We start from the raw sequence: 57,671 nt of genomic DNA, 5'->3' as shown, positions 1-57,671 counted from the left end.
TCACCGTCGTGCCGGGCGGAGTGTGCGTACGGGCGTTGGCGAGCAGATTGACGAACACCTGCTGGAGCCGCTCCCGGTCGCCGCGCACCGCGACGGGCTCCGCGGGCAGTTCGAGGAGCCAGGCGTGGCCCTGCCCGGCGGCGTGCGCGTCGCCGACGACGTCCACGACGAGCGAGGAGAGATCAGTGCTCTCGTACGAGAGCGGGCGTCCGGCGTCGAGGCGGGCGAGCAGCAGCAGGTCCTCCACCAGGCCCGTCATGCGGGCCGCCTCCGACTCGATGCGGCCGAGGGAGTGCCGGGTGTCGGGCCCGACCTCCTCGCGACCGCGCCGGGTCAGCTCGGCGTAGCCGCGGATCGAGGCGAGCGGGGTCCGCAGCTCGTGGCTCGCGTCGGCGACGAACTGCCGCACCCGCGTCTCGCTCTCCTGCCGCGCGCTGAGCGCCTCGTGCACATGGTCGAGCATCCGGTTGAGCGCGGCGCCCACCTGCCCGACCTCGGTCCGCGCGTCCGCCTCGGCGCCCGGCACACGCTCGTACAGCGCCACCTCGCCGCTGTGCAGCGGGAGTTCGGAGACCCGGGTGGCGGTCGACGCGACCCGCCGCAGGGGGCGCAGGGCCACCCCGACGATCGCCGTACCGGCGATCACGGCGGCCACCAGGCCGGCGGCGGTCACACAGATCACCACGATCAGCAGGGTGCTCACGGTGGAGTCCACGGCGTCGGTGGGGAAGCCGATGACGAAGCCGCCCTCGCGGTCCCACACCGCCCGGTAGTCGCCGAGTCCGGGCACCGAGACCGAGTGCACCCGGCCGTCCCTGGCCACGGCGGACAGGGCCCGGGTCTGTGCGGCGGAGAGCGCGGCGCTGCGGGCCTCGCCCTGGCGCTCGGGACGCACGGCCTGCGCGCCGGTGAGCCGCCCGCCCGCGCCGGGCCCCGCCGCCACGGCGTGCAGCGGCTGGCCCGGCCGGGAGACGACGAAGTCGATCCGGCCGGAGGTCGGAGCGGTGGCGGAGCCGCTCGGGGAGCCGGGGCCGGGCGCGTCATGGCCGCCGCCCATCCGGCCGGGTACCAGCGCGCCCTTGAGCTGGGCGTCCAGCTGGTTCTGCAGGTTGGCGCCCATCGCGAGCACCGTCACGGTGCCGATCACGGCGCCCACCACCGCGAGCAGCACGACCGCCGACACCACGAGCCGGGTGCGCAGCGACCAGGGCCGCCGGAACCTCCCCACCGCGGCCCCTACTCCCCGGGCTTGATCAGGTACCCCGCGCCGCGGCGCGTGTGGATCATCGGGGAGCGCCCGGCGTCGATCTTGCGCCGCAGATAGGAGATGTAGAGCTCGACCACATTGGCCTGACCGCCGAAGTCATAGGACCACACACGGTCGAGGATCTGCGCCTTGCTCAGCACCCGGCGCGGGTTGCGCATGAGGAAGCGGAGCAGCTCGAACTCGGTCGCGGTGAGGTGGATGTTGACCCCGCCGCGCGTGACGTCGTGACTGTCCTCGTCGAGGGTGAGGTCGCCGACCGCGAGCACCGACTCGCTGCGCAGGGCCGCCGTGCCGGAACGGCGTATCAGGCCGCGCAGCCGGGCCACGACCTCCTCCAGGCTGAACGGCTTGGTGACGTAGTCGTCGCCGCCCGCCGTGAGCCCGGCGATCCGGTCCTCGACGGAGTCCTTCGCCGTGAGGAACAGCACCGGCACGTCCGGGAGTTCGCGGCGCAGCCGGCCGAGGACGGCGAGGCCGTCCATGTCGGGCAGCATGATGTCGAGGATGACGGCGTCGGGCCGGAACTCGCGGGCGTCCCGCACCGCCCCGGCCCCGTCGCCGGCGCTGCGCACTTCCCAGCCTTCGTAGCGCAGGGCCATGGAGAGCAGCTCACTCAGCGGCGCCTCGTCGTCCACGACGAGCACACGGACGGGGCTCCCGTCCGGCCTGAGCATTTCGGTCCGCCCCTGGGGCGAGGAGGTAACGGTCATGGGGCTCACCCTGTGAGGGGGCCGTGAGAACAGCCTTGCCCGTTCCTGTGATTTCCCTGAGAAAGTGGCAGGGCCAGAGAGGGGCGAAGGGCCTGAGCGGGCCCGGAGGGCCGGCACCGGCCCCGCCCCGGCACCCCGCCAAGGACAGCCCCGCCGGGGGCGCGGGGGAACGGCGCGAGAGGCGACCACGGCCCGCGGCCGAAGGCGGGGGTGGCCCCGGGGCTCCGCGCCCGACCCCGTCCGCGCCGCGAGGGCGCGCGTCCTCGACCCCCGGAGGACAGACATCGCCCCGCCTCGGCACCCCGCCAAGGACAGCCCCGCCGGGGGCGCGGGGGAACGGCGCGAGGGGCGACCACGGCCCGCGGCCGGGCGCGACACCGGAGCCGGGCTTCAGCCGTCCAGGGGGCTCACCCGGTCCAGCCCGAACAGCCGCGCGGCGTTGTCGTGGCAGACCGCGCGCAGCCAGTCGTCGCCGAGCCCGAGCCGCTCCAGGGCGTCCAGCTGGTGGTCGTACGCGTACGGGATGTTCGGGAAGTCGGTGCCGAGCAGGATCCGCTCGCCCAGGTCGAGCAGCCGGCCGCGCTCCCCGAGCGGAAACGGCGCGGTCCGTTCGCTGAAGTCGGTGAAGGCCATCGTCGTGTCGAACAGGACGGAGCCGTACGTCTCGGCGAGGTCGAGGAAGTCGGCGTACTCCGGCATCCCCATGTGCGCGACGACCAGACGCAGCCGGGGGTGGCGGGCGAGCACCCGGCCGACCGGCCCCGGCCCGGTGTACTTGCCGGGCGCGGGCCCCGACCCGCAGTGCGTGACGACGGGCACGCCGGCCTCGGCGAGCATCCCCCACACGGGGTCGAGCAGCGGGTCGCCGGGATCGTAACCGCCCACCTGCACATGGGACTTGAAGACCCGGGCGCCCGCGTCGAGCGCCTCCCGTACATACCGGTCGACGCCCGGCTCGGGGAAGAACGTGGCGGTGTGCAGGCAGTCCGGGGTCCGGGCGGCGAACCCGGCGGCCCAGCCGTTGAGCCACTCGGCCATGCCGGCCTTGTGCGGGTAGAGCATCGAGGTGAACGCGCGCACCCCGAACTCCTCCCGCAGCAGCCGCACCCGTTCCGCCTCCTCCTCCCGGTAGGTGATGGGCCACTCGACCCCGCCCACCAGCTCGCCGGCGGAGTCGAAGTACTCCCACACCTTGGCGAGGACGCGCTCGGGCATGAAGTGCGTGTGCACATCGACGAGGCCGGGCAGCCCGAGCCGCCCGAAGAAGGCGCGGACGCGGGCGCCGTCGGGAGCGGGGGCGGCGTCGCCGGGGCCGGTGGGGGCGGGGGCGGGGGCGGGGGCGGCGGCGCCGGAACCGGTGGGGGTGCGGCCGCCGGAGCCGGTGAGGGTGCGGCCGGCGGGGGCGGTGGGGGTGCGGTCGGCGGGAGCAGGGCCGGCGGGGGCGGGGTCCGCGGCCGGCTCCGGCGGCACCGGGCCGTCAGCCACGCTCGAAGCCGTAAGCGCGCTCGACCTTGGCGACGTGGACGCTGTAGCTCTCGTACCACTGCTCACGCCCGCGCCGCTGGGCCTGCCGGTGGTCGGCGCGCGAGCGCCACTCGGCGATGGCGTCGACGTCCCGGAAGTACCCGATCGTGATCCCGAGGCCGCCGGGGTTGCGGGCGGACTCGTGCCCGAGGTACCCCGGAATCTCCCGCACCAGCTCGTCCATGGCACCGGCGGTCTCCCCGTAACCACGGTCGCCCTCGGTCCGCAGGGAGGTGAACACCACGGCGTAGTAGGGCGGTTCGAGCCCGGAGATCGGCCCTTGTACGTGATCGCTCATGCCCCCACCCTCGTGCGCGGGCGGCGGTGCTGTCCAGATCATTTGGCGGCGGGACTCCGAGGAACCCCGAGGCGTCGGCCCCCGGGATTCAGAACAGCTGGTCCTGGACCCCGCCGGGCCGGGGCACCTGGCGCACGGGAACGGTGACGGCGACGGAGACGGCGGGGTCCGAGCCGCCGCGCTCCCCATCACTGCCGGCCGCCGTCAGCCCCCACCCCCTCATGAGCCGGGTGTCGAGCACGACGATCCCGGTGGCGGCCACGTCCAGATGCAGATCGGGCCCCGCGGCCGCGACGAGCCGGCCGCCGACGACACCGCCGTCGACCAACTCCACGACGACACCGGAAGCGGGCGCGAGCCCGGCGAGCCCGAACGCCTCCGCGTGGTCGACGACTTCGCAGTCGATCCGCTCCAGCGACTCGGGCCAGCCGGGCAGGGCGACGGCCCGCGCGTGCAGCGCGGCCACCTCGGCCGCGCGCTCGGCCACCCCGGGAAGCCCGGCCCGTACCGCCCGCTTCTCGGCGTACGCGATCCGGTCGGGCACCCCGAGCGCGGCCCTGAGCAGCTCCTCGCAGCGCCGGGCCGCCATCAACGGCCCGCGCCCGAGCCAGCCGAAGGCCACCGCCCCCTGTTCGAGCAGCCGGGCCGGGCCCCGCTCCTCGGCGGTGATCCCCACCTTGACCATCCCGGCGCCGAACCAGGCGAGGTAGACCCGATAAGTACGCGGATCGTCGAGGAAGGTGTCGGCGGCCACGGAATGCGCCCGGTCGAGCCGCGCACACTCCCCGCACCGCGCCTGCGTACTGCGCCCCGGCACCGTCGCGGCCACCGGACAGACATTGCCCCGGGCCCCCACACACCGCCGCGCCCCCACGACCCGGAACGCGATCCCCTGGCCGTACCCGAGCGCACTCTCCCGCCCCTCCCCCCACCCCAGCCGAACCCCGCCCGCCCCCCAGCGAACCCCGGAACACCACCACACCCGACCCACACCCCCGAAGCTACCGGGCCCCACTGACAACCACCCGAGTCACCGCGCGCGCGGCTCCCTGCTCGTGAACCGGTAGATCAGGTAGGCCACACCCAGGATGAAGTCCGCGGCCACCCAGAACGCGACGATCAGACCGACTCCTGGCCGGCGATGCACTGTCGTAGCACGTCAGCGGTGTGGAGTACGCCGGCTGCTCACGCATCTGGCAAATCTCGACCACTGCCCCCCAATCTCGCGCTATCCCGCAAGAGTCGTGCCGACCGTTTGGCCATACGTCCCACCGTCCTGGGCATCTCATCCGTCGTGATGCGCATCGAAGACTGGATCCGTGTGGAGGCGCACGTGCCGCGCCCCCTCGCTCCCGAGCAAGGGCAAGAGCTCCTCGCAGCGCTGGCGATGGCCGACGTATTCGGACTCGTCGACAGCAGCTCGGACGCCCGCAACGTCCGGGCCGGAGTCAACGACAGAGCGCCCGCGACGATAGACACCACCCGGGAGCACGACCATGAGCCCTGAGGAGGTGATCAGCATGTTCAACCGTATCCGCGGCGTGTCTCAGCCACACCAGAGCACAGCACCGGAGAACGAAGAGCCGACGCCGCGACTCCAGCCCGCCCAACGGCGAATCACGTCGGCCGAGCGGCCCAACGGCTCGACGCGCGCAACTGGGACATCCTGGCCGGAGAGGAGACGGCACTCATCCGCCCGTACGTGACGGCTGCCGAGGAACGGGCGACGCGCGCAATGGAAGACACGGCCATGCTTGCATCGGCCGCTGGGCGGCAGCGGAGGGCGCGCCAGACGCCCCACCGTACGCGAGTACCTATTAGCCGTTCCTCCGCCCCGTACCGCTGCAGCACATGCCGCGTCGCCCGCCACCACGAGTGTGAGCACGCGAGTCCTGCCGTGGCACCCACGGAAGCCCTGGTGATCTTCAAGACCCGTATCTGCTCATGCCATCGCACGCCTTCACCGACAGGCGGTAACCAATGAGCACTTGGGTGCCCGGCGGCGCCACCGCCGCGTCGATCGAACTCACCTGCTGCCACAGTCCAGCACGGCGACGTAATCCAGATCGGTCACCCGTGCCGCGTCGCCGACCTGTTCAACCTGCCCGGCGGGGCCAAGCGAAGCCGCTTCGAGTCGGGCGACTACTGACGTTGCCCGCCCGCAGCCGACTCATCGCCCTCCGGATGCAGAGGGTGGGTGGCCAGCGCCGTGGCTCCTCGCCGTCACGTCATCGCCCACGCCCTCAGGGCCCAGATCTCGACCGGCCACGTCAATGCCGGCGAACGCCACCCCTCGGAAGCGCAGCTCGTCGCCCGCTACACGGTCAGCACATCGACGCTACGGAACGCGCTCGCACTGCTCCAAGCCGAAGGGCCGATGGAAAAAGTCCACGGCAAGGGCACTTCGTGCATCACCCTCTTCGCAGAATCACGTACATCGGCGGCGGCCGCACACCGAAGAACGCGGCTCTGCCTCAGCATCCGCACCACCAAGCTGAGGGCGTGCGGACATCTGGCCACGTTGCTGCGGGTACCAACAGTCAGTCCGCTGACCGAATACCTCAGTCTGAGTCACGGCGGAGAGTTGCCATGCAGCCTGGCTCGCGTCCGAACCCCTCGCAACCTGGCGTCGGCGGACGTACCCAGCGCGTCGTCTGGGGTCATGCCAGTGGAAGCGCCGCTGGACAAGCCCCACCTGCCCTGGTTGAGGTGCGAGAACGAGAAGCACCCGCCTCCCGACACCAGCGGAAGTGACTCGCTTCAGATCAGCCCGGCTCTCGTCCTGAAGGTCACCCGCATATCGCCCGACATCACCGGCCGCATCATCGAGGCGGCACTCCTGATCTCCGGCGCCCGCGCCGACGCCGTCTTCCAATCAGCGGGCCCCCTATCCCCTGGCCGACACTGCCGAGGCCACCCGACTCGACGCCGGTACGGGAGCTCCTGGACCACAGCGTGGGCGTCCTCGCCGACGAGGACGTCGAGGAGGAAGAGCTCCGCCTCCTAGCGCAAGGCCTTCCATCGGTTTTGAGGGACACGCTCCGCGTGGCCGTGAGCCGCGGCCACCGGCCGCCGAGGCTGGACGCCGCGCAGAGAGGACCGGAGAGGCAACGACTGCCTACAACTGCCGCCAGCGCCCTTCAGCTAGCCGTGCCTGCGGGTACCTGCACATCACCTAATGAAATACACAAAACTTCAACGCGGCAGGACAATCGATGTATAAGATTCTCCTCGCCGCATCGGTTGGGGCGATCACCGAAATGGAGGGGCAGCATGGACCGGGTGACTCGTAGCCTGATGGAGAACTGGGCCAAGGGTGCAGGAGTTGGAAACCTTAAGGAGTACGTCGCCTTCGAACGCTTCGCGAACTTTATCATCCTGTCAAGGCATCACGACCATCAATTCAGCGTCGAGGACTATTCCTGCGGAGATGACGGGACGCTCGGGATTGACGGCTTTGCGCTTTCCGTAAACAACGAGCTTGTGTCGAATCTCGGTGACCTTGAAGACGCACTGTCCGGGACAGGAGCAATTGAAGCATCAATCATTGCCACACAGGTTAAAACCTCTCCAAGCTTCGACCTTGGAGACGTCAGCGTATTCTCCGATGCGGCAATTTCCCTACTGGTGGAGGATGAACCACCCCATCCGAACCTGAAACGTCAACAGGAGATGCTGCATCGACTTCTGCAGGAGTCTAGCCGTTTTCGCGAGAATCCCGTCTGCCGCCTCTACTATGTCACCACCGGATCCTGGAATTCACGCGGACCAATCACCAAGAAGATCGCAGATACCCGCAAGAGACTGACCGGGTCCAACTTGTTCTCTCGGGTAGACTTCCATGTCTGGGGAGCGGGGGAGGTCCAAAGGAACTGGAGGGCTATCGATTCGGCACTAGAGGTACAAATTCAGTTCGACAACCGGACCACGTTGCCTGAGGTGGAAGGTGTCCGTGAAGCGTACCTCGGCGTACTCCCTGGGAGCGAGTTCATTAAGCTAGTAACGGACGACGAGGGGGAGATCCGTAAGACTCTCTTCTTTGACAATGTCCGCGACTTCCAAGGAGAAACAGATGTAAATGGGGACATTAGGCAAACTCTAGCCTCTGGCGATCGAAGCAGGTTCTGCGTTCTCAACAACGGCGTGACGGTCGTAGCACACGATCTCCGATCTACCGGAAATCGGCTCACGTTGATTGACTTCCAGGTCGTCAACGGATGCCAGACCAGCCACATTCTCCATTCCGAACGCGGCAATCTTGACGGCGTCTATGTTCCCTTCCGGCTGATTGTAACGCTCGATGATGACGTCGCTAAGAGCATCACAAAGGCAACGAACAAGCAGGGGCAGGTCACCAAGGAGAACCTGTTCGCCCTGTCTGAGCTCCAAAAGAGAATTGAAGCCTATTTCAATTCATTCGAGACTGAGCCCGGTAAACGAGTTTACTACGAGCGCCGCTCTCGCCAGTGGTCAGGGTCAGCCCAGGTTCAGGGAACCTGGAGGGTAATTTCCCTCCGCAACCTAATGCAGTCCTTCGCGTCCCTATACCTAAGAATCCCTCACACCGCTGCCCGGTACTACGGAGACCTCCGGAATCGCGTCGGAAGCGACGTCTTCTCCGACTCCCACCATGAGGCGTACTACTATTCGGCCGCATATGCGTTTTGCAAGTTGGACCATTTCTTCAGAAGTGGCGCAATCGAGCGCGAGCTGAAGCCTGCCCGCTACCACCTCCTTGCGGGAGTTCGCACAATCTTCGCCGGCTCAACCGTTCCAGACAAAGTGGAAGGGGTCGCGAAGAAGGCCGAGGCAAGCTGCAAAGAGTTCAATTCATTCCTGTGGGATGACGCTCTTTACCTCGCGGCTCTCCAGCGGTGCGCGAAGTCCCTAGTCGAACTCGCTGGCGGACAAGAGATTAACCGCGACTTCGGCCGAACTCGCGACTTCACCGAGACGTATCTTTCCGATCTCATCAAGTAGAGGGTTTAGGCACGTTCAACTCAGATCGAGCACCGCGGGTTTGAATCTCCTACCCGCCACCTTACGGAACGGCTCCTGGCCAGGATGAACGGTCGGGGGCCGTCGGCGCGTCCGCCACGATGCTATTTTCGACGTCCGTGAGCAGGACCTGGATGAGCAGTTGTCATCCGAACCTTCCCAAAGCTTCTCCCAACCCCGCGCTCGACTTTGGCGCTATGCAGGACGGCATATTTCCTGGGTAGCTCGCGGTCAGGCAGGCCGCTTTGGACTGCAGCTGCCGCCGGCCATGGGTCAACTGACTCCCCGCCATTCGCCCCAACTCCCATGGGTACCCCACCGTCGGGCACCCCCCTACGCACCTCTTCCCTCCCGGAGCCTGAGCACCCCCGCCGGAGACATCGCCTTGAGCGGCATTCGCGTAGCGTCTCGGCCGCTTCGCGGATTCAGCGCCTCGTTGAACCTGCCGTGGGACGTCGTGAAGGACATGCTCGGGGTGTTCACCGGGAACCTGGGCCCCGGTGGCGTCGATGCCCGACTCGAAGACTATGGCCAGGCTCGGCCGACGGGGAGGTGGAGGTATCGAAGCTCGCCTGAGTCCTGGGGCCCCTGTTGTGGTGCACCTGCTGCGGGATGCCGTGACAAAGAAGGGCGAGTCGTGGAGGTGGCCCAGCCCCCGGCCCTGAAGATCGCGACCCGGCCGACCGGTGAGATCGCCACCTCCCGGAACACCGGTGCCCCGCCGATGACAGTCGACGTCATCTTCGTCATGGACGGCAACGCCGAGATCCTCAACCTGACCGTGCCCTAGACCGGCATCCCCGATGAGCTGACCATGGGCACTCCGGGCGCCCTGACCGGCGTCGTCGCCCGGCCGTGGGAGAACGAGCGCAACGGGAGGCGAGCGGTGAGGAAGTGCGTACCGCGACCGCGACAAGCTGTCCGACGGCATGAGGGGGACTGCCACTGGCTGACGCCATCTCGCGGCCCGCAGCAGTCGGCGCGGTTGCTGTACTTCGCTGCTGTACGCCCAGGAAACGCAAGAGGCCCGGACTCTCGTCCGGGCCTCTCACCTGTGTGCACTCGGCAGGATTCGAACCTGCAACCTTCTGATCCGTAGTCAGATGCTCTATCCGTTAAGCTACGAGTGCTTGTGCTTCCGGGGTTTTTTCTGCCCCGTCGGCGTTGCGAGAACAACATTACATGACCTGCGCCGTGACGCGAAATCCATTCCCCCCACCGCCCCTGACCTGCGGAAATGCCTCTGCGTGAGCTTTTGCGGGTGGGTTGCGGGGGCGGCCGGAGATGGCCTGGGGCCCGTCGGGGGCTTGTTCGGGACGGGCGGGGGGCGGCGCGTGTGTCCGGGAACGGCCGAAGCCCCGGCCTGTGGGGCCGGGGCTTCGGGTCGTGCTGGCGGAGGCGGAGGGATTTGAACCCTCGATGGGCTTTAAGACCCAAACCGCATTAGCAGTGCGGCGCCATAGACCGGACTAGGCGACGCCTCCAGCACACCGTCGCTCGCGCGAGTGGTGCGTGCAGATGATGACACAGCCTTGCGGGCCGTCACCAATCGCACCCCACGGTACTAGGCGGATGGGCGCCAGAGCAAAGGCGTTCGTCGCGCGGCGCAACGCACGGCGTTGACGCGCGTTAGTCCACGGGAGACCCCCCGGGGCAAGGGAGGGCCGGCCCCCGGAACCCGGGCGGCGGACGGTCCCGCGCCCCCGGGCCCCGGAAGCCGCCCGCCCGTCGCAAGTCCGTCCACACGCCTGGAGATACGAGACCCATGCTGCGCCGCCTCGTCGTCACCGCCGCCGCCTCGCTCGCCGCGCTGGCCGCCGCTCCCGCCGCTTCCGCCGGCCCCCTGCCCGTTCCGCTGCCGCTGCTCGGCGGCGGGCAGACCGAGGACCGGCTCACCGTCACCATCACGGACAACCCGGGCACGGAGGGGACGTACACCCTCGAATGCCACCCGGCGGGCGGCACACATCCGCGGGCCCAGCAGGCCTGCGACAAGCTGGACTCCGTCACGACCTGGGGAAAGGACACCTTCGCGCCGGTGCCCCAGGGCCAGATGTGCACGTTCGTCTACGGGGGCCCCGCCACCGCCCACATCACCGGAACCTGGGCCGGGCGGCCCGTCGACGCGACGTACAACCGTTCCAATGGGTGCGAGATCTCGCGGTGGGACAAGATGCTGCCCGTGCTGCCGAGCGCCAGGTAGGACACCCCGTACGGCTCCCGGCGCCCGCCCCGCGTACGCCGTAGTCACACAACCTTGGTGAGAGCTCCCCCTCATCCGCCGTCGCTCGCACATCGTCAGCCTTTAGACTCCCTTCCAGTGACAGGCCGCAAGGTGCAGTGGTTCAGGGAGGAAGCGTCGTCGTGAGCAGCAGGCCATCCCGAGGCGCTGCTCGCCTCGCAGCCATACTTGACGCCCTTCCGGACGGGCTCCTCCTCGTCAACTGCAACGGCACGGTCGTCAACGCCAACACCGTCGCGCTGGAAATGCTGGAGGCGCCCGGTACGGGGCTGGTGGGGCGGGGAGTTCTCGATCTGCTGCCCTCGTTCGACTCGCGGCTCATCCCCGGCTCCATGCGCCGGCCCGAGAGCGAGGACGACCAGGGCCGCACCAAGCCCACCCGGATGGTCGCGCGCCGCACCGACGGCACCGAGTTCCCGGTCGAGGTGACCAGCGCCAACCTGGAGGACGGGCGGGACGCGTACGCCTCGTACGGAAGCGGCGGCGGCCCCGGCTCCTACTCCGGCGACGAACTCCTCATGCTGGTCGTACGCGACCTTTCGGGCACCGTCGACACCGAGGCGGAGCTGGCCCGTTCGCAGCGCCAGACCGAGATGATCCTGCGCGCGGCGGCCGAGGGCGTCGTCGGCACCGACACCGACGGGCGGGTCGTGCTCGTCAACCCGGCGGCCGCGCAGATCCTCGGCTACCGCGCCAGCGACCTCGGCGGCCAGGAACTCCACCCGCTGGTGCTGCACTCCCGCGAGGACGGCGAACCGTTCCCGTACGAGGGCAGCCCGCTCGCCGACACCCTCAAGTCCGGGCGCAAGCACCGGGTGCGCGGGCAGGTCATCTGGACGAAGTCCGGCGCCAAGGTGCCGGTCGACCTGACGACCGCGCCGGTGCGCGACGGCGATCTGCTCGTCGGCGCCGTCATGACCTTCACCGACCGCCGCCCCTACGAGGAGCAGGCCGCCAAGCACGCCGAGGTCCTGGAGCGCGAGACCAAGCGGTACGACGCGCTCGCCGCCCGGCACCAGCAGCTCCTGTCCGTGCTCGGCGGTTCGCTGCGCGGGCCCATCGACGAGCTGCGCCAGGAGCTCGCGGCCCTCGCCGCCGACGACGCGGGCCAGTTGTGGCCCGAGGCCAACCAGGTCCTGCACCACCTCGCCGCCGGCTACTCCCGCATCACCACGCTCGTCGACAACGTCCTCGGCTACCAGCGGCTCGATGCGGGCGGCGAGGAGCTCAAGAAGACCAAGGTGCCGGTCGATTCGGTCGTCGGCGCCGGTGTCGACGGCGCCGTCGAACTCATCGGGCCCGGACGCGCCCAGTTCGCCGTGCACACCCCGCCGATCGAGGCCGAGGTCGACGCCCCGCGGCTCTCCACCGCCCTCGCCCACCTCATCGCGGACGTGGCCGGAGTCGACGCCACCGGCAAGGCACCGGTCGCCCTCGGCGGCTACATGGACTCCACCGTCGTCGTCGCGGCCGCCGTGCGCGGCGAGGTCGTCCGCATCGAGGTGCGCGGCCCCTACGCGGGCGGCGACCCGGTCCACGCGCCCATCGTGCGCGGCATCGTGAAGGCGCACGGCGGCGTCCTGCAGACCGTCGACGTGCCGGGCATGAGCGGCTCCGCGTACGTGCTCGAGGTGCCGCTCGGCGCCGGCGCGGGCACGGTCGAGGCTCCCGTGGCCCCGCGGCCCGACGAGGCACTGCTGCCCGCGCAGCAGGACGGCGGTGGGCGCAGGCGCGGCCGGCGCGCCTCCATGGACGCGTTCCTGGAGAGCCCGGTCACCGAGGAGAAGTCGCCGACCGGGCGCCGCCGGGCGCGCGCCGAGTCCGGTCCGGGCTCCGGTTCGGGCTCGGGCGCCGGGGAGGGCGACGGCGGCCCGGACGGTGACCGAGCCCGGATCCCGGCCCAGCAGCACATCGGCGACGGCGAAAACGGCGGCGCTCCGGGGAGCGTGCCCGGCGCCGACGCGCCCGCGGTGGGCGCCGCCTCCGGTTCGGGACGGCGCCGCGGCCGGCCCAGCCCCGCCGAGCAGGCGGCCGCACTCGCTCTGCCCCAGGGCGGCGGGGGCGGACAGGCCTCCGAGGGGTCCGTCGTCACCGGCGCGGAGAGCGCCCGCGAGTCCTCCGGCATGGGCCGGGCCGCGCTCGGCGAGACCGTGCCGCCGCAGGGCGTGCCGACGGAGGCCACCGGCCGCCGCGCCCGCCGCGCGCTGCCCGCGCCGGGAGGAGCGGAGGGGCCGACGGCATTGGGGCAGGGGACTGGGGGACAGGGAGCTACGGGACAGGGAGCTGGGGGCTCCTCTTCCGCCCCCTCCTCCGCGTCCGCTCCGTCCTCCCATCCCGCTTCTGGTTCCGGTTCCGGTTCCGGCGAAGGGGCGGGCGAGCCGACCGGGCGACGGGCCAGGCGCGCCCTGGGTTCCGCTCCGGCCGGTGCGACCGGCTCCGCCCAGGGTCAGGAGGCCGGCTCGGTGCGGACCGCGTTCGCGCTGCCGCCCGCCGACGCCGACCGCGCCCCGCACCCGGCACCGCCGGCCTTCACCACGGCCGACGCCCCGGCGCCGGGACACCACGACTCCGTCCGCCCTGTAGGTGCTCGCGCCATGGGTGCGGGACACATGGGCTCGGGCCCCGGCACGAACACGGACGCTGCCGGCCGGGCGAGCGCCGGGACACCGGGCGCCGCGGCCGTCTCCCCCGGCGGAGCCCCTGCGGGGGCTGACCCGAGGGCCGCGGGTGTCGGCCCCGCGCCGCGCACGCCGTCGGGCACCCCCATGGGAGCCGGTCCTGCGGCAGCCGGTCCCGCGGCCGTTGGCTCTGTGCCGGTTGGCACTGCGGAAGCCGGGGCTGTGGGCGCTGGGCCCATGGGTGCCGGGGCTGTGGGCGCTGGGCCCATGGGTGCCGGACCTACGGGCGCCGGACCTACGGGTGTTGACCCTGCAAGTGCCGGACCTATGGGCGCCCCGCCCACGGGTGGTGCCCCAACAGGCGTTACGCCCACGGGAGTTGAGCCCACTGGCACCGCTCGACCCATGGGCGCTCAACCCATGGGTGCTCAGCCCATGGGTGCTCAGCCCACGGGTGCTCGACCCATGGGCGCTCAGCCCACGGGCCCTGTTTCGATGGGCAAGGCTCCGGCCCGCCCCGCTCCGGCCGGCCCCACCCCGGACGGCGCCCCCCTGAACCCGGCTTCCAGGCCGGCCGCCTCGGGGACCGGCCCGGGGACGAACCCCGCCGCAGCGAACCCCGTGGGTGCCGCACCCATGGGCCCGGCACCCACGGGCCCCGCCCACACCGGCCCCGCCCCCACCGGCCTCACCCCCGCAGGCCCCACCCCCGTCGGCCCCGCGGGGACAAGTCCCACCCCCGGAGGCTCCCCGGTCATGGCCGGGAGTTCGCCCGCGGAGCGGACGCCCGCCGCCGGCCCGGCCGCGGGTGGGCGCACGCGCACCCGTACCGCCGCCCCCGGGCACCCCGCCCCCGGCGACCCGCTGGACGAGCACACCCCGCCCCAGCCGCACCCGGCGGAGCAGCCCGAGTGGGCGGCACGCGCGGTGACGGGTGCGGCCGGTCCCGTACCGCCGCAGGGGCAGGCGCCGCGGCCCACCCGGCAGCCGCTGCCCGCCGAGACCCCGCCCGGAGGGATCCCGATCGTTGCCGGGGACACCCAGGGCCGCGCGTTCAGCGTGCGCGCGCTCGGGCAGGGCACCCCCTTCGCGCAGGCCCAGGCCGCCCAGGCCCAGGCCCAGGCACCCGCCCCCGCGCACCCCACGCAGGCCGGGCAGCCCAGCGGCCGGCGCCGCAAGCTCGGTACACCTCCTGAGGGTGTGGAGCGGCCGGCCGACGCCCCGGCCCGCCCGCAGCCCGTGCTGCCCTCACCCCCCTCGGAGGGCCAGGGCCGCGCGTACGCCATCGGGGCACCGGACGAGGGCGCCGAGGGGCCCGAGCCACTCGACGGTCCCGGCGGCGCGGTCGAGGTGGCCAACCGGCCGCAGCCGCAGCCCGTCGACGACGAGCTGCCCCCCGAGCCGCTCGACAACCCGCGCCGGCTGCTCGTGTGGCCCGCGCCCGACGTCTCCACGCAGCAGGCGCTCAGCGACCGCGGCTACCGGCCCGTCGTCGTGCACTCCCGCGAGGAGGTCGACGCGCAGATCGCCGCGTTCCCGGCCGCGCTGTTCGTCGACCCGCTGACCGGCCCCATCACGCGTACCGCGCTCCAGTCGCTGCGTCAGGCGGCGGTCGCGGCGGAGGTCCCCGTCCTGGTCACGGCGGGGCTCGGGCAGGCCACGCGGGAGGCGGCGTACGGCGCCGACCCGGCCGTCCTGCTCAAGGCCCTCGCGCCGCGCGACAGCGAGCAGCACCCCTCGCGCGTGCTGCTCATCGAGGAGCACGAGGAGATCGCGCTCGCGCTCACCGCGACCCTGGAGCGGCGCGGCATGCAGGTCGCGCGCGCCGCCACCGACTCCGAGGCGGTCACGCTCGCCGCCCAGATGCGCCCGAACCTCGTCGTGATGGACCTGATGCAGGTGCGCCGCCGACGGGCCGGAATCGTCGACTGGCTGCGCGCCAACGGCCAGTTGAACCACACGCCGCTGGTCGTCTACACCTCGGCCGGCATCGACCGGGCCGAGCTGCCCAAGCTCACGTCCGGCGAGACGGTCCTGTTCCTGGCGGAACGGTCCACCAGCGGCGAGGTACAGGGCCGCATCGTGGACCTTCTGGCGAAAATCGGCACCAACTAGCCCGTTCCGGCGGGCACGGAGAGGTGACGGGGCCTACGGAGAGGTGACGGGGCCTGGTGTCGCGCGGCCGTGTGCGTAGGCTGGCGGCGGCGCGCGACACCGTACGAACCACGAGGAGAGGCCCGTGGCCCCCACGCGCTCCGCCATGCGTCAGGAACACACCACCGTCCCCGCCGACAACGGCGAGGTCACCCTGCTCATCGCCCGCCAGGTCGAGGAGGGGTACGCGGAGGCGTTCGAGCAGTGGGCGAGCGACATCCTCGCCGCGGCACGGCGCTTCCCCGGCCATCTCGGCCACGGTCTCTTCCGGCCGGCCACCCCCGGGGCGCCCTGGTTCCTCGTCCACCGCTTCCGCGACGCGGCCGCGCTCGAACGCTGGCAGAGCTCGGCGGAACGGGCCCTGTTCTTCTCCAACTGCACGGGCCACCACCACACCGAGATAGCCCGGCGCGAACTGACCGGCATGGAAACCTGGTTCGCCAAGCCGGGCGCGACCCGGCCCGCGCCGCCCCGCTGGAAGATGGCGATCAGCTCGGGCCTCGCCATCTTCCCGATCTCCCTGCTGGGCAACGCGGTGCTCGGGCCCTATCTGACCGGCCTGCCGCTGGTGGCGCGGACCGCCGTGTTCACCGTGCTGTTCAGCGTGCTCATGACGTACGTCGCCATGCCGACCACGAGCCGCCTGTTGCGCCGCTGGCTGCACGGCTAGCGGCCACCGGCCGTACGGCCGCCGACCGGGCCGGCCCGCGGTCGTGCCGCCCGGACCCAGCTGACCGCTGCCGCCGTCCCGGTCTGGCCGACCGGCCGCCCCGGAGCTAGCCCAGCTCCGTCACGTCCAGCTCCCCGTCCGCGTACTGCCGGCGGATGACCTTCTTGTCGAACTTGCCCACGCTCGTCTTCGGCACCGACTCCACCAGCGCCCAGCGCTCCGGAAGCTGCCACTTGGCGATCCTGCCGGCGAGGAACTCCTTCAGCGCGGCGTAGTCGGCGGTGGCGCCCGGCTTCAGCACGACGGTGGCGAGCGGGCGTTCGCCCCACTTGGCGTCCGGGACCGCGACGACCGCCGCCTCGGCGACCTCCGGGTGCGCCATCAGCGCGTTCTCCAGCTCCTGGCTGGAGATCCACTCGCCGCCGGACTTGATGACGTCCTTCGCGCGGTCGGTGAGGCGGAGGTAGCCGTCGGGGCTGATGACGCCGACGTCACCGGTGCGCAGCCAGCCGTCCGGGCTGAACTTGTCGGCCGGCCGGAAGTCCTCGCCGCCCACACCGCCGAAGTACGCGCCCGCGATCCAGGGGCCGCGCACCTCCAGCTCGCCCGCCGACTCGCCGTCCCAGGGCAGGAACTCGCCGCCGGGCCCGGTGAGCCGCGCCTCGACGCCTGCGGGGAAGCGGCCCTGGGTGATGCGGTACGGCCACTCCTCCTCGGGGGTGAGACCGGCCGGCGGGTTGGACATGGTGCCGAGCGGCGAGGTCTCCGTCATGCCCCAGGCGTGACAGAGCCGCACACCGATCTTGTCGTACGCCTCCATCAGCGCGGGCGGGCAGGCCGAGCCGCCGATCGTGACGTTCCGCATCGAGCTGAGGTCGCGCGGGCGGGCGGTGACCTCGGCGATCAGGCCCTGCCAGATGGTGGGGACGGCCGCCGCGTACGTCGGCTTCTCGCGCTCGATCATGTCGGCGAGCGGGGCCGGCTGGAGGAAACGGTCGGGCATGAGCATGCTCACCCCGGACATGAACGTGGCGTGCGGCAGGCCCCAGGCGTTCACATGGAACTGCGGCACCACGACCAGCGTCGTGTCCTGGTCGGTGAGGCCCATCGACTCCGACATGTTGACCTGCATGGAGTGCAGGTAGATCGAACGGTGGGAGTAGACGACGCCCTTGGGGTCGCCGGTGGTCCCGGAGGTGTAGCACATGGCGGCGGCGGTGCGCTCGTCCAGCTCGGGCCAGTCGTACGTCGTGGGACGCCCGGCGAGCAGCTCCTCGTACTCGTGCACCTCCGGGCCGGCGCCGTCGATGTCGGCGAGGAGCGAGCGGTCGCCGGGCCCGGAGACCACGAGGTGTTCGAGGGTCGGCAGATGGGGGAGGAGCGGGACGAGCAGCGGCAGCACCGAACCGTTGACGATCACCACGCGGTCGGCGGCGTGGTTGACGATCCAGATCAACTGCTCGGCGGGGAGCCGCAGATTGAGGGTGTGCAGCACGGCGCCCATGGAGGGGATCGCGAAGTAGGCCTCGACGTGCTCCGCGTTGTTCCACATCAAGGTGGCGGTCGCCTGGCCGTCCTCGACGCCGAGTTCGCGCAGGGCGTGGGCCAGCTGGGCGGCCCGTGCGCCGATCTCGGCGAAGCTGCGGCGGTGCGGCTCGGCCTCGCCGGTCCAGGTGGTGACCTGGGACGTGCCGTGAATCGTCGACCCGTGGGTCAGGATCCGCGAGATCAGCAGCGGTACGTCCTGCATGGTGCTCAGCACGGCGTCCTCCCGGTGAGCGCTACGGTGCGCTCTGTGGCGATAGGGTCTGCCGAATTCTGCTCACGTACCGCGCGGTATGTCACTACCCGGGAGTAGTTTCGGGCCGGGTTCCGCGAAGTTACCTGCGGATACTCCGGCGGTGAACGCCGCGTGGGAACCGGCCGTCACCGGGCGTCACCGTATGGGTTCGAGCTCCGGGTCCTCACGGAGCTTGCCGAGCGCGCGCGACACCGCGCTCTTCACCGTGCCCACGGACACGCCCAGCACCTCGGCGGTCTGCGCCTCGCTCAGGTCCTCGTAGTACCGCAGGACGACCATGGCCCGCTGCCGGTCGGGCAGCTTCATCACCGCCCGCCACATGGCGTCGTGCAGCACCTGCTGGTCGGCCGGGTCCGGGCCGGGCACGGTCTCCGGCTCGGGCAGCTCCTCGCAGGCGAACTCGTCGACCTTGCGCTTGCGCCACTGCGACGTACGGGTGTTGAGCAGCGCGCGGCGCACATAGCCGTCGAGCGCCCGGTGGTCCTCGATGCGGTCCCAGGCGACGTACGTCTTGGTCAGCGCCGTCTGCAGCAGGTCCTCGGCATCGCTCGCGTTCGCGGTCAGCGAGCGCGCGGTGCGCAGCAGCACGGGGCCCCTTGCGCGGACGTACGACGAGAAGGACGCGTACGCGGGGTAGGGCGTCGCCGCCCGGGAGGCGGTGGTGCAGACGGGCGTTGTCATGGCTCCACGCTATGAGCGCGAAGGCCCCCCGGGATCGGCCCCAGGTCCCGAAGCGGTGTCCGCCTCAGGTTGTAGGGGTGGGGGTGGCTGCACCTCCTGAAGGTGGAGGACGCGACCCCGGCCCTCAGGGTTCAGCCCCCCGGCCGGGGGCGGCCGGGGGGCTGAGCGGGGGCCCGCTTCAGCCGATGCGGGCGACCGGGGCGTCGACCTGGTTGCGGTCCACGGCCAGCCGGTACCCGCCGTGCGACTCGGTCACGTCACCCGCGTACTGGTGGATGCGCGACCGGCGCCAGCCGTCCTCGCGCAGCGACTCCTCCTCGTATACGGCGGCCTCGGTGTGCCAGCGGGCGAACCAGATCACCGCCGGCAGGTCGCCCACCCCGGACTGCCGCGCCTGCTCCATCTGTCGCACCCCGGAATCCGCGCTGCTGTAGAACCCGGGGAGGTAGCCGTGTCCGCGCACTTCCCGGTTCCAGGCCCGCACGAAGTCGAGCGTGGTGCGGGCGCACGCCGCGTTGCCCACGTCGTACGCCTCCATGTCGAGGAAGAGCGGGCTGCCGGACAGGATGCCGAGGGCCTGTGCCTCCCGCACCGCCTGGCCCGCCTCGGAGCTGCCCTGCTCCGCCGGCCGGCTCCCGATCCGCACTCCCTGCTTGTTCTTGGCGTAGACGCACGGCGCCTGCGACCCCACGAAGACGGGCAGCACCTGCCACCCCATCTCGTGCACCTCGCTCACCCAGTTCCGGTTCAGGTTGGGCTGGGCCGTGCAGTGCCGGCCGCGGCCTCCGTAGTAGATGCCGACCGCGTGGTACGACGAGCTCCGCCAGCCCCGCATCGCCGCCAGCGACGGCGTGTTGCAGGTGTCGAAGGCGGCGCCGGTGAAGTGCGGCGCGACCGCGACGCGTTCGTCGTCCGGCCCGTCGTCGGCCGGGGCCGCGACCGCCGTGGGGGAGAGCAGCGTGACGAGGGCGAGGAGGGCGGCGAGGCCGGCGCTGAGAAACGTGGCGAGGGAGGTGGTGCGGGAAGTGGTGAGGGAGGTCGTGGCGGGACTCGTCGCGGAACTCGTCGCGGAACGGGCGGCGGGCTGCTTGCTCTTGAGGCGGCGCATGGCCCGAGTGAACGGCCCCCCGCACCACCCGGCCACCGCTCAGCCCGCAGCGTCGGCCGTCCGTGCGGAGGATCAGCCGTCCGGCCCGCGGTGACCGGGGCGACCGGGGTCGGTGACCGGGGCGAGCGGGGTCGGTGACCGGGGCGAGCGTCAGGCGTCCCTCCACCAGGGGCGAGCCCAGACGCCGTGTCAGCCCTCCCTCCCAGGGGCCGGCCTCCGGCCCCGACGTCGTGTCAGCCCTCCCTCCCCAGGACCAGCCCCGACGTGGGGACGCCCGTGCCGGCCGTCACCAGGACGTGGGCCGCGCCCGGTATCTGGTTCACCGATGTGCCCCGGATCTGCCGCACTCCCTCCGCTATGCCGTTCATGCCGTGCAGATACGCCTCGCCCAGCTGCCCTCCGTGCGTGTTGAGCGGCACCGCGTCCGCCGCCACGAAGTCGGCGCCCTCCCCCGGCCCACAGAACCCGAACTCCTCCAGCTGCATCAGCACGAACGGCGTGAAGTGGTCGTACAGGATCGCCACGTCGATCTCGGCGGGGCCGAGCCCGGAGCTCCGCCACAGCTGCCGGGCGACCACCCCCATCTCGGGCAGCCCGGTCATCCCGTCCCGGTAGAAACTGGTCATCGCCTCCTGTCGACGGCCGGCTCCCTGCGCCGCCGCGCCGATCACGGCGGGCCGCTGCCGCAGGTCCCTGGCCCGCTCCGCGGTGGTGACGACGATCGCCTGTCCGCCGTCGGTCTCCTGGCAGCAGTCGAGGAGCCGCAGCGGCTCGACGATCCACCGCGACGCCGCATGATCGGCCAGGGTGATCGGCTTGCCGTGGAAGTAGGCCGCCGGGTTGGTCGCTGCATAGCGTCGGTCGGTGACGGCGACATGCCCGAACACCTCGGGCGTCAGCCCGTACGTGTGCAGATAACGCTGCGCCGCCATGGCCACCCAGGACGCGGGGGTGAGCAGCCCGAACGGCAGGGCCCAGCCGAGCGCCGCCCCCTCCGCCGACGGCTCACGCTGCTGCACCCCGGAGCCGAAGCGACGCCCCGAGCGCTCATTGAACGCCCGGTAGCAGACCACCACTTCGGCGACCCCGGTGGCGACCGCGAGCGCCGCCTGCTGCACGGTGGCGCAGGCCGCGCCGCCCCCGTAGTGGACACGCGAGAAGAAGGACAGCTCGCCCATGCCGGTCGCCTGCGCCACGGATATCTCGGGGCTGGTGTCCATGGTGAACGTCACCAGGCCGTCGACGTCCGAGGGCGCGAGCCCCGCGTCGTCGAGTGCCGCGTGGACCGCCTCGACCGCCAGCTTCAGCTCGCTGCGCCCGGAGTCCTTGGAGAACTCGGTCGCCCCGATCCCGACGACGGCCGCCCGCCCGCCGAGCGAATCGGCCCCGCGCACGCTCATGACGCCACCCCGCTGCCGGAAGCCGCCCCCGCGCCCGGCCCCGGACGCGGCACCGGTTCGGGCCCCGGCTCAGGCCCCGGCTCCCGCCGGGACGACGGCGCGGGCGCCGGCACGGACATGGGCTCCGGCACGGACACCGGCGTGGACTCCGCCGCCGGCGCCGGCACGGACACCCGTACCGTGCCGGTGACGTGGTGGCCGAGCCCGTTGGCCCCCGTCACCCGCACCACGGCGTCCTCCCCCTCCACCTCCGTGACCGTGCCGGTCAACGTCATCGTGTCCCCCGGGTAGTTGGGCGCCCCGAGCCGTATCCTCACCGCCCGCAGCCGCGCCGTCGGCCCGAAGCAGTCCGTGATGTAGCGGCCGACCAGGCCGTTGGTGGTCAGGATGTTCATGAAGATGTCCGGCGACCCCTTCTCCCGCGCGAGCACCGCGTCGTGGTGCACGTCCTGGTAGTCGCGCGAGGCCACCGCGCCCGCCACGATCAGGGTCCGGGTGATCGCTATCTCCAGCGGCGGCAGCTCGTCTCCTGCCCTCATGCCTCCACCAGCCCCTCCGTAGCCGCCGTCCCTGCTGCCGTCCCTTCCGCCGTCCCTTCCGCTGCCTCGCGCCGCTCCGACACAATCAACTCCCCCAATTCCGCCAGCAGTTCCGCCCCGCATCCGAGGTAGGCATCGAGCTGCCGGCCCCACAGGAAGTGCCGGTGCACGGGGTGTTCGAGGTCGGCCCCCAGGCCGCCGTGCAGATGTTGGCCCGCGTGCACGACGCGGGTGCCGGCCTCGGACGCCCACCATGCCGCCGTCAGCGCGTGCGTCCCGTACCGCAGCCCTTCGTCCCGCCGCCAGGCCGCCTCGTACGACGTGACCCGTATCGCCTCGGTGTCCATGTACGCGTCGGCGGCGCGCAGCAGCACCGCCTGGTTGGTGGAGAGGGGCCGCCCGAACTGCTCCCGGGTCGTGGTGTGCCGGACCGCCCTGGCCAGTGCGCCGGCGCAGACCCCCGCCTGGAGCCCTGCGAACGCGGTGCGGGCCGTGGCCAGTACGTCCTCGTAGGGCGCCGCCCCCGCCGCCGGCCCGCCCACGCGCTCGGCCGGTGTGGAGGCGAGCGTGAGACGCCCTGCCGACCAGGGCGCGGTCGTCTCCACGGGTGCGGTCTCCGCGTCGGCGACCCGCACCAGCCACAGGCGCCGCTCCTCGTCCGGAACCAGCACATGGGTGGCGTCCCGCAGCCAGGGCACCAACGGGACGGTCCCGGTCAACTCCCCCTTTCCGACCGCCCGTACGCGCCCCGCTCCGGCGGGGAACGCTCCGGTCGCCACCGCCGTACCGTCGCGCAGCGCCGGGAGCAGCCGCTCGCGCTGTCCGGCCGTACCGTGCGCGGCGAGCGCGAGGATGCCGTAGACACAGGCCGCCGCGAACGGGACCTGGGCCGTAACCCTGCCCTGCTCCTCAAGGGCGAGGACCAGGCCGAGGAGGCCGACCTCCTCGACGGCCGCGGGCAGCCCGGCCGCGCACAGCGCCTTCCACAGCTCGGCGTCGGAGCCCGTGCCGGCTGCGGCGAGCCGCTCATGGGTCGAGAGGTCCCCGAAGATCTGAGCCGCGAGGTCGCGCACGGCGGCCTGCTCATCGGTGGGCGTGAAGTCCATCAGGCCACCGCCGCCCGGAAGAGCGGAAGCTCCAACTCAGCGTCCACGCGCGTGAATTCGAGGCGCACGGGCATGCCGATCCGCACCTCGTCCGCCGGCACCCCCACCACATTGCTGATCATCCGCACGCCCTCCGCGAGCTCGATCAGGCCGACCGCGTAGGGCGGGTCGAAGGCGGGGAAGGGCGGGTGGTACATGACGACGAACGAGAACACGGTGCCCTCGCCGCTCGCCTCCTCCGCCTCCCACCGCGCCGATCCGCAGGCATGGCACCCCGGCAGCCAGGGGAAGCGCGGCTCGGCGCAGTCGGTGCAGCGCTGGATGAGCAGCCGGTGCTCGGCGACTCCCGCCCAGAATCCGGCGTTGTCCCGGTTGACGACGGGCCGGGGTCGCGCGGGCCGCCGCTGAGCGGCCGCCGACGAACCACGCTGCGCGGGCGCGTACTTGAGGATGCGGAAGCGGTGGGTGCCCGCGAGCCGGCCGTTGGCCAGGACGTCCATCCGCGTGGTGATGAAGTGGCCGGTGCCCAGCTTGGTGGTCTTGCGCTCCGACACCTCCTCGATCACCGCGTCATAGCTGACGCGGTCGCCGGGGCGCAGGTCGCGTACGTACTCCTGCTCGCAGTCCGTCGCCACCACCGAGGCGTATCCCGCGCCGTCGAGCAGCTCGAACAGCTCGTCGTAGGCCGTGGCGCGGCCCGTGCCGTCGCCGTGCCCGGAGAGGCCGCCCATCGTCCAGGCCTGGAGCATCGTGGGCGGCGCTATGGCGTCGGGCCCGGTGTAGGCGGCATGGGTGTCACCCATCGCCTCGCACCAGTGCCTGATCATCGGCTCGTTGACCAGGTCCTTGCCGACCCCCGCGGTCGCCGCGGCCTGCCCCTCGAACTTCTTCAGCCGCCCCAGGAACTCCGTCTCGCTCACCCCGCCCCCGTCCTTCACCGCTTCCCCCGCTTCATCCCGAGCCGCATCGTCGCGACGATCTCCCGCTGCACCTCGCTCACCCCGCCCCCGAACGTGTTGATCTGCGCCGCCCTGTTCATCCGCTCCAGCTCCCCGTCCCCGAAGGTGCCGGGCGAACCACCCCGTATCAGGCCCGCGTCCCCCACGATTTCCCGACACATTCGATACGTTTCGACCGCGGACTCCGTTCCCGTGAACTTCACCCCGCTGGCGTCTCCCGGGGCGAGGATCCCGGCCCCGACATCCCCCACCAAACGCCAGCTGAGCAGGCGGTTCACCGCCAGCCTCGCGTGCGTGGCGGCCACCTTCGCCTTCACCCAATCGTGGTCAACACGGCGCTCGGAAGTCACCGGATCGGGCGTACAGGCGGCGGTGAGCGCGGCCTCGTAGAAATCCTCGGCCTGCATGCCGATCGCGGCGAGTGCGACCCGTTCGTGGTTGAGCTGGTTGGTGATCAGCCCCCAGCCCGCGTTCTCCTCGCCGACCAGGTTCCCCAGCGGCACCCGGATGCCGTCGTAGTACGTCGCCGTGGTGGTCAAGCCGCCGACCGTCTCGATCGGCGTCCAGGAGAATCCGGGCGCGTCGGTCGGCACCAGGACGATCGAGATGCCCCGGTGCTTGGGCGCGCCGGGATCGGTGCGACAGGCGAGCCAGATCCAGTCGGCGTTCTGGGCGTTGGAGGTGAACACCTTCTGCCCGTCGATCACCCAGGTGTCGCCGTCCCGCACGGCCCTGGTGCGCAGGGCGGCCAGGTCGGTGCCGGCCTCGGGCTCGCTGTAGCCGATCGCGAAGACCAGCTCGCCGCGGAGGATCCTGGGCAGGAAGTAGGCCTTCTGCTCGTCGGTCCCGTACTTCATCAGGGTCGGGCCGACCGTGTTGAGGGTGACCATCGAGACGGGCGCTCCCGCGCGGTAGGCCTCGTCGAAGAAGACGAACTGCTCGTCCGCGCCGCGCCCCTGACCCCCGTACTCGACGGGCCAGCCGAGGCCGAGCCACCCGTCGGCGCCGATGCGGCGCAGCAGCGCGCGCTGGGCATCGGGATCCGCGGCGGCCGGCGGCCCGTCCGGCATCAACCGGGCGAAGTAGGAGCGGAGTTCGGAGCGCAGTCGCTGCTGGCGCTCGGTCGGGGCGAGGTGCACGACGGCGGCCTTCCGTGCGTACGGGGCGTACGAATGCGTACGGGTGGGGTGTGCGCTGACGCGTTTCTGACTGTCCGTCAGATAGAGCGGAACTGTCAATGCCCGCGCACCACGCGCACCAGCCGGGCGCCCACGGGACGGCCGCACCCGGACCCCGGCCCCCTCCGCACGCGAACGGCCCGGGATTCCCACCGCCTCGCACGCGAACGGCCCGGGATTCCCACCCCCTCGCACGCGAACGGCCCGGGATTCCCACCCAGCGCAAGCGAACAGCCCGGGTGACCGTGCCTCAGCACTGTCACCCGGGCCGTCCATCACCCCCCGGACCGGACCCCGCGGTGGGGGCCGCGGGTCACCAGAGGCGGGTGAAGTTCACGGCGACATTCTCGTTGCCCTGGTTGATCGACGTGAAGGCGGAACCGTTCACCTGGGCGGTGTTGTTCTGGTTCGAGGCGCCGGACCCGACGGCCTGCTGCTGCGTGGTGGACGAATTACCCCGGTTGTCGTGCCCGACCCCGCTGCCGCTGACGGTTGCCACCGCCGCGTTCGATCCGTGACCCGCGAGGGCGCCGTTGTCGGCGGTCGCCACACCCGAGAAGAGGGCGGCGGCGAGGGGCAGCGCGGCAACGACGGCGAGGACGCGGGCGGTACGGATGCTTGCCATGTCAATTCCTCCAGGAACCGGAAATACGGGTTGGTTCGGCGTTCCGGACCGCTCCTGCGTCACATGAGTGACGTAAGTGCGGTCCGTTCCAAGGCAGTTGGCCGACCGCCTCGGACGCTTGGTGACGACGTCGCGACATCAGAGTTGCCCACCGAATCCCCGGCGAACCAGTCAATGAGGCACCTTTCGCCCGCAAGCGTGAGGACATGTCGATAAACCCCCAATGCGATACCAAACCGCTGGCCAGGGCTGAACTTTCGCGTCGGCGCCGCGCCCTCCCATAGGAAGAACCGTTTCCGCAGGGATTCGGCCAACCTTGGCCGCCACCATCCGCTCACCTGGAAGACACCGGTGCGCCACCGGGTCGTCGCCCCGCGCGGATGGGGTCGAGGGGCGGGACCGGACGCCGTGCGAGCGGGGCGGCCCCGGACAGGGATTCCCTTTCTCGAACATTCGTACGAACATGGAGCCATGGCCACCATCGACCGGCAGGCCGCCACCCTGGCCCTCGCCCACGCCCTGTCCGCCGCCGAGCGCGGCCTGCCCGTCATCCCCCTGTCGCGCACCAAGCTCCCCGCGCTCCCCTCGCCGCACCGCAATGGCGCGCACCCGGTGCTCTGCCGGGGCGAGTGCGGCATGCCGGGGCACGGGGTGCACGACGCGACCACGGATCCGGCCGCGGTACGCGCGCTGTTCGCGGCGGCGCCGTGGGCCACCGGCTACGGCATCGCCTGCGGGCGGGCGCCGCACCACCTCATCGGGATCGACCTCGACACCAAGCCCCCGGGCGCCGACGCCACGGCCGCGCTCCAACACCTGGCGCTGCGGCACCTGTTCACCATCCCGGAGACGGTGGTCGTGATCACCCCGAGCGGGGGCCGCCACATCTGGCTGACCGGGCCGCCCGACACCGTCGTGCCCAACTCGGCGAGCCGCATCGCCCCCGGCATCGACATCCGGGGCGCCGGCGGCTACCTGGTCGGGCCCGGCTCCCTCAGCAGCCGGGGCGTCTACCGCCTCGCCCCCGGCACCGCCCACCTCGGCCCGGCCCCCTGCCCCGGCACCCTGCTCGGCCTGCTGACCCCTCCGCCCCGGCCCCACCACCCCGAGCAGCCCGGCGACCACCAGGGTCAGGGCCTGGTGCGTTTCGTCCTCGCCGCCCACGAGGGCCAGCGCAACACCCGCCTGTTCTGGGCGGCGTGCCGGGCCTACGAGAACGGCATCGGCGAACAGCTCACCGCCGCCCTCGCCTCGGCCGCCGTCCACACCGGCCTCACCCCCCACGAGGCCCACGCGACGATCGCCTCGGCGGCACGGATGAGCGCGTCGCGATAGGGCCCCGCCGGACAGCGAGAAGGGGCGCCCCGGAATCCGGAACGCCCCTTCTCAACAGGCCCTGGGGCCGTTCACCTGCGGTGGGTGTGGGATTTGAACCCACGGTGACATCGCTGCCACGACGGTTTTCAAGACCGTTCCCTTAGGCCGCTCGGGCAACCCACCCGCGCCCCGCCGACCAGCGTCGGAGCGGGTACAGCGTACCGGCTCCCCGGCGCCTGGACCGAAGCCTGTCCAGCGACGAGCCATCAACTCCTGAGCACCCGGCACAACAAGCTCCGACTGGACTGCCGGAAGCGGCCTTGCCGGCGAGCTTCTGGCGCGGCGTCCTTTTCAGCAGCTCAGTTCCGTCGTTCAGGCTGCCACCTCCGCCATGTACCTCCATACGCGGCTGCGGCAGAGGCGTGTCAAGCCTTGTCCTCCTGAAAGGCTCCAAACAGAGCAGCCGCGTCGGAGCTGCACCGCCTGAGGCGTCTGGACCGCGGAGGCAGCCCCGCCCCAAATGCATCGAGAAACTGCAGCAGAGTCTGGCGTGACCCGGGGCAGGTACATCGCGGACTGTTCCGCGATCGCGGCCGCTCGTTCAGGGCACACCTATGATGCAATTTTATAACTCTGGAAGACATATCCCCCATGCACCCAATTAAAGACTTTTGAGATATATTCACCAATGACCAAAATGCAAGCCAATGGAAGTGGTCGCCGTATTCTCTCCAAAGGGTTGCACGAAGGAGGGTAACAATCCCACAACATCCCGGCTCACGACGGAACGAAACCCTCTTGAAATCCCTCCGCACTCCATGTCTACTAAGGTCAGCTGGGGGTCGGCGCGCTCCCGCAGCACAGAAGCGCCTCCGGGGGGACGAAATTGCTGCACATCAATAGGCTTGGCTTCTCGGCTGCGTCGGCAGCCGTCAATAAAACCAATACAGCAACGCCCACTTCGGCTAGAAATCCGAGTTTGGACGCGCTGGCCTCAGCGGTCTCCATAGGCAGGGACGGACAGTCAACCGTGACGTTCTGTCCAAGCGAGTAGGAGCGTCACAGCATGGTCGACCCGGGAATGGCAACAGATGGCTACGCCCGCACTCCGATGACCGCGGTGGGGTCCAGCGCTCACCTACCCGGAATCCAGTCTTCCTGATTCTATTGGACTGCCCGAAGCCCCGCCCAGGGCCGATACCCGCTGATGAGGCACACACTGACAGCGTTAACGAGGGCCAACGGGCGGTGCCCGGCGGCCGGTAAATGGACCTCGCGTTCCCGTCGTACCTTTTCATCCCGTACCGGTTCGGGAGATCACCAAACTCACGATTTTCTAACAGCCGACATTCGGCTCGTTCAGAGACCGCCGAGCCACTCCGTTCCCCAGCCCTCACCGTTGCCGCAGTCTGCTGCCCCATATGTCCGATGGGGGCGACAGTCCGCCACCACCGTCGGATCTGAATTGCAGGACCCGTGTTCCTGCTGCGACGAACCGATCGGTAATGCGGACTGCCACAAATCCGCAGCGAACCTTAACTGCCTCGGTCGTGTGCGCGGAGAAGGTGCGATCATTCCTGATCGCGTGTAGATGCCTAACCGTCAGCGTGGTTGGGATTGCGAACACCACTCTGGTCGCGACCATGGAGCGCATCAGCGAGATCGGCCTCCGGCGTGCACTTGGCACGCTGGACCGTCGCAGCGCCAGGCACTTACTGACCGAATCCGTCGCTTTGGTCTTGATCGACGGGTCTCTCCACCTCATCTTGCACAGCTGTCATCGTCAGCGTCTCCTCAGGCGCTGACAAATTGTGCCGTCCGGCAGGCTCTACGGACCAGACCGGACAGTGTTCCTGAGCACTCATCCGAAAGGAATCTGATCATGGCCGACGAGAAGGTGCTTGAAGCGCAGAAATGGGTGAACGGAACCTACGGGAGCACATCTGGATATCAGAAGTGCCCCGAGGACGGAAGGGTGGGCTGGTCCACCATGTACGCCCTCATAATGGGGCTACAGAAGGAACTCGGCATCAGTCCGGTGGTTGCCAACTTCGGGGACGGAACCGTCAGCAAGCTGGCGTCTCTCGGCGAACTCGGCAGTGGCTGGGCCGGTAATAAGAACATCGTCAAGATCATTCGATACGGATTGTTCTGCAAGGGATACACCGGCGGGTACTACGACACCGGTTACTTCGACTCGGACATGGAACTTGCCGTCAAGCACATGCAGTCCGACATGGGCCTGGATCAGAGTGGAAAACTCCAGGCGAAGGTCTTCAAGGCAATGCTTAACATGGACGCCTATGTACTGACCGCAGGCGGGTCGGACGAGGTCCGCTCCATCCAGAAGTGGCTGAATGGTCGCTACTGGACGAAAAAGACCGTTGACATCGGGCCGGCAGACGGGCACTACTCCCGCAACGTCCAGCAGAACCTGATGAAGGCCATCCAGCTGGAGTTGGGAGTCGCCGAGGCGGATGCCACCGGGAATTTTGGTTCCGGAACACAATCCGGGCTCAAGTCCAAGGCTATGATATCCGAGGGATCGTCCGGTATATTCGTTCAGCTGTTCTCTGCGGCGTGCGTGTTCAACCAGCCCATCGTCACTGTCGACGGATCGGGAAACACCGTGCAGACCAAGACGGTTTCCAAGTCGACGTTCGACAGTAATCTGGCGACATTCGTTACCATCTTCCAGCAGTTCTCGGGGCTGGCTGTAAATGGTCACGGAGATTACGCGACGTGGTGTCAGCTTCTCGTGTCGATGGGTGATCCGGACCGACCGGTTACAGCTTCCGACACCGCCTACACCATTACACCATCACGGGCGAAGAAAATGTACAGCGACGGCTACCGGTTCGTGGGTAGGTATCTGAATGAGGCCTCCTCCGGCGGCGGTTCAAAGATGCTTGAAGAAGGTGAACTCGCCAACATCTTTGCCGGCGGCCTTCGCGTATTCCCAATTTTCCAGGACAACGGCAGGAGCCTGAACGAGTACAAGTTCGAGACCGGTGTCGCTCACGCCCAGAAGGCGCACGATCAGGCGGTGCATTTCGGATTCAACCGAGGCACCGTGATCTACTTCGCCGTCGACTATGACGCCACCGACGGCGACATGCCTCAAATCCTGGACTACTTCCGGGGTGTTGCGTCTGGGCTCGGGAGCCGCGGCAAGCGGTACATACACGGCGTCTACGGATCCCGGAACGTATGCGCTCAGGTCACCAAGGAGACGTACGCGCGCTTTTCGTTCGTATCCGGCATGTCCTGGGGCTTTTCGGGCAATTTGGGGTACCCACTGCCGCCGAACTGGTCGTTCAATCAGATCAAGGAGTACCAAGTCAGCAACGGGACCGATACTTTCGCACTCGATCGCGATGCCCATGCTGTCGGAACTGACCCTGGCCAAGACAAGGTCAACAGCCCCGTAACGCCCACGGACGCCTTCATCACCTACATCCAATCGCTGTACGACCTTGCAAAGGCCTACGGTAAGGGAGACCCGAACCGGCTCGTTATGGAGTACATCCGTAGTGACAACTACGACGACGCAACCTGGCGAGGCATGCTCGGACAGGCTGACGCAGGCTTCATCGCTTACGCCAACGATCACAACATGGCAATCTGGACCGAATTCAAAGACCCGTTCACCGGTCAATACCTCGGCCCAGAGCACATGATGGCCACGGCAAACGGCCAGTACGTGAAGCCGAACCCACAGGGAGACATCAGCCTCGGCGACGTCGCCGGCTGGGGCGGCGACCTGATGACCCTATATGGCGAATGGCGCCGCGACCACGGCTCCTACGCCTCCGGCGCGACCTACATCAACGACAAGATGGGCAAGATCGGCGTCGCCTCAACGTTCACCTTCACCGATCTCGTTGAAGATGCCGACGGATACCTCCTTGCCCAAGCCGTTCGCGGCGGCAAGACCATTGCCGAGGCTGTCCACGACCACTACCTGGGCAGTGGAGGTCTGACACGCTTCAATGCCTACGTCAACCAACGCTTTGGAGGTACCAGCAGCGAGGCAGCCCACCAGGCGAACAAAATACTCACCGACACCCCCGTGTCTTCAGACGGAGTCATCCTGGTCGGCGGTCGTGCCCTCCTGATCAAGCAATTCGGCGGGAGTACGGCCCTCATGCCGTGGCTACTTCCTTCCGACCAGCTTGACGAGTGGTGCAACGCGTTCGGTAAAAGCTTGGTGCAACATGCCTCTACCGAGACTCTGCAGCAGGCCAGATACAAAGTGAACCAGCAGCGGCTGCTTGGCTCGAGGTAACGTCAGGACGCATGGTGTCTTCCTTCGCAGTGTTCGTCCCGCCCGTGATTACCGTCCTCCTCTACGTCGTTGGCGTACTGCCGTACGCCTTGTGGGTGGCAAAACGGGCGCCGTCCAAGCCTGCCCGTTGGGCAGTGATCGGCACGGCAGCGGCAATTTCCGCCTACGGAGCGGGCACCCTTTACGGGCTCGCGTTCACCAAACCTATGGATGTATGCGGCGACCTGACCGGCCGCGGTGTGTACATGGACGCCAGTCGCCACTACGGCCTGACATCGGTAAGCGTGGATGCCTTTCCTCCCTCAATCACCTGCCACTGGACGAGTGGCAATAGCACACAGGCAGTCGGGCTATGGACCACGGCTCTGCTGTTTGCAGGTTTGGCCTGTGCCCTCGTCAGCTTTGCCCTGCTCCTCATTCACCGCTACAAGCACAGAGAGGCACCCCATGACATCGAGCTTGACGCGTAGACAAGCCCTCAGCCTCGGCGTAGGAGCCAGCGCGGTCATAGCCCTCACAACCTCCGGGACATCGCAGGCCGCCTCCGGTACCCGCGAAGCCCTTTGGAATGAGCCCCGATCTGCGAACGGCTGGCCCGTCCTCAACCACGCGACGACTCAGCAGGTGGAGGGAACGAATGTGGCGGTCGCCCTGGCCGAAGGGGACGCAGCGATAATCCTGCGCTATGTGGCGCGCCGATTCGCGTACGAAGTCGACATGCTCAGGACCGGTGACCTCCACGGACACACCACCGATCGAAAGGTCGGTGCTGCTTTCGAGTCAAACTACCTTTCGGGCACTGCCATCGCGATTCGTCCGCTGCACTACCCCCTCCGAGCCGATGTCAAGAACACAGGCATGAGCGAGAGCGAACGTATCGTGATCGCAGACATCCTCGCCGACTGCGAGGGTGTCGTCACATGGGGTGGGAACCTCGAACCCGTGAAGCAGTCTCACTTCGAGATCGCCGTGATGCCCGATACCTCCAGCTTGAGGAAGCTTGCTGCCCAACTCCAGGGACGGAACGACACACCTGGCCAGGGTGCCGGCGCGATCGACGCCTTCGCGGCCTCCAGACGCCGTAGTGTCGCTCGCTTCCAGCAAGCTCACTGAGACAACGTCGCCCCGTCGGACATAACTTGGCGGATTCGACGGGGCTCGCCCGTGCTCGACTGCCTCAGTGGCTGACGGTTTCCGTCCATACGGCGGACCATCGCAACGGGTCGGCAGCGCACGCTATCGCCACGCCTGGTCCGCCCGGATCGGGGGACATTGTGAGGCATCGAACGGGCCGCCGACCCTCCTAGCGGCGAGGTGTTCACGAGGCGGGAAGACGCCGAAGAAGGCTGGTTCCAGCCGGTGAGGCCGATCAGAGTTCACGATCCTTCCGTCCACCACTTGGGCTACCTGCACATCGGACCGCGAAGCGCCGTCAGCGGGGGTCGGTGCCGCTCTTCTTTTCTCGCAGCATCATCCGAATCGAGTCGGCGCCCGCGTCGAAGTTCGGGTCGTTCCCCAGGACATGGAAGTGCTCGGGGTTGTCGTCGCCCGTGCGGCGGCGGGTCAGGCCCGTGACGATGCGGGCGCGGTCGCCGCTGGAGACGACGAGTTCGAAGTAGCGCTCCGCCTGCGGGGCGTCTCTCAGGTGCCGCTGGGACTGCCGGGGGGTGCGGATGTTGATCTTCCTGGTGGAGTTCGGGTCGGTCTCGCTGTGGACGGCGACGACGTCCGCGTAGTGGTACTCCGCCGTGCTCTCCTCGTCGAGCTCCCCCGTGAAGAAGTCGAGCACGCAGCGGTACAGGGCGACGTGGTAGCGCGTGGTGCAGATGATCATGACCTTGTACCGGCTGTACCGCCGCTTGGCGTGGGGCCCCTCGCCAAGCACGCACCACACCGGGTAGTCGGCGCCGTAGGCCGGCCCGTACACCACGAAGGGATCATGCGCATCGGGGGTGTTCGCCGGCGCGTTCTCCAGCTCCGCCGGGGTCATCTCCCGCATGTACGCCGGGCGGACCAGCTCGCTCCGGTGCAACCGCAGCCGCACCAGGGCGTGTTCCTTGACGCTGTGGATGTCGTCGAGCAGCGTGCGGTCCATGAGCGCGTCGCTGGGTTTGGGGCCCCGGCGCCGGCACTCGTCCTCGTAGGCCCGGAGTTCCTCGTCGTAGATGTCGCGGGCATCGTCGAGCGCGTCGGTGAGCCGGTCCACCTCGCTGTGCAGATGCGCCTCTCTTCGGGCGTCCGCCTCTTTTCGTGCGGCCTTCTTCCTCCTGGCCTCGGCGATGGCGCGCTCCCGCGCCGCGCGGTCGTCCGCCCGATGGGCCACCCCCGCGTTGACCAGGGCGATCGAACCCACCAGGCAGGGCAGGGCGATGATGGTGAACCAGGGATCGATCAAGACCAGGCAGACGCCGAAGGCGAGAACGGCCGCGGCGGCAAGGGCGTATCCGGGATGGGGCCTCACCTCGGGGAGGGGGGCCGGGGCGGGAGGCGGCGGCTTCGGCGCGAAGGCGTCCAGGTCCCGCAGGGCCCACTCCAGCCGGTCCTCCGCGGCAGCGAGCCGGTCCTCGGCGGCTTCCAGACGGGCCGGGTCGGGCGGATCGAGAAAGTACTCTCTGATCATCTGTGCAGCGGGGCGTGCCGTCATCTCCGTCACCCCTCATATGGGCCGGGTACCCGTGCGTGCAAAGCCCTCCACCAGGCGTTCTCCGGTGCGGGCACATGGGTGGTGAGCTCTCGCGCGTGGCGCTTCCCGGCCCGGTGGACCAGCCGCCGCTCCTGCGGCGTGAGAGCCGTTCTGCCCTCCCCGTACCGCGAGGCGAGCGCGTCGCGGATCAGGAGGTCCGCCACCCGCGCGTAGGCGCAGGAGGGCAGCGCCGTGAGGGCGTGGCCGAGGGCGTCGAGGGACAGCCGCACCCTGGCCTCGCTGAGGGCGCACGGGTGGTGGCCCCCCAGGTTCGCCAGGGAGAGGTAGTAGTGGTGGGACGCCCGCTGCGGGTCGCCCCGGATCGCGTGGCTGAAATGGTGCACGGCGGACCTGTAGTCCCGGATCAGGAGCGCGTCCCCGCCGAGCCGTGCGTGATCCGGTTCCGCCGGCGCCACGAAGGTGCGGTTGTCGTTGTTGTACTGGATGCCCTGCCCCTGGACGGGGCCGTGCACGGTGCTGTGCCGGAAGTCGATGTGGTCACGCCGGGGTCCTGGCATGGCCGCCGCTCACCACTGCTGGTTGTACATGGTGCCCTTGCCCTGAACAGGGCCGTGGAAGGTGCCACCGCTGAAGTCGATGTGATCGTGGTCGCCAGGGGCCTCGTGGGGTGCGAACTCGGCCACGATCTCCTGGAGTTGCCCGGCCAGCTCGGGCCGTTCCGTGAGGAGCCGGCGCAACCGCGAACGCCATTCGGCCTGGATGTCCGCCCGGACTTCCGCCTCCTCCGGGCGCTGCGCGTCCAGGAGTTGGGCGCGCGCCGCGTCGAGTTCGCGCCGTACGGCTTCGACCGACTCCGGTCCGCTGCCGCCCATGAGCCCGGCGAAGCGCTCCCGCACCTGGCCCCATGCGTCGGTCACCATCAGCCCCAGCAGGGTGCCTGCCCCCGACTGCAGCAACTCCCCGACATCCATCGCCAAGACCGCCTCCCCGAGCCGTCCCGCCACTGCGGCCAGTGCACGAAGACAGGCCAACGGGCGGGCCGCTTCGTCACAATGCACGTGCCCGGGAACGGCGGAACGACCGTGCCCGGGAACGACGGCGCCCGCGGCGACGTCCTTACGTCACCGCGGGCGGTCACCGCCTGCCGCTGTCAGGTCAGTTGCTGTCGCCCTTGCGCTCGCCCAGGGTGATCGTCACCGTGGTCTCCTTGCCGTTGCGCGTGTACGTCAGGGGGACCTGGTCGCCCGGCTGGTGCGTCCAGATCTCACTGATCAGGGTCGGGCCGCTGTCGATGGGCATGTCGCCGAACTTGGTGATGACGTCGCCCGGCTTCAGGCCCGCCTTGTCCGCGGGGCCGCCCGGCGTGATCGGCTGCTGGCTGCCGCTGCCCTGCTGGGAGATCTGGGCGCCGTCCGTGCCGCCGCCCGGGGCGAGGCCGCCGCCCTGCTGGATGCCGACCGAAGCGCCGATCACCGGGTAGACCGGCTGGCCGGTCTTGATGAGCTGCTCCGCGACGTTCTTCGCCTCGTTGATCGGGATGGCGAAGCCGAGGCCGATCGAACCGGCCTGCGACTGGCCGCCCATGCCGCCGGTGCCCGCCGACTGGATCGCCGAGTTGATGCCGATCACCGCGCCGGCCGAATTGATCAGCGGACCGCCCGAGTTGCCCGGGTTGATGGAGGCGTCGGTCTGCAGGGCGCTCATGTACGAGGCCTTGGAGTTCTGGCCGTCGCTGGAGGCCACCGGACGGTTCTTGGCGCTGATGATGCCGGTGGTGACGGTGTTGGAGAGGCCGAAGGGCGCGCCGATCGCGATGGTCGAGTCGCCGACCGCGACCTTGTCCGAGTTGCCGAGGGAGAGCGGCTTCAGGTTGGACGGAGCGTTCTTCAGCTTGATGACGGCCACGTCGTAGCCCTGGGCGCGGCCCACCACCTCGGCGTCGTACTTCTTGCCGTTGGAGAACGTCGCGGACAGCTTGCCGCCGCTCGCCGCGGAGGCCACCACGTGGTTGTTGGTGAGGATGTGGCCTTCCTTGTCGTAGATGAAGCCGGTGCCGGTGCCGCCCTCGCCGTCGCTGCCCTGGGCGTCGATCGTCACCACGCTCGGCAGCGAACTGGCGGCGACTCCGGCCACCGTGCCCGGGTCGCGCTTGAAGTCCTTGGGGGTGTCGGACGAGGCCACCGTGGTGGAGCCCGACCCGCCGTTGTCCCGGTCCGCCGCGAAGTAGCCGATGGCTCCGCCGATGCCGCCGGCCACCAGGGCGGCCGCCACGACGGCGGCGATCAGGCCACCGCCGCGCCTGCGCGGGGCGGGCGGCTGCGGGGCGCCCCAGGGATCGCCCGGGTTGCCTCCGCCGCCGCCTCCGTAGGAGGGGAGCACCGGCGGGGGCGGCGGCCACCCGGCGCCGCCCTGCTGCGGGGGCGCCGACTCGTGCGCCGCGTACGCCTGGGGCGCCGGCGCTCCGGGCGTGGCGGGCAGCGGCGCCGTGGCCGGGTCCTGAGCGGGGCCCCGGTCGGCCCCGGCCGTCGGCGGCACGGGGTCGTGCACGAGCGTGCGCTCCGCGTCGCCGTGCGCCGCGTCCGGACGGGCGGGGGCTGCGGCGGGCGCGGGGGCGTCGGCTCGGGCAGGGGCTTCGGCGGGGGCGGGAGGTGCAGCAGGTGCAGACGACGGGGCAGGCGGGACGGCCGGGACCGCGGTGCCCTCGTTCTCGGTGCTCACAGCTTGCTCTCCTCGGTTTCCACTCGGTCTTGGGGGACGGTCCGGCGGGGCCGGGCCGGCTGCCGGGGTCGGCGCGGGGCTCGGCAACACCAATGGTGCGTCAGGGGTCCGACATCGGACCCCGCACTGTGCGGATGACTCCGCTCAGCTTTTCCCACCGCACGTCAGGCCACTGTAAGCAGGAGCTGTGTATTCGTGCGCCAACCTGTGCCCCGGCGGTGGCACGATGACGCGGTGACCCAAGCACGACAGCACAGCCCGCACACCCCGGACCCCGCCCGCGTCCAGGTGGTGGCCCACCGAGGAGCCTCCGAGGACGCGCCCGAGCACACGCTCGCCGCGTACATGAAGGCGATCGAGGACGGGGCCGACGCCCTGGAATGCGATGTCCGCCTCACCGCCGACGGCCACCTCGTCTGCGTGCACGACCGGCGTGTCAACCGCACCTCCAACGGCCGTGGCGCCGTGTCCGCCCTGGAGCTCTCCGATCTCGCCGCGCTCGACTTCGGCTCCTGGAAGGACAGCGAGGAGAGCCCGGACTGGGGGGACCGCGAGTTCACCTCCGTCCTCACCCTGGAGCGGCTGCTCGAACTCGTCGCGGACGCCGGGCGCCGGGTCGAGCTGGCCATCGAGACCAAGCACCCCACCCGGTGGGCCGGCCAGGTGGAGGAGCGTCTCGTGCACCTCCTCAAGAGGTTCGGCCTCACTCAGCCGCCGCCGGCCGGTGAAACCTCCCCCGTCCGCATCATGAGTTTCTCCGCGCGCTCCCTGCACCGGGTGACGGCATCGGTCCCCGACATCCCGACCGTCTACCTGATGCAGTTCCTTTCGCCGCGGCTGCGCGACGGGCGGCTGCCGGCCGGAGCGCGCATCGCGGGACCCGGCATGCGCATCGTGCGCAACCACCCCGCCTACATCGAGCGGTTGCACCGCGCGGGGCACCGCGTGCACGTCTGGACGGTGAACGAACCCGAGGACGTCGACCTGTGCGTAAGCCTCGGAGTGGAGGCAATCATCACCAACCGGCCGAAACAGGTCCTGTCCCAACTCGGGCGCATGTAAAGCCCCTTACAGGGTGTGCACCGGCGCGTTCGCTCCGTATTCGACCGTGATGAATGCGTCTCCCGGCGCCGGTTGGCCGGTTTCCGGTCCAGTCCATTGGGGCATTCACACCGTGGCGTGGGGCGAAGGAGGTCTCGGGGGTGGCGTTGGTGGTGGCACAGGAGGTGCCCACGTCGTCGAGCATGGCCGTACCCCATGGCCCTGCGGGCGTGGGCAAGGCGCGACACCGGATGCGCGAGCAGCTGCTCGGCAACGGGGTGTCCGAGCCGGTCGTGGACGATGCCGTACTGATCCTGTCCGAACTGCTCAGCAATGCCTGCCGGCACGGCAGGCCGCTGGGACGGTCCGACATAGGTGAGGGCGACATCGAGGCGGCCTGGCACATCGACAAGGCGGGACGGCTGACGGTCGAGGTCACCGACGGGGGCGGCCCGACCAGGCCGATCCCGGCGACGCCGTCGGTGACCGCGCGCGGCGGCCGGGGGCTGAACATCATCAGCGCCCTCGCCCAGGACTGGGGCGTACGGGACAGCGCGTCCGGTGAGATCACGGTGTGGGTGATCCTCACGGCGGCGCACCGGCACGGCGATTTCGCTACGCGCGTCGCAGGGCCGGCGACGGTGCCGGACCTGGAGTTCGCGGACGCGTTCGACGATGTGGACTGAGCGGAGAACCGCTCGCGACCTCGACCGGGCGGAGGACCGCTCGCGGCCTCGACCGGGGCGCGAGCGGCCCCCGCGTGGTGCCGGGGCGGCGGGGCGACGCCGGGGGTTCGGCCCGTCCACCGCTCGGCGGCGTCCGAACGTGCCGCTCGGGCCCGGCCGGGTGGCTGGTGCGGCTAGGCTCGCGCCCGACACAGCGACACCGCACCACCGCAGTCGGGAGAGAGCCACACCATGGCCAAGAAGCGTCCCCAGGCGAAGGCCGTCAAGCCGCAGACCAGCGACGGGGAGATCCCGGTCGTCGGGGCCCGTGAGCCCTGTCCGTGCGGCTCCGGCCGCCGTTACAAGGCGTGTCACGGACGGGCCGCGTCGCACGCCGTGACCGAGCTGGTCCAGCGTCCCTTCGAGGGCCTGGCCGGTGAGGGCGACTGGGTCGCGCTGCGCGAACTGGTCCCCGCGGCGACCGTGCCGCTGACGCTGAAGGACCCGCTGCCCGAGGGCGTGCCGTCCGTGACGCTGGCGACCGTGCTGCCGATGGCCTGGCCCGCGCTGCGCCGCGAGGACGGCTCGGTGCTGCTCGGCCTCCAGAACGACACCCCCTCCGGCGACCTCAGCCGCGACCTGGCGGACACCCTCAAGCGCGCGCTGACGGCCGAGCCCGGCTCGCCGGTCGCCGCCCAGCGCGCCGAGTCCGACGGTCCCCGCCTCCAGGACCTGCTCGACCCGGCCGCCCCGTTCGAGCCGGAGGTGCACACCGGCTTCGAGTTCTGGGTGCCGGACGCGGACGACGCCGCCACCGAGGTCGCCGCCTCGCTGGAGCGGGCCAACGCCGCCGCGATCCCGACCGTACGGCTCACGTCGGTCGACTCCTCGTACTGGTGCGAGACGCCGGAGAAGAACCACCTGCGGTGGGTCATGCCGCACCCGGAGGAGAAGCTGCTCGACGCGCTGGCGCGGCTGCACGCGGCCGGCACCTCCTCGCTCGGCGAGGGCACCCGGCTCGTCGGCTCGTTCCGCGCGCACGGCCTGACCGTGCCGGTGTGGGACCTGCCGGCCGGGATGGGCGCCGAGGAGTGCGAGAAGCCGGCCGCCGAGTTCGCCGAGCGGCTCGCCGGCGCGCTCGCGAGCGAGGAGCCGCTCACCGCGGACGAGCGCCGGGCCCGCGGCGGGCTCACCAACCGCCAAGTGACGCTCAGCTGAGAGTGACGGCGGCCGCCCTTTCGGTCGGCCGACAGGTGACTCCTGTCACAACTCGCCGTACTCGCAGGTAAATCGGTGTCCGAATTACCGAGATCGAATTTGCGAACGACCGATCTCTTGTTACCGTTCTTAGAGCCCGGTCGCTGGTGCATCCCCCGTCGCCAGCGATCGGGCCCTTCCATTTGCCGGCTCCGTCGGGCCTACTCGGCCGCGGTCAACGAGCCGAGGGTTCCGCGGAGTTGCTCCCGGAGCGCAGCAGCAGCGGTGAGTCCTCTCCCGCCCCCGCGAACTCCGTCACCGCCGAATACGCCCCCGTGCCCGCGACCCCCTCCGGCCGCCTGTCGTGCGGGGATTCGCAGGAATTCGGCTGGTCGTCGGCGGCCACCTGGCAGTTCGTCTCCAGGGTCCGTCCGGCCGGGCCCATCAGCGTGAGCACGGCGCTCAGCTCCTGGCCGGTGGCGTTGCGGTAGTAGGTACGCCCCCACGTCTCGCGCCCCCGGCCCAGTACGCAGGTCTGCGCCTCGACGCCCTCGGGCGAGACGAGCGCGGGCCCGCAGCGCGCGGTCGGATCCTGCGCGGGGCGCGACCATGGCTTGTTCACCCGCAGGAGCGCGTGAGTGAGGGGGCTTTTTGCGTCATCCGCCGCGGCCCTCTTCTCCGGCCCTCCCGCGGGCCCCGCCGAGGCGACCAGCGGCAGCAGCACGGCGCCCGCCACGACGGCCGTGAGCCCGGCGACGCGGAGGTGCTGGAGATTCATGGGGGACCCGCCTGCCCTGGAATTCCTGATGGTGGGCCGAAGATAGCCACGGAAACCGGGCGCCCGGCGCTGCGCACACCCAATTCCCGTACAACCAGGGCAAGCTCGCACCCGAAAGAGTGAAGGCGGCCCGGGAACCGAGCCGCCTTCACACACATGGGCCGGTGCGGCCCTCTCGCCTGTCAGTACGCCAGCCGGCTCCCGCCGTCCGGTGCGCTGGTGCTCGCCTCGACCAGCGCGTCCACCACCGTCTCGACCTCCGGCAGCCAGGGTCCGGTCGTCCCCAGCGGAGGCCGCTCCCAGCGGATCTGCCCCTTGCCCGTCCGCGACGGGGGCAGCACCAGATATCCGCCCTCGCTGTGGAAGCGGAGCGAACTGGGCACCCAGTCCTTGGAGTAGAGCAACTCGCCCAGGCGCTCCATCGAGTACGGAGCGACCAGGAGCGACCACCGGGTGGGGGTCGCCACGACCGGGCCGAGCCGCACGCCCATGGAGTCGAGGGCGACGAGCGCCCTGGCTCCGGCGAGGGCCGGGAGGCTGATCGCGCAGGGCGCGCCGCCGCCGGTGGCGAGCAGCACCGGCGCGGCCGGCCGGTTCGTCCACCACCAGCGGATCATGCGCTCGTCGGTGGTCGCCGCGAGCAGGACGGGGTCGAAGGGGTGCGCCCCCGGCACCACGCATTCGGGGTCGGGGCAGGCACAGCCGCGGTCGCCCGCGGCCAGTCCCACTCCGGGCACCACGGGCCATTTCCATTGGGTCGCACAGGTCAGCGCGGCGCCGAGCTGAGCAGCCCTTTCACTGCGCCAAAACCGGAACCTGCGTCGCCTTCCGAGGATCTCGCGCATGGGCGCTCGTTCCTTTCCGTTGAACGCCGAGTCCACATCACATGACGTGTGCATCACTTCACTGCGCGTACGTGCTCCGTGAGCAGGCGGTGGGGGATCCGCCAGGATCGATCACGAGCCGTCACCACGGGTGGCGACGGCCACTGCCCGTAACCATTTAAAGCATGGCGAAGGGTGGCGCGTGCATGGCGCTTGCCGTCCTGCGGGCAAAAACCCCGCCGCTCGGGGGTGAGGCGTGGCCAGTCGGCTCTTAAGACGCTCAGGCCGTCCGCAAGGTTCCGCGGCAGCTCAACTGCCACGGACCACACCGATTACGTACCCAACACGGTTGAAACGACGCACAGTTGAACGTCCTCAGTCGACCCCAGCACAGGGCCACCAGGGTCATTTTCCGGCCAACTTGGACGCCCCACGGACACCAATAGTCCCGCTATGACAATGCTGGACATCCCCTCACTTGTGCGTGTACATGTGGATGCATTGATAGCGGCGCAGAATGACATGGGGGTTTGCGATGCTATTGCGCAGAATCAACCAGTCGGAAAGCCGGCTGCCATGAGCGCCCCTCACCTGCCGAAAGTGGCTGGAATCGATCCAGCCGTTCCGTCTCCGGCGCACACTCACGCGCCCCTGCCCCCACCCGTCGCCCACACCCCGCCGGGCGCGGTGCTCCAGGACCGGCTCGCCGGCTGGGTCTCCGACCTCACCACGCTCCATGAACTCACGGAGCGGCTCGCCCGCACCACCGCGCTCGACGACGCCCTGGACGAACTCCTCAAGGCGGGCGCCGCCCTGGTCGGCGCCCGGCGCGGGCTCGTCGTCCTGGAACCGGCGGACGGACTGGGCCCGGCCAGCACCACCGGCCTCGGCCTCGCCCACGCCGACCTCGGCCACATCGAGACCGTGCCGCGCAGCGCCACCGCGTACGGCCGGATCCTGGACGGGCTGCCCGACGCCGACGGCGGCCCCGACCTCATGAGGGACCCCGACGGCCTCGACCCGCGCCACCGCGAGGTCGCCGCCCGCCTCGGCTACGCCGCCAGCTACGCGCTGCCGCTCGCCACCGAGGGCGCCGGCCGGCTCGGCGCCGCCGTCTGGCTCTACGACGAGAGCGCGGAGCCCGTCGAGCGCCAGCAGCACCTGGTCGGCCTCTACATCCGGTACGCGGCCGAACACCTGGCCCGCCTCGTCGAGCTGGAGCGGGCCCGCGCCCATGTGGCGACCGTCGCCGAGGAGCTGCTGCCCAGCCGGCTGCCCCGGGTGGCCCGCGTCCAGCTGGCCGCCCGCCACCGCACCGGGCCGCGCGGCGGCGGCGACTGGTACGACGCGCTGCCGCTGCCCGAAGGCGCGCTCGGCCTCGCGGTCGGGTCCGTCACCGGATCGGGCCCGAGCGCGGTGGCCGCGATGGGCCGGCTGCGCGCGAGCCTGCGGGCGTACGCCGTGATGGAGGGCGAGGACCCCGTCGCCGTCCTGTCCGACCTGGAACTGCTGCTGCGCCTGACCGAGCCGGCCCGCTCGGCCACCGCCCTGTTCGCCTACTGCGAGCCCGCCCCGCGCAAGATCGTGCTCGCCGGGGCGGGACACGCGCCGCCGTTGATCATCGGGGAGCGGCGCACCGAGTTCGTGGAGACGTCGCTCTCCGCTCCGCTCGGCATGCTCGCCTGCTGGGAGGCGCCGAGCGTGGAGCTTTCTCCCGACCCTGGAGAAACGGTGCTGCTCTACACGGACGGGCTGCTGCGCCGTACCGGCGACCCCATGGACCGGGCCTTCGCCCGGCTGCACGCCGCCGCGGCGAGCGTCCCGCGGCAGGTGCGCGACGACCCGGACGCGATCCTCGACCACGTGCTGCGCACCCTGCTGCCCGACGGCCTCGGCTCCGCGGACCACAGTGAGGACGTGGTGATGCTCGCGGCCCGCTTCGTCTAGCCGCGCAGGACGCGTCCGCCCCGGTAAGAGGCACTACGACCCTGGACCCCCTTCCGTACGCCCGTACGATGGAGGACGGCCCAGTGTCGTACCAAGGAGCAGACGTGTCAGAGGAGCTCAGCCCGGCGATCCCGGAAGAGACCACCGACGAGAAGCCGATCCAGCAGCGGAAGAACGGCCTGTACCCGGGCGTCTCCGACGAGCTGGCCGCGAACATGAAGTCCGGCTGGGCCGACACCGAGCTGCACGGCCTGGAGCCGGTGGCGCAGGCCGGCCACACCGCCGACCGCCGCGCCGCGCTCTCCGCGCGCTTCCCGGGCGAGCGGCTGGTGATCCCCGCGGGCAACCTGAGGACCCGCTCGAACGACACCGAGTACAGCTTCCGCGCCTCCACCGAGTACGCGTACCTGACCGGCGACCAGACCGAGGACGGTGTGCTCGTCCTGGAGCCCGCCGGCGACGGCCACGAGGCGACGCTCTACCTGCTGCCCCGTTCCGACCGCGAGAACGGCGAGTTCTGGCTCTCCGGCACCGGCGAGCTGTGGGTCGGCCGCCGCCACTCCCTGGCCGAGGCCGAGCAGCTGCTCGGGGTGCCCGCCAAGGACGTGCGCGAGCTGGCCGCCGCCCTGGCCGAGGCCACGGGTCCGGTCCGGTGCGTACGGGGTCACGACGCGTCCATCGAGGCCGCGCTCACCGACAAGGTCACCGCCGAGCGCGACGAAGAGCTGCGTGTGTACCTCTCCGAGGCGCGCCTGGTGAAGGACGCGTTTGAGATCGCGGAGCTGCAGAAGGCGTGCGATTCGACCGCCCGCGGCTTCGAGGACGTCGTCAAGGTGCTCGACAAGGCCGAGGCGACCAGCGAGCGCTACATCGAGGGCACGTTCTTCCTGCGCGCCCGCGTCGAGGGCAACGACATCGGCTACGGCTCGATCTGCGCCGCGGGACCGCACGCCACCACCCTGCACTGGGTGCGCAACAACGGCGAGGTCCGCTCCGGCGACCTGCTCCTCCTGGACGCCGGCGTGGAGACCAACGAGCTCTACACCGCCGACATCACCCGCACCCTGCCGATCAACGGCACCTTCTCGCCGCTCCAGCGCAAGATCTACGACGCGGTGTACGAGGCCCAGGAGGCCGGCATCGCGGCGGTCCGGCCGGGCGCGCCCTACCGCGACTTCCACGACGCCGCCCAGCGCGTGCTCGCGGAGAAGCTCGTCGCGTGGGGGCTGCTCGGCGACATGGACGTCGAGAAGGTCCTGGAGCTCGGCCTCCAGCGCCGCTGGACGCTGCACGGCACCGGTCACATGCTCGGCATGGACGTCCACGACTGCGCGGCCGCGCGCACCGAGACGTACGTCGGCGGCGACCTGGAGCCGGGCATGTGCCTGACGGTCGAGCCCGGTCTGTACTTCCAGGCCGACGACCTGACCGTCCCCGAGGAGTACCGGGGCATCGGCGTCCGGATCGAGGACGACATCCTCGTCACGGAGGACGGCAACACCAACCTGTCGGCCGCGCTGCCGCGCCGCTCCGACGAGGTCGAGGCATGGATGGCCCGGGTCAAGCAGGCCTGACCCGGCTCCCGCTCACGCGCCCGGGGGCGCGCCGCTCAGGACACCTTGAGCAGCGCGCCCTCGCGCCATTTGAGGATCTTGTCGAAGCTGACCACCGCGCCCCGGCCGGGCCGGTTCCTGAAGTGCACGTGGTCGGCGAGCTGTTCGATGAGGCCGAGGCCCCTGCCGTGTTCGGCGAGGCAGCCGGTTCTCGCGGGCGGTGCGGCGCGCCGGGTCCTGCGCCCGGGAAAGCCCGGACCCGAGTCGGTGACCTCGATGCGGCACGTCTCGCCGTCGAGGTAGGCCGTCACCTGGTAGGCCGCAGAGGCGCTCCCCGCGCCCCCGCCCGCGCCCCCGCCGTGCTCGACCGCGTTGGCGCAGGCCTCCGTGAGGGCGACCGACAGGTCGTAGGAGACGTCGGGGTCGACCCCCGCGGTCTCCATGGTCCCGAGCAGAAGACGCCGGGCGAGCGGCACGCTCGCGGCCTCGCGCCGCAAGTGGAGGGACCACCAGATGCTCATGCTCCAGCCTCCTGGCTGCAACTGCGGCTCGACATAGTCCTTCTCTCTACGGGCGCAGTATTGCCGCAACTACTCGCCCGTAAGCGCCCTCTTGACGTGATGGCGCCCGTTCGGCGGATGTACGCGCCCCCGCGCGCCGGTGTAGCGCCACCGGAACCGCCGCCTCCGAGCGTGGCCGCCGCACCGGACCGGCCGCCTCCGTCCACCGGTCCGCCCCACCGGCCCGGCGGCCGCCGGGCCAAACGTGACCTTTTGGACCTGGCGTATGGGGCGGGTAAGCCCAGTGCGATGATGGCCCCGCCATGTCTTCCCTCCACGCCCCAGCAGGCGCCGGCCTCCGGCTGCTCAGGGCCGCGGTGTTCGCCGCGGTCTGCGTCGTGCTGTCCGCGATGGGGCACGTCATGGCGGCCTGTGCGACCGTCCCCTGGTGGACGCTGCTCGCCGGCTTCCTCGGAGTGCTCGCGGTCGTGGCACCGCTCGCCGGGCGCGAGCGCTCGCTGCCGTCCATCGCGGGCGGCCTCGCGGTCGGACAGCTCGGCCTGCACGCCCTGTTCGGCATCGGCCAGCACACGGCGGCCGCGTCCGGCGACGGATCCACCGGGGACCTCCCGCTGATCCGCTTCGCCGGCCGTCTCCTGTGCGGCGACGGCTCGACCCGGCTCACCGCCGCGGACGCCCAGCGCATCGTGAGCGACGCCGGCATCGACCCGGCGGGGATCAGCGGCGGCCACGCCGCCCCGGCCGGCATGGCGCGGATGAGCGACATGATGCCGGGCATGACGGGCGCGGGCCCCGCGCACTCCGCGTCGCTCGCCGCCTCGCTGCTGCCCACGCTTCCCATGCTGCTCTGCCACCTGCTGGCGGCGCTCGCCACGGGGTGGCTGCTGCGGCGCGGCGAGGCCGCCCTGTTCGGCGCGGTGCGCCTGGCCGGCGAGTCCGTCTCGGCCGCGGCCGAGGACGCCTTCGTACGCTCCCTGCGCCGCGCCCTGTCCTTCGTGGGCGCGCTGTGCGCCGGACTCCTGGCGGCCGAGGGGCAGGGGCCGCGCGTCCCGCTCGGTGACCCGCGCGCCACGCCTCCCCCAGCCGGGGCAGCACTGCAGCACTCGGTGATCAGGCGCGGGCCGCCCGCGGCGTACGCCCTCGCAGCCTGAACGCGGCCCACTCCCCACACGTACCGCAGGGGTGGTGTCGCGGGTCCCCGCGCACCCGTGCGCGGTGGCCGTCCCCACCCTTCCTGCTCACTTGGAGTGTCTCTGCCATGAACGCTGCCCGTTCGCGCACCCGTATCGCCCTCGTCGGCTCCGTCGCCGCCGGTTCCGTCCTGCTGCTCTCGGGGACGGCCTTCGCCCACGTCACCGTGCAGCCCGAGGGAGCGGCCGCCAAGGGCGGTTACGCCGTCGTCGACTTCAAGGTCCCCAACGAGCGCGACAACGCCAAGACCGTCAAGGTCGAGGTCAACTTCCCGACCGACCACCCGCTGGCGTCCGTCATGCCGCAGCCGGTGCCGGGATGGAACGTCGAGGTCACCAAGTCCAAGCTCGACAAGCCGCTGACCGTGCACGGCAAGCAGATCAACGAAGCCGTCACCAAGGTGACGTGGAGCGGCGGCTCGATCGAGTCCGGCCAGTTCCAGAAGTTCCCGCTGTCCATCGGCTCGCTGCCCACCGACACCGACCAGCTCGTCTTCAAGGCCCTCCAGACGTACGACAACAACGAGGTCGTGCGCTGGATCGAAGAGGCGAAGCAGGGCGCGCCCGAGCCCGCCAACCCGGCGCCGACCCTTCAGCTGACGGCCGCCGCCACCGGCCAGGGCGGTGCGGCGCCCGCAGCGGACAAGAGCACGGCCGGTCAGAAGACCGCCGCCGCCCCGTCCTCGGACACCGACACCACCGCGCGCGTCCTGGCCGTGGTGGGCATCGTCGTCGGCATCGCGGGCGTGGCCTTCGGGGTGTTCGCCGGACGGCGACGCTCCGCGTAACCCGCACCCTGCACTCCTTCCACCGGAAAAGACCGGAACATCACCTCATGCGCACCAAGACCGCGCTGACTGCCGCCGCCCTCGCGGTGGCAGCGGCGCTCACCCTGACCGCGTGCGGCAGCAGCGGCGACGACGGCTCGCACAGCCCCGTCGCCGATGTCTCCGCCTCCGCGAAGACCCAGGCCGCGACCTTGCTCGACCGGCCGTTCGCCAAGCCCGACTTCGTCCTGACGGACACCAACGGCAAGAAGTTCGACTTCCGTGCCGAGACCAAGGGCAAGCCGACGCTCATCTACTTCGGCTACACCAACTGCCCGGACGTCTGCCCGCTGACCATGGGCAACATCGCCGTCGCCAAGAAGTCGCTGCCCAAGGCCGACCAGGACAAGCTCCAGGTCGTCTTCGTGACCACCGACCCCGAGCGCGACACCCCCGCCTCGCTCGGCAAGTGGCTCAAGGGCCAGGACCCGTCCTTCATCGGCCTGACCGGCGACTTCGCCACCATCCAGAAGGGCGCGCGCTCGATCGGCATCGGCATCGACCCGGCCACCAAGGACAAGGACGGCAAGGTCGTCTCCATGCACGGGGCCCAGGTCATCGCCTTCTCCCCCAAGACGGACCAGGGCTACGTGCTGTACGGCGAGGACGCGACCATCGCCGACTACACCAAGGACCTGCCGAAGATCATCAAGGGGGAGAACCCGTGAACCGCCGCACCACCCGCGCCACCCGCCCGACCGTCGCCGCCGTCATAGCCCTGTCCGCCGGCCTGGCCCTGGCGGGCTGCTCCGGCAGCGCCGAGGCCAAGCCGAAGCTCCAGGTGAGCGACGCGTTCATGCCGCTGCCGACGAGCGACATGGCCGGCGGTTTCCTCGTCGTCAAGAACGACGGCAAGGCCGCCGACAAGCTCACCAAGGTCACCAGCGACCTGTCGGACGACGTCACGATCCACGAGACGAAGAACCAGAAGATGCAGGAGGTGAAGTCCTTCGACATCCCCGCGGGCGGCGAGCTGGACCTCGAACGCGGCGGCAGCCACATCATGTTCATGGGCCTGAAGAAGAAGCCGAAGCAGGGCGAGAACGTCTCCATCGAGCTGCACTTCGAGAAGGCCGATCCCGTCAAGGTCGACCTTCCGGTGAAGGAAGCCACCTACAACCCGAAGCACCACTGAGGCGACCAGAGGGACTTGAGGGACTGACATGACGGCCACCGCCCCACCCCGTCGGACCACCACGAGCAGGCCCCTGACCCGGCTGCTGCTCGTCACGGTGGCGCTGCTCGGCGCCCTGTTCGCGGGCGCCGTGCCCGCGTCCGCGCACGCCGCACTGACCGGCAGCGACCCGAAGGACGGGGCGGTGGTCGCCTCCGCGCCCGCCCAGGTCGCCCTCACCTTCTCCGAGGGCGTCGCCCTGGACGCCAACTCCATCCGCGTCCTCGACCCCACGGGCAAGCGCTCCGACACCGCCGAACTGATCAACCTGTGCAGCGGGGACATCGTCAAGTACGGCGTCCGGCTGCGCACCGGCATCCCCAACGGCACCTACACCGTGGCCTGGCAGGCGATCTCCGCCGACAGCCACCCCGTCTCCGGCGCCTTCACCTTCTCCATCGGCGCCCCCTCCGCGACCGCCGCCGTCCTCCCCACCCAGGAGGTGGGCGGCGGCCTCGTCGGCGCCCTCTACGGCATCACGCGGTACGCGGCGTACGCCGGCTTCGTGCTGCTCACCGGCGGCGCTGCCTTCGTGCTCGCCTGCTGGCGCCGGGGCGCGGGTGTCAGCGCGGTGCAGCGGGTCGTCGTCGGCGGCTGGCTCACCATGACCGCGGCGACCCTCGCGATGCTGCTGCTGCGCACCCCCTACACCGGCTCCGGGAAGCTCTCGGACGCCTTCGACCTCAACGGGCTGCGGGCCGTGCTGCAGACCAAGCCGGGCGCGGCGCTCATCTCCCGGCTGCTGCTGCTCGGCGCCGCCGCCCTGTTCGTGTCGGTGCTGTTCGGCGCGTACACCAAGCGCGAGGACGAGCACGAGAGGAAGGACCTCACCTTCGGCCTGGCCGTCGGCGGTGCCGTGGTCGCCGCCGGGCTCGCCGCCACCTGGGCCCTGGCCGAACACGCCTCGACGGGGCTGCAGCCCGGCATCGCCATGCCCGTCGACGTCCTGCACCTGCTGGCCGTCGCGGCCTGGCTCGGAGGACTCACCACCCTGCTCGTCGTCCTGTACCGGGCACCCGACATCGAGCGCGCGGCCGTGCTCCGCTTCTCGCGCATCGCGTTCTGGAGCGTGGCCGTCCTCGCGGCGACGGGCCTCTACCAGTCGTGGCGTCAGGTCGGCACCTGGTCGGCGCTGGTCGACACCGCCTACGGACAGCTCCTGCTCGTCAAGGTCGGCCTGGTGGCCGTCCTGGTCGCGACCGCCTCGTTCTCGCGGCGCTGGACCGCCCGTCTCTCGGAGCGCGCCGCGTCCGGGACCGGGGCCGCCGTGATCGTGGAGCAGCGCGCGAGCGAGCCGGAGCCCGAGCCCGTCACCGTGCCCGACGACGGCAAGGACGCCAAGCGGGCCGCCCAACTCGCGCGCCAGCAGGCCGCGGTGAGCTCCGCGCGCGAGAAGCGGGTCCGCGACGCCGACCCCGGCCGGAGCGGGCTGCGCCGCACGGTCCTCGCCGAGGCGGGCATCGCCGTGGTCCTGCTGGCCGTGACGACCGTGCTGACGTCGACCGAGCCGGGCCGCACGCAGGAGGCCGTGGACCGGGCGAAGGCCGGGTCCCAGGTCGCCGTGGCGGACCGGCCCGTCGATGTCCGGCTGCCGTTCGACACCGGCGGCCAGAACGGCAAGGGCACCGCCGAGCTCACCCTCGACCCCGGCCGCACCGGCGCCAACGACCTGCACGTCTATCTGACGGACCCGGCGGGCAAGCCGAAGGACGCCCCCGAGGTGAAGGTCGCCTTCACCCTGGCCGCGAAGTCGGTCGGGCCGCTGCCGGTCGTGCCCGACCACGTCACCACCGGACACTGGAGCGCGAGCGGCGTACAGATCCCGATGGCGGGAGACTGGCAGATCTCGGTGACCGTACGCACCTCCGAGATCGACGAGACCACCGTGGACAAGAACGTCAAGATCGGCTGAGTTGACCTGACATGACCGAGACCAAGAACACCAAGAAGGCCGGGACGGCCCCGGGCGCCGGGCAGCCGCCGGCCGCTTCCGCCGAGCCCGGCCTGGACATCTCCCGGCGCAAGCTGCTCGGCACCGTGGGCGGCGTGGGGGTGGCCGGTCTGGCGCTGGGCGCGGCGGGCGGGGCCGGCGCGTACGCGGCGGTCGCATCGCCGGACGCGACGAGCCCGTTGTCGTCGGTCGGTTCCACGGAGGTGATGTTTCACGGGAAACATCAAGCGGGGATCAGCACTCCGCTTCAGTCGACCGGCCATCTGATCGCCTTCGACCTGGCCCCCGGCGCCGGGCGCAAGGAGGCGGCCGCCCTGATGCGCCGCTGGTCGGCGACGGCCGCGGCGCTGATGGCGGGCGAGCCCGCGGGCAGCGGCGACACCGGGGTCGCCCTGGACGCCGGCCCCTCCTCGCTGACCGTCACCTTCGGCTTCGGCCACACCTTCTTCGACCGTACGCAACTCACCGACCGGCGCCCCGGCCAGCTGGACCCGCTGCCCGACTTCTCCTCCGACCAGCTCGACCCCAAGCGGTCCAACGGCGATCTGTGGGTGCAGATCGGCGCGGACGACGCGCTGGTCGCCTTCCACGCCCTGCGCGCGATCCAGCAGGACGCCGGCGCCGCGGCGAAGGTGCGCTGGCAGATGAACGGCTTCAACCGCGCCCCGGGCGCCACGAAGAAGCCGATGACCGCGCGCAATCTCATGGGCCAGATCGACGGCACCGGCAACCCCAAGGTCACCGACGCCGACTTCGAACAGCGGATCTTCGTGCCGGACAGCGGACAGCCGGCCTGGATGGCGGGCGGTTCGTACGCGGTCGTACGCCGCATCCGGATGCTCCTGGACACCTGGGAGAAGCTGCCGCTCACCGATCAGGAGAAGGTGATAGGCCGCAAGAAGGCCGACGGCGCCCCTCTTTCGGGGGGCAGCGAGACGACGGCGATGAAGCTCGACGCGTTCGGGCCGGACGGCAAGCCGGTCATCCCGGTGAACGCGCACGCCCGCATCGCCGCCCCGGAGCAGAACGGCGGCGCGGCCATGCTGCGGCGCGCGTTCTCCTACCACGACGGCAGCACGGCCGACGGCGCACCGGACGCGGGCCTGCTCTTCGTCTGCTGGCAGGCCGATCCCATCAGGGGGTTCGTGCCGGTGCAGCGCAAGCTCGACCGGGGTGACGCGCTGTCCGCGTTCGTACGGCACGAGGCGAGCGGTCTGTTCGCGGTGCCGGGCGGGCCGCGGGCGGGCGAATACGTGGGCCAGCGGCTCCTGGAGTCATGAGCGGCGGGCGCGGCCGGAGCGCCGCGCCCGCCTGGTGGGACGGCCGGTGCGAGCGGTGCGTGCCGGGGACTTCGGGCCATTAGTGTGAACCGCATGTCCGCCACGCGATACACCTATCTGGGGCCCGAGGGCACCTTCACCGAGGCCGCCCTGCGCACCCTCCCCGAGGCAGCCACCCGCGAACTGGTCCCGATGGTCTCCGTGCCGGCCGCCCTGGACGCGGTGCGCAACGGAGAGGCCGCCGCGGCGCTCGTCCCCATCGAGAACTCGGTGGAGGGCGGCATCACGACCACGCTCGACCAGCTGGTCTCGGGCGAGCCCCTGATGATCTACCGCGAGGTGCTGCTCTCCATCAAGTTCGCGCTGCTCGTGCGCCCGGGGACCACGCTCGCGGACATCAAGTCGGTCACCGCGCACCCGGCCGCCCAGCCGCAGGTGCGCAAGTGGCTGGGGGCCAACCTGCCGGAGGCGCTCTGGGAGTCGTCCGCCTCCAACGCCGACGGCGCGCGTCTCGTCCAGGAGGGGCGGTACGACGCGGCGTTCGCGGGCGAGTTCGCGGCAGCCACCTACGGCCTCGAACCGCTGATCACCGACATTCACGACGCGGTCAACGCCCAGACCCGCTTCGTGCTCGTGGGCCGCCCGGCTCGCCCGGCGGCGCCGACCGGTGCGGACAAGACCTCGGTGGTGGTGTGGCAGCGCGAGGACCATCCCGGCGCCCTGCTCGAACTGCTCCAGGAGTTCTCGGTGCGCGGGGTCAACCTGATGCTGCTCCAGTCCCGCCCGACCGGTCAGGGCATCGGCAACTACTGCTTCGCCATCGACGCGGAGGGCCACATCTCGGAGCGGCGTGTGGGGGAGGCGCTGATGGGGCTGCGGCGCATCTGTCCCGAGATCCGCTTCCTGGGCTCGTACCCGAGGGCGGAGGTCACCCTCGACGACGTGCGGCCGCCCCGGCAGGGGACCTCGGACACGGAGTTCGACAAGGCGGCGGACTGGCTAGCGCGCTGTCAGGACGGGCGCGCGTAGGAGGGCCAGGACGGCGGGCCCGGGGCGTACAGGGCTGCTCGGGAGAGGTTGTCCCCAGCTGCGCCGGCGCCTCACCGACCGGTCCTACCTGCTGATTTTCGTTGTCCACAAAGTTATCCACAGGGCGGGTTCTCGACCTGTGGGTAAGTCGACAACACAACCGGACACAGTCGACAAATCCCTCTAGTGACGACACATCGGTCCACAGGCCGCCAGGACATCCTCTGTCACCTCAATTCCATTGATCAACCCTTTAGAGCGAGCAATTCCCACCCGAATGAGTGTGTGGAGCGGGTTTGAGAGGGGAATCCTGGGTCCCGCATGCGGCTTTCGGAATGATCTCTTCCGCAGTCCACAGATCTCCCACACAGCCTGTGGATAAGTTTCCGAGCGTGTCCACCTCTGTGGACAAGTCCGGTGCACGGCAAGGGAGTCGGTCAACGACGGTCCCGAAACCGCCTCTTTCCAGGGAATAGCGGGGCTTTCCTTGACTCCTGCCGACACCCGCTCGGGAATTGTGCGCCTCCATATTCCCAATTCGGTCAATCCGGACAAAGTGCCACGCTGATGGGGCGCGCGGGGGATATACCGGTGGGGTGGCAGGAGTCCGCACCGGTAGCCTGGAGGGGTGATTGACCTTCGCCTGCTCCGTGAGGACCCCGACCGTGTTCGCGCCTCCCAGCGCGCCCGTGGAGAGGACGTCGCCCTCGTCGACGCCCTGCTCTCCGCCGACGAGCTGCGCAGGTCCTCGGGCCTCCGCTTCGACGAGCTGCGCTCCGAGCAGAAGTCGCTCGGCAAACTCATCCCCAAGGCCACGCCGGACGAGCGCGCCGAGCTCCTGAAGAGGGCCGAGCAGCTCAAGACCGACGTCAAGGCCGCCGAGGCCGCGCAGAACGACGCCGACGAGCAGGCCAAGCAGCTCCTCCTGCGGCTCGGCAACATCGTCCACACGGACGTGCCGGTCGGCGGCGAGGAGGACTTCGTCGTCCTGGAGACGCACGGCACCGTCCGCGACTTCGGCGCCGAGGGCTTCGAGCCCAAGGACCACCTGGAGCTCGGCGAGGCGCTCGGCGCCATCGACGTCGAGCGCGGCGCCAAGGTGTCGGGCTCGCGCTTCTACTACCTGACCGGTGTCGGCGCGCTCCTGGAGCTCGCCCTGGTCAACGCCGCGATCGCGCAGGCCACCGAGGCCGGCTTCATTCCGATGCTCACCCCCGCGCTGGTCCGCCCGCGCGCCATGGAGGGCACCGGCTTCCTCGGCCAGGCCGCCGAGAACGTGTACCACCTGGAGAAGGACGACTACTACCTGGTCGGCACCTCCGAGGTCCCGCTCGCCGCGTACCACATGGACGAGATCCTCGACGCGGACAAGCTCCCGCTGCGCTACGCCGGCTTCTCGCCGTGCTTCCGCCGCGAGGCCGGTACGTACGGCAAGGACACCCGGGGCATCTTCCGGGTCCACCAGTTCGACAAGGTCGAGATGTTCTCCTACGTCCACCCGGACGACGCGGAGAACGAGCACAAGCGCCTCCTCGACTGGGAGAAGCAGTGGCTGACCGCCCTCGAACTGCCCTTCCAGGTGATCGACGTCGCCACCGGCGACCTCGGCTCGTCGGCCTCGCGCAAGTTCGACTGCGAGGCGTGGATCCCGACCCAGGGCAAGTACCGCGAGCTGACCTCGGCCTCCAACTGCGACGGCTTCCAGGCACGGCGCCTCTCGGTCCGTATGCGTGACACCAGCGACGGCAAGAGCAAGGTCACCCCGCTCTCCACCCTCAACGGCACGCTGTGCGCGGTCCCGCGCACCATCGTGGCGATCCTGGAGAACCACCAGCAGGTCGACGGCTCGGTGCGCGTCCCGGCCGTGCTCCGCCCGTATCTGGGCGGTCGTGAGGTCCTGGAGCCGATCGCCAAGTGAGCACCGCCCCGGGCCGTCCGTTCCCGTACAAGCTGGTCGCGACCGACCTCGACGGCACGCTGCTGCGCTCCGACGGCTCGGTCTCGCAGCGCACCCGTGACGCGCTGGCCGCCGCCACGGCGGCCGGCGCCGCGCACATCGTGGTCACCGGCCGCGCGGTGAACTGGACCCGGCACATACTGGACGACCTGGGGTACGACGGGCTCGCGGTGTGCGGGCAGGGCGCGCAGGTCTACCACGCCGGCGAGCACCGGCTCCTGACGTCGGTGACGCTCGACCGCCAGCTCGCCGGGCTCGCCCTGTCGAAGATCGAGGCGGAGATCGGCCCGCTCGCGCTCGCCGCGAGCCGCGACGGGCTCGACGGCGATGTGCTGGTCGGCCCCGGCTACCGGGTCCAGGAGGGCCCGCTGCCGGTCAACCGCTTCGAGGACCTCGCCGAGCTGTGGTCGGCCCCGCTGAACAAGGTCTACATCCAGCACCCCGACTACGACGACGACGCGCTCGCGGCGATCACGCGGCAGGTCGTCGGCAGTCTGGTCGGCGTGGTCATGGCGGGCGCCGGCGTGGTGGAGCTGCTGCCGCTCGGCCTCAGCAAGGCGACCGGGCTCTCCCTCGCGGCGCGGCGTCTCGGCTGCAAGGCGGCGGACACCATCGCGTTCGGCGACATGCCCAACGACATCCCGATGTTCGGCTGGGCCGAGCACGGCGTGGCGATGGCCAACGCCCACGACGAACTGAAGGCCGTGGCCCACGAGGTCACGGCCTCCAACGACGACGACGGCATCGCCGTGGTCCTGGAGCAACTGCTGCAAGGGTGAGTCCGGCCGCCGAGCGGTCTTTCGGCGGCACGGGTGCGGACCGGCGGTCCGTCATCGGCAGGGGTAAGGGGCGTCCGCCATTGCGGGCGCCCCTTACCCATGGTCCTGTCGTGGAGGGAGGGGCGGCCTCGCGCGGATGCGCGCTCGAAGCGGCCGCCCCTGTGCAGCCGCGCACGGGCGGCGAACCGGAGCTGTAGGCGCTGCTCCGGTGCCTGCCACGCGCCGCCCCGCACAAGAGCCCGACAACCCGTGCAGGCGGTCGTCGTCGTGCTCCTCCCCCGTGCGGCGGGCCGCGCTTCACGTGTGCGGCTGCGTCAACCACTGTGCCCGGCACGCTCGTTGGCCGCCACTGGTTTTCGCTCGGGCAGGTCCCTGGTCAGCGGCCAGCAGGCGAAGCCGATGAACAGCGCCGTCACATGGCCGAGGTCGGTGAACGTACCGCCGGTGGCGAGCGGGATCCCGAAGAACCCGACCACCCCGGCCAGGTAGAACCAGCGCCAGGGCTTCGCCAGCCGGTAGACGAGGATGCCGGCCGAGGCGGCGAGACCGTAGCTGACGCCGATGTCGACGACATGGGACATGGCGTGCGCCAGACGCCGTGGCAGATGCTGGTTCTGGATCGACCACAGGACGTACTCCTGGCTGATCAGGGTCGCCACCACATGCCCGACGACGACCGTGCACAGCCAGCGCAGGGTGCCGAGCCAGCGCTCCACCGTGCCGTGGACCACCTCGAACATCACCAGGTACAGCAGCAGCGAGGACGGGTTCTCGATCCAGAAGGCGCTGGTGAAGAGGGATTGCACGGGGTGATGGGTCAGCTCGTGGATGTTGCTGCTGTTGCGGTGCAGCAGGAACCGCTCGAACTCCCGCGTGGAGAGCTGGATGACGAGGCTGGTCACCGCGATGGACAGCAGCCAGATGTGCGTTCCGGGCGTGGAACGCACCCAGGAGCGGATGGGCCGCGAGGGCTCGGCGCCGCGGTGGAGCAGGGTCGTCATCCCTAGATGATGGCGCGTGACGCTGAGGAAGGGATGAGACGCCATGCCGGACAGTTGTAGGATGACCAGTTGTAGGATGACTGGGCAACCGGGTGAATGGAGTACGACGTGGCTCTTCGGGCGGCGGGGCGGCAGTCCCTCGTGGATGGCGTGGTCGATCAGCTGCGGGCCCAGCTGACCGGCGGCGACTGGGCGGTCGGCGACCGCATCCCGACCGAGCACGACCTCGCCGAGCAGCTGGGCGTCGGCCGCAACACGGTCCGCGAGGCCGTCCGCGTCCTGGTCCACGCCGGGCTGCTCGAATCCCGCCAGGGCAACGGCACCTTCGTACGCTCCACCGCCGACCCCTCCGCGGTCCTCCAGGGCATTCGGGCCGCCGGCACCCTTGACGTCCTCGAACTGCGCGTCGCATTGGAGGCCGAAGCCGCCCGGCTCGCCGCGGAGCGCCGGGACGCCGCCGACATGGTGGCCCTGCGCGCCGTGCTGCGGACCCTGCGCGAACAGGGCGACCGGGCCGCCGACGCCGACATGGCGTTCCACCTGGGCGTCGTCGAGGCCACCCACAACCCGGCCTTCATCGAGGTCTACCGGTTCTTCTCGGTCCAGGTGCACGAAAGCCTCGTCACGTCACTGCGTGACGAGGAGATGCCTCCCATCGACCTCGACACCCACGAGGCGCTGGTCGACGCGATCGAGAGCGGCGACCCGGCGGCTGCGGAGCGCGTCGTGCGCGAACTGCTGCGCACGCCACTGGAGGCGGTACGGGCGGTGACGGCGCGGCTCAACGCCACCTGAGGCGGGGCGCCCGGGGGTGACGCGCGACCTGGTGGACGGGGAGGCCGTGAGCGCGGGAGGCCGCAGACACGCGCGGCCGTGGATGGACGCGTGAAGTAGTTCAACGTTGAGAAAGGTGCTTGTCTTGTCACGCCCGGATGCTGACCAACTGCTGTTGCCCGACGCCGAGGCCGATGTACGGCCCTCGCCCCAGGGCCTCGCCGCCCGGCGGGCGCTGCTCGCGCATCCGGTGGTGCTGCTGATCGGGATCGTGCTGGCGTCGGTGAACATGCGCGCGGCGCTGGCCAGCGTGTCGCCGCTGGTCGGCGAGATCAGCG

49 protein-coding genes, 3 tRNA genes and 1 pseudogene (2 of these 53 cut by a window edge) are annotated in these 57,671 nt (G+C 70.6%); 28 read left to right on the top strand and 25 right to left on the bottom strand.

The window, feature by feature from the left end:
• From OOJ98_RS30885 to OOJ98_RS30865, 5 genes are all read right to left on the bottom strand, one after another.
• Positions 1-1,228 carry the 5' portion of a cell wall metabolism sensor histidine kinase WalK gene (locus OOJ98_RS30885; RefSeq protein ID WP_267058424.1) on the bottom strand. The gene continues 488 nt to the left of window position 1, outside the view, so only the first 1,228 of its 1,716 coding nucleotides appear in the window; it begins with the start codon at positions 1,226-1,228; its stop codon lies beyond the left edge, outside the window.
• An 8-nt stretch (positions 1,229-1,236) separates the two neighbouring features.
• Positions 1,237-1,977: a response regulator transcription factor gene (locus OOJ98_RS30880; RefSeq protein WP_323177953.1), complete on the bottom strand. Its 741-nt coding sequence runs from the start codon at positions 1,975-1,977 to the stop codon at positions 1,237-1,239.
• 390 nt (positions 1,978-2,367) lie between these two features.
• A complete protein-coding gene (locus OOJ98_RS30875) occupies positions 2,368-3,225 on the bottom strand; it encodes an amidohydrolase family protein (RefSeq protein WP_267058724.1) in 858 nt (285 codons plus the stop codon).
• A gap of 229 nt (positions 3,226-3,454) precedes the next feature.
• Positions 3,455-3,799, bottom strand: a complete 345-nt coding sequence (locus OOJ98_RS30870) for an antibiotic biosynthesis monooxygenase (RefSeq protein WP_267058423.1) — start codon at positions 3,797-3,799, stop codon at positions 3,455-3,457.
• Between the two features lie 88 nt (positions 3,800-3,887).
• A complete protein-coding gene (locus tag OOJ98_RS30865) occupies positions 3,888-4,790 on the bottom strand; it encodes a DUF2797 domain-containing protein (RefSeq protein WP_267058422.1) in 903 nt (300 codons plus the stop codon).
• Between the two features lie 306 nt (positions 4,791-5,096).
• Between OOJ98_RS30865 and OOJ98_RS30860 the strand changes: the two genes are divergently transcribed.
• From OOJ98_RS30860 to OOJ98_RS30840, 4 genes are all read left to right on the top strand, one after another.
• On the top strand, positions 5,097-5,306 hold the full coding sequence (locus OOJ98_RS30860) for a hypothetical protein (protein WP_267058421.1): 210 nt from the start codon (positions 5,097-5,099) through the stop codon (positions 5,304-5,306).
• A 690-nt stretch (positions 5,307-5,996) separates the two neighbouring features.
• Positions 5,997-6,806: a GntR family transcriptional regulator gene (locus OOJ98_RS30850; RefSeq protein WP_323177952.1), complete on the top strand. Its 810-nt coding sequence runs from the start codon at positions 5,997-5,999 to the stop codon at positions 6,804-6,806.
• Positions 6,755-8,779 (top strand): AIPR family protein, encoded by a 2,025-nt coding sequence (locus tag OOJ98_RS30845; RefSeq protein WP_267058419.1) that lies wholly within the window; start codon positions 6,755-6,757, stop codon positions 8,777-8,779. The genes OOJ98_RS30850 and OOJ98_RS30845 overlap by 52 nt, the downstream gene beginning before the upstream one ends.
• Before the next feature lie 655 nt (positions 8,780-9,434).
• The gene (locus OOJ98_RS30840; protein WP_267058417.1) at positions 9,435-9,587 is read left to right on the top strand and encodes a hypothetical protein; all 153 of its coding nucleotides are present in this window, start codon (positions 9,435-9,437) and stop codon (positions 9,585-9,587) included.
• Positions 9,588-9,854: 267 nt separating this feature from the next.
• Here the strand turns inward: OOJ98_RS30840 and OOJ98_RS30835 are convergent.
• Positions 9,855-9,927 (bottom strand) — tRNA-Arg (locus OOJ98_RS30835).
• Between the two features lie 260 nt (positions 9,928-10,187).
• Positions 10,188-10,281: transfer RNA gene (locus tag OOJ98_RS30830), tRNA-Ser, on the bottom strand.
• A 281-nt stretch (positions 10,282-10,562) separates the two neighbouring features.
• Here OOJ98_RS30830 and OOJ98_RS30825 point away from each other — a divergent pair.
• From OOJ98_RS30825 to OOJ98_RS30815, 3 genes are all read left to right on the top strand, one after another.
• Positions 10,563-11,000, top strand: a complete 438-nt coding sequence (locus OOJ98_RS30825; RefSeq protein ID WP_267058416.1) for an SSI family serine proteinase inhibitor — start codon at positions 10,563-10,565, stop codon at positions 10,998-11,000.
• A gap of 161 nt (positions 11,001-11,161) precedes the next feature.
• Positions 11,162-15,772 (top strand): PAS domain-containing protein, encoded by a 4,611-nt coding sequence (locus OOJ98_RS30820; protein ID WP_267058415.1) that lies wholly within the window; start codon positions 11,162-11,164, stop codon positions 15,770-15,772.
• A 124-nt stretch (positions 15,773-15,896) separates the two neighbouring features.
• Complete coding sequence (locus OOJ98_RS30815; protein WP_267058414.1) at positions 15,897-16,481, top strand: antibiotic biosynthesis monooxygenase; 585 nt, start codon at positions 15,897-15,899, stop codon at positions 16,479-16,481.
• A 106-nt stretch (positions 16,482-16,587) separates the two neighbouring features.
• Here OOJ98_RS30815 and OOJ98_RS30810 read toward each other — a convergent pair whose 3' ends face one another.
• The 9 genes and pseudogenes from OOJ98_RS30810 to OOJ98_RS30770 all read right to left on the bottom strand — a co-directional run bounded on the left by OOJ98_RS30810 (position 16,588) and on the right by OOJ98_RS30770 (position 25,878).
• The gene (locus OOJ98_RS30810) at positions 16,588-18,243 is read right to left on the bottom strand and encodes a long-chain fatty acid--CoA ligase (protein WP_267058413.1); all 1,656 of its coding nucleotides are present in this window, start codon (positions 18,241-18,243) and stop codon (positions 16,588-16,590) included.
• A 174-nt stretch (positions 18,244-18,417) separates the two neighbouring features.
• Positions 18,418-18,963, bottom strand: coding sequence for a SigE family RNA polymerase sigma factor (locus OOJ98_RS30805; RefSeq protein WP_267058412.1), 546 nt, complete (start codon positions 18,961-18,963; stop codon positions 18,418-18,420).
• 178 nt (positions 18,964-19,141) lie between these two features.
• On the bottom strand, positions 19,142-20,071 hold the full coding sequence (locus OOJ98_RS30800; protein ID WP_267058411.1) for a DUF1906 domain-containing protein: 930 nt from the start codon (positions 20,069-20,071) through the stop codon (positions 19,142-19,144).
• A 233-nt stretch (positions 20,072-20,304) separates the two neighbouring features.
• A complete protein-coding gene (locus OOJ98_RS30795; protein ID WP_267058410.1) occupies positions 20,305-21,471 on the bottom strand; it encodes a lipid-transfer protein in 1,167 nt (388 codons plus the stop codon).
• Positions 21,472-21,632: 161 nt separating this feature from the next.
• Positions 21,633-22,010, bottom strand: a pseudogene (locus OOJ98_RS30790) (MaoC/PaaZ C-terminal domain-containing protein); the annotation flags it as partial.
• Positions 22,007-23,116 (bottom strand): acyl-CoA dehydrogenase family protein, encoded by a 1,110-nt coding sequence (locus tag OOJ98_RS30785; protein ID WP_267058409.1) that lies wholly within the window; start codon positions 23,114-23,116, stop codon positions 22,007-22,009. The pseudogene OOJ98_RS30790 and the gene OOJ98_RS30785, both read right to left, overlap by 4 nt.
• Positions 23,116-24,036, bottom strand: a complete 921-nt coding sequence (locus tag OOJ98_RS30780; protein ID WP_323177951.1) for an OB-fold domain-containing protein — start codon at positions 24,034-24,036, stop codon at positions 23,116-23,118. The genes OOJ98_RS30785 and OOJ98_RS30780 overlap by 1 nt, the downstream gene beginning before the upstream one ends.
• Positions 24,037-24,050: 14 nt before the next feature.
• Complete coding sequence (locus OOJ98_RS30775) at positions 24,051-25,214, bottom strand: acyl-CoA dehydrogenase family protein (protein ID WP_267058723.1); 1,164 nt, start codon at positions 25,212-25,214, stop codon at positions 24,051-24,053.
• A 352-nt stretch (positions 25,215-25,566) separates the two neighbouring features.
• A complete protein-coding gene (locus OOJ98_RS30770) occupies positions 25,567-25,878 on the bottom strand; it encodes a hypothetical protein (protein WP_267058407.1) in 312 nt (103 codons plus the stop codon).
• Positions 25,879-26,349: 471 nt separating this feature from the next.
• Here OOJ98_RS30770 and OOJ98_RS30765 point away from each other — a divergent pair, with 471 nt between their 5' ends.
• Complete coding sequence (locus tag OOJ98_RS30765; RefSeq protein ID WP_267058406.1) at positions 26,350-27,213, top strand: bifunctional DNA primase/polymerase; 864 nt, start codon at positions 26,350-26,352, stop codon at positions 27,211-27,213.
• A gap of 78 nt (positions 27,214-27,291) precedes the next feature.
• Here the strand turns inward: OOJ98_RS30765 and OOJ98_RS30760 are convergent.
• Positions 27,292-27,378: transfer RNA gene (locus OOJ98_RS30760), tRNA-Ser, on the bottom strand.
• Positions 27,379-28,616: 1,238 nt separating this feature from the next.
• On the opposite strand from OOJ98_RS30760, the gene OOJ98_RS34870 reads away from it, so the two are divergent.
• From OOJ98_RS34870 to OOJ98_RS30745, 4 genes are all read left to right on the top strand, one after another.
• Positions 28,617-29,000 (top strand): ABC transporter permease, encoded by a 384-nt coding sequence (locus tag OOJ98_RS34870; RefSeq protein WP_323177950.1) that lies wholly within the window; start codon positions 28,617-28,619, stop codon positions 28,998-29,000.
• Positions 29,001-29,077: 77 nt separating this feature from the next.
• Positions 29,078-31,483, top strand: a complete 2,406-nt coding sequence (locus tag OOJ98_RS30755) for a glycoside hydrolase domain-containing protein (protein ID WP_267058405.1) — start codon at positions 29,078-29,080, stop codon at positions 31,481-31,483.
• A gap of 11 nt (positions 31,484-31,494) precedes the next feature.
• Entirely contained in the window at positions 31,495-31,953 is a 459-nt protein-coding gene (locus OOJ98_RS30750) for a hypothetical protein (protein ID WP_267058404.1), read from the top strand.
• Positions 31,931-32,596, top strand: a complete 666-nt coding sequence (locus OOJ98_RS30745) for a hypothetical protein (protein ID WP_267058403.1) — start codon at positions 31,931-31,933, stop codon at positions 32,594-32,596. The genes OOJ98_RS30750 and OOJ98_RS30745 overlap by 23 nt, the downstream gene beginning before the upstream one ends.
• Before the next feature lie 319 nt (positions 32,597-32,915).
• On the opposite strand, the gene OOJ98_RS30740 is transcribed toward OOJ98_RS30745, so the two are convergent.
• The 4 genes from OOJ98_RS30740 to OOJ98_RS30725 form a co-directional block, all read right to left on the bottom strand.
• Positions 32,916-34,103: a hypothetical protein gene (locus OOJ98_RS30740; RefSeq protein ID WP_267058402.1), complete on the bottom strand. Its 1,188-nt coding sequence runs from the start codon at positions 34,101-34,103 to the stop codon at positions 32,916-32,918.
• A 29-nt stretch (positions 34,104-34,132) separates the two neighbouring features.
• Positions 34,133-34,684: a hypothetical protein gene (locus OOJ98_RS30735; RefSeq protein WP_267058401.1), complete on the bottom strand. Its 552-nt coding sequence runs from the start codon at positions 34,682-34,684 to the stop codon at positions 34,133-34,135.
• 9 nt (positions 34,685-34,693) lie between these two features.
• Positions 34,694-35,104: a hypothetical protein gene (locus tag OOJ98_RS30730; protein ID WP_267058400.1), complete on the bottom strand. Its 411-nt coding sequence runs from the start codon at positions 35,102-35,104 to the stop codon at positions 34,694-34,696.
• A gap of 178 nt (positions 35,105-35,282) precedes the next feature.
• Complete coding sequence (locus tag OOJ98_RS30725; protein ID WP_267058399.1) at positions 35,283-36,845, bottom strand: S1C family serine protease; 1,563 nt, start codon at positions 36,843-36,845, stop codon at positions 35,283-35,285.
• Between the two features lie 234 nt (positions 36,846-37,079).
• Between OOJ98_RS30725 and OOJ98_RS30720 the strand changes: the two genes are divergently transcribed.
• The 3 genes from OOJ98_RS30720 to OOJ98_RS30710 all read left to right on the top strand — a co-directional run bounded on the left by OOJ98_RS30720 (position 37,080) and on the right by OOJ98_RS30710 (position 39,769).
• Positions 37,080-37,907 carry a glycerophosphodiester phosphodiesterase gene (locus tag OOJ98_RS30720; RefSeq protein ID WP_267058398.1) on the top strand — a complete coding sequence of 276 codons (828 nt, stop codon included), beginning with the start codon at positions 37,080-37,082 and terminating at the stop codon, positions 37,905-37,907.
• A 53-nt stretch (positions 37,908-37,960) separates the two neighbouring features.
• Positions 37,961-38,572 (top strand): ATP-binding protein, encoded by a 612-nt coding sequence (locus OOJ98_RS30715; RefSeq protein ID WP_267058397.1) that lies wholly within the window; start codon positions 37,961-37,963, stop codon positions 38,570-38,572.
• Positions 38,573-38,803: 231 nt separating this feature from the next.
• Positions 38,804-39,769, top strand: a complete 966-nt coding sequence (locus OOJ98_RS30710) for a DUF5926 family protein (protein WP_267058396.1) — start codon at positions 38,804-38,806, stop codon at positions 39,767-39,769.
• A 214-nt stretch (positions 39,770-39,983) separates the two neighbouring features.
• Here the strand turns inward: OOJ98_RS30710 and OOJ98_RS30705 are convergent, their stop codons facing one another.
• Together OOJ98_RS30705 and OOJ98_RS30700 are read right to left on the bottom strand one after the other, a co-directional pair.
• On the bottom strand, positions 39,984-40,526 hold the full coding sequence (locus tag OOJ98_RS30705) for a hypothetical protein (RefSeq protein WP_267058395.1): 543 nt from the start codon (positions 40,524-40,526) through the stop codon (positions 39,984-39,986).
• A 182-nt stretch (positions 40,527-40,708) separates the two neighbouring features.
• Complete coding sequence (locus OOJ98_RS30700; RefSeq protein WP_267058394.1) at positions 40,709-41,371, bottom strand: bifunctional DNA primase/polymerase; 663 nt, start codon at positions 41,369-41,371, stop codon at positions 40,709-40,711.
• A gap of 438 nt (positions 41,372-41,809) precedes the next feature.
• Here OOJ98_RS30700 and OOJ98_RS30695 point away from each other — a divergent pair, with 438 nt between their 5' ends.
• Together OOJ98_RS30695 and OOJ98_RS30690 are read left to right on the top strand one after the other, a co-directional pair.
• Positions 41,810-43,297: a PP2C family protein-serine/threonine phosphatase gene (locus OOJ98_RS30695; RefSeq protein WP_267058722.1), complete on the top strand. Its 1,488-nt coding sequence runs from the start codon at positions 41,810-41,812 to the stop codon at positions 43,295-43,297.
• A 104-nt stretch (positions 43,298-43,401) separates the two neighbouring features.
• Positions 43,402-44,871, top strand: coding sequence for an aminopeptidase P family protein (locus OOJ98_RS30690; RefSeq protein ID WP_267058393.1), 1,470 nt, complete (start codon positions 43,402-43,404; stop codon positions 44,869-44,871).
• Between the two features lie 35 nt (positions 44,872-44,906).
• On the opposite strand, the gene OOJ98_RS30685 is transcribed toward OOJ98_RS30690, so the two are convergent.
• Positions 44,907-45,371, bottom strand: a complete 465-nt coding sequence (locus tag OOJ98_RS30685) for an ATP-binding protein (protein ID WP_267058392.1) — start codon at positions 45,369-45,371, stop codon at positions 44,907-44,909.
• A 302-nt stretch (positions 45,372-45,673) separates the two neighbouring features.
• Here OOJ98_RS30685 and OOJ98_RS30680 point away from each other — a divergent pair, with 302 nt between their 5' ends.
• The 9 genes from OOJ98_RS30680 (at position 45,674) to OOJ98_RS30640 (ending at position 55,558) form a co-directional block, all read left to right on the top strand.
• Positions 45,674-46,522 (top strand): hypothetical protein, encoded by an 849-nt coding sequence (locus tag OOJ98_RS30680; RefSeq protein ID WP_267058391.1) that lies wholly within the window; start codon positions 45,674-45,676, stop codon positions 46,520-46,522.
• A 107-nt stretch (positions 46,523-46,629) separates the two neighbouring features.
• Entirely contained in the window at positions 46,630-47,349 is a 720-nt protein-coding gene (locus tag OOJ98_RS30675) for a YcnI family protein (RefSeq protein WP_267058390.1), read from the top strand.
• Positions 47,350-47,396: 47 nt separating this feature from the next.
• Entirely contained in the window at positions 47,397-48,056 is a 660-nt protein-coding gene (locus tag OOJ98_RS30670) for an SCO family protein (RefSeq protein WP_267058389.1), read from the top strand.
• Positions 48,053-48,523, top strand: a complete 471-nt coding sequence (locus tag OOJ98_RS30665; RefSeq protein ID WP_267058388.1) for a copper chaperone PCu(A)C — start codon at positions 48,053-48,055, stop codon at positions 48,521-48,523. The genes OOJ98_RS30670 and OOJ98_RS30665 overlap by 4 nt, the downstream gene beginning before the upstream one ends.
• Positions 48,524-48,551: 28 nt before the next feature.
• A complete protein-coding gene (locus OOJ98_RS30660; RefSeq protein WP_267058387.1) occupies positions 48,552-50,474 on the top strand; it encodes a copper resistance CopC/CopD family protein in 1,923 nt (640 codons plus the stop codon).
• A gap of 11 nt (positions 50,475-50,485) precedes the next feature.
• Positions 50,486-51,793 carry an iron uptake transporter deferrochelatase/peroxidase subunit gene (gene efeB, locus OOJ98_RS30655; protein WP_267058386.1) on the top strand — a complete coding sequence of 436 codons (1,308 nt, stop codon included), beginning with the start codon at positions 50,486-50,488 and terminating at the stop codon, positions 51,791-51,793.
• A 93-nt stretch (positions 51,794-51,886) separates the two neighbouring features.
• A complete protein-coding gene (gene pheA, locus OOJ98_RS30650) occupies positions 51,887-52,822 on the top strand; it encodes a prephenate dehydratase (protein WP_267058385.1) in 936 nt (311 codons plus the stop codon).
• Positions 52,823-53,450: 628 nt separating this feature from the next.
• Positions 53,451-54,740, top strand: coding sequence for a serine--tRNA ligase (gene serS / locus OOJ98_RS30645; RefSeq protein WP_267058384.1), 1,290 nt, complete (start codon positions 53,451-53,453; stop codon positions 54,738-54,740).
• Positions 54,737-55,558, top strand: coding sequence for an HAD family hydrolase (locus tag OOJ98_RS30640; protein WP_267058383.1), 822 nt, complete (start codon positions 54,737-54,739; stop codon positions 55,556-55,558). Before serS ends, OOJ98_RS30640 begins: the two co-directional genes overlap by 4 nt.
• Positions 55,559-55,872: 314 nt before the next feature.
• Here OOJ98_RS30640 and OOJ98_RS30635 read toward each other — a convergent pair whose 3' ends face one another.
• Positions 55,873-56,559: a rhomboid-like protein gene (locus OOJ98_RS30635; RefSeq protein WP_267058382.1), complete on the bottom strand. Its 687-nt coding sequence runs from the start codon at positions 56,557-56,559 to the stop codon at positions 55,873-55,875.
• Positions 56,560-56,667: 108 nt separating this feature from the next.
• Between OOJ98_RS30635 and OOJ98_RS30630 the strand changes: the two genes are divergently transcribed.
• Together OOJ98_RS30630 and OOJ98_RS30625 are read left to right on the top strand one after the other, a co-directional pair.
• On the top strand, positions 56,668-57,354 hold the full coding sequence (locus OOJ98_RS30630; RefSeq protein ID WP_267058381.1) for a FadR/GntR family transcriptional regulator: 687 nt from the start codon (positions 56,668-56,670) through the stop codon (positions 57,352-57,354).
• A 124-nt stretch (positions 57,355-57,478) separates the two neighbouring features.
• A protein-coding gene (locus OOJ98_RS30625) for an MFS transporter (RefSeq protein WP_267058380.1) crosses the window boundary here: on the top strand, positions 57,479-57,671 show its 5' end (the start). 1,127 nt of this gene lie beyond the right edge of the window; the window shows 193 of its 1,320 coding nt (coding positions 1-193); the start codon lies at positions 57,479-57,481; its stop codon lies off the right edge, out of view.

The sequence above is a fragment of the Streptomyces sp. NBC_00083 genome (genome assembly GCF_026343295.1).
In the GTDB taxonomy this organism is placed as follows: Bacteria; Actinomycetota; Actinomycetes; order Streptomycetales; family Streptomycetaceae; genus Streptomyces.
Note: the sequence above shows the minus strand (reverse complement) of the source record. Positions and strands in the feature narration are given on the sequence as shown.

Bases quoted from the DNA above. Each gene is read 5' to 3' on its own strand.
- OOJ98_RS30660 (WP_267058387.1), top strand. From the start codon at position 48,552: ATGACGGCCACCGCCCCACCCCGTCGGACCACCACGAGCAGGCCCCTG.
- OOJ98_RS30735 (WP_267058401.1), bottom strand. From the start codon at position 34,684: ATGCCAGGACCCCGGCGTGACCACATCGACTTCCGGCACAGCACCGTG.
- OOJ98_RS30765 (WP_267058406.1), top strand. From the start codon at position 26,350: ATGGCCACCATCGACCGGCAGGCCGCCACCCTGGCCCTCGCCCACGCC.
- OOJ98_RS30750 (WP_267058404.1), top strand. From the start codon at position 31,495: ATGGTGTCTTCCTTCGCAGTGTTCGTCCCGCCCGTGATTACCGTCCTC.
- OOJ98_RS30695 (WP_267058722.1), top strand. From the start codon at position 41,810: ATGCTGGACATCCCCTCACTTGTGCGTGTACATGTGGATGCATTGATA.
- OOJ98_RS30870 (WP_267058423.1), bottom strand. From the start codon at position 3,799: ATGAGCGATCACGTACAAGGGCCGATCTCCGGGCTCGAACCGCCCTAC.
- OOJ98_RS30715 (WP_267058397.1), top strand. From the start codon at position 37,961: ATGCGTCTCCCGGCGCCGGTTGGCCGGTTTCCGGTCCAGTCCATTGGG.
- OOJ98_RS30670 (WP_267058389.1), top strand. From the start codon at position 47,397: ATGCGCACCAAGACCGCGCTGACTGCCGCCGCCCTCGCGGTGGCAGCG.
- OOJ98_RS30675 (WP_267058390.1), top strand. From the start codon at position 46,630: ATGAACGCTGCCCGTTCGCGCACCCGTATCGCCCTCGTCGGCTCCGTC.
- efeB (WP_267058386.1), top strand. From the start codon at position 50,486: ATGACCGAGACCAAGAACACCAAGAAGGCCGGGACGGCCCCGGGCGCC.
- OOJ98_RS30860 (WP_267058421.1), top strand. From the start codon at position 5,097: ATGCGCATCGAAGACTGGATCCGTGTGGAGGCGCACGTGCCGCGCCCC.
- OOJ98_RS30635 (WP_267058382.1), bottom strand. From the start codon at position 56,559: ATGACGACCCTGCTCCACCGCGGCGCCGAGCCCTCGCGGCCCATCCGC.
- OOJ98_RS30825 (WP_267058416.1), top strand. From the start codon at position 10,563: ATGCTGCGCCGCCTCGTCGTCACCGCCGCCGCCTCGCTCGCCGCGCTG.
- OOJ98_RS30680 (WP_267058391.1), top strand. From the start codon at position 45,674: ATGTCTTCCCTCCACGCCCCAGCAGGCGCCGGCCTCCGGCTGCTCAGG.
- pheA (WP_267058385.1), top strand. From the start codon at position 51,887: ATGTCCGCCACGCGATACACCTATCTGGGGCCCGAGGGCACCTTCACC.
- OOJ98_RS30800 (WP_267058411.1), bottom strand. From the start codon at position 20,071: ATGCGCCGCCTCAAGAGCAAGCAGCCCGCCGCCCGTTCCGCGACGAGT.
- OOJ98_RS34870 (WP_323177950.1), top strand. From the start codon at position 28,617: ATGTCCGATGGGGGCGACAGTCCGCCACCACCGTCGGATCTGAATTGC.
- OOJ98_RS30805 (WP_267058412.1), bottom strand. From the start codon at position 18,963: ATGACAACGCCCGTCTGCACCACCGCCTCCCGGGCGGCGACGCCCTAC.
- OOJ98_RS30785 (WP_267058409.1), bottom strand. From the start codon at position 23,116: ATGGACTTCACGCCCACCGATGAGCAGGCCGCCGTGCGCGACCTCGCG.
- OOJ98_RS30740 (WP_267058402.1), bottom strand. From the start codon at position 34,103: ATGATCAGAGAGTACTTTCTCGATCCGCCCGACCCGGCCCGTCTGGAA.
- OOJ98_RS30705 (WP_267058395.1), bottom strand. From the start codon at position 40,526: ATGAATCTCCAGCACCTCCGCGTCGCCGGGCTCACGGCCGTCGTGGCG.
- OOJ98_RS30755 (WP_267058405.1), top strand. From the start codon at position 29,078: ATGGCCGACGAGAAGGTGCTTGAAGCGCAGAAATGGGTGAACGGAACC.
- OOJ98_RS30795 (WP_267058410.1), bottom strand. From the start codon at position 21,471: ATGAGCGTGCGCGGGGCCGATTCGCTCGGCGGGCGGGCGGCCGTCGTC.
- OOJ98_RS30745 (WP_267058403.1), top strand. From the start codon at position 31,931: ATGACATCGAGCTTGACGCGTAGACAAGCCCTCAGCCTCGGCGTAGGA.
- OOJ98_RS30685 (WP_267058392.1), bottom strand. From the start codon at position 45,371: ATGAGCATCTGGTGGTCCCTCCACTTGCGGCGCGAGGCCGCGAGCGTG.
- OOJ98_RS30710 (WP_267058396.1), top strand. From the start codon at position 38,804: ATGGCCAAGAAGCGTCCCCAGGCGAAGGCCGTCAAGCCGCAGACCAGC.
- OOJ98_RS30770 (WP_267058407.1), bottom strand. From the start codon at position 25,878: ATGGCAAGCATCCGTACCGCCCGCGTCCTCGCCGTCGTTGCCGCGCTG.
- OOJ98_RS30700 (WP_267058394.1), bottom strand. From the start codon at position 41,371: ATGCGCGAGATCCTCGGAAGGCGACGCAGGTTCCGGTTTTGGCGCAGT.
- OOJ98_RS30880 (WP_323177953.1), bottom strand. From the start codon at position 1,977: ATGACCGTTACCTCCTCGCCCCAGGGGCGGACCGAAATGCTCAGGCCG.